The organism is Streptomyces coryli (assembly GCF_011044975.1).
Lineage (GTDB): Bacteria > Actinomycetota > Actinomycetes > Streptomycetales > Streptomycetaceae > Streptomyces > Streptomyces coryli.
On record NZ_JAAKZV010000002.1, the window covers coordinates 1 to 56911 of the forward strand.

A 56911-nucleotide genomic window follows, 5' to 3' on the forward strand; every position below is an offset into this window, starting at 1 on the left:
CTCCTGGACCCCGACACCCGCATCGGCCTCGCGCCCCTCTCCCAGGTCGCCGGTGATCGGTTCGAGGCGATGGCGCTCACCGCCCAGGACGCCCAGCGCGGCATCGTCCTCTCACCGGTACGGGTCCGGCTGACCCCGATCGTCGAGCAGATCCGGACGGCCCTCCGCGACGGGGCATTGCCACTGCGCGCCCTGGAACAAGCGGTGCTGCCGAGCACGGCGGATCAGCGGCAGCAAGCCGCCCTGCGCCAATTCCTCGCCCACCTCGATGCCATCGGCATCCTCCAGGTGACCACACGACCGGAAGCGTCCACCCGCGCCTGGCACCCGGCCGCCGCCGCGCCGACAGCCGCGCCGGACACCACCGGCGGCGGATACCTCGACGTCTACCGACAGGTCCTCGGCGCCCCGCCCACCGCCGATCTCCGGTTGCTGGGAGCCGCATTGACGCAGTCGATGCGCCTCCAGGCGATGATCCGGGCCGACGCCCAGCCCACCCCGAGGGCCGGCGCCGGACTCTCCGCACAGGACCGGCCGCTCCTCGACATCGTGCGCGAGCACCTCGCCTCCCGCACACCCGCCTCCGGCGCCGCCACCCCCTCCACGCACCCGGAACCGGTGGGCTGGCCCCGCGCCACCACGCCCGGCTCCGGCTACGCCCGCCTGCTGGACCACCTCGCCGAACGAACCGACGCCGGCCGGACCATCGACCTCACCCCCGAACTGCTGGACCGCTTCGCCGCCCCGCCGGCGCACCTCCCCTGGCCGCTCGACTGCACCGTGCGCCCGCTGCCCGACGGCTCCGGGGCCCTCGACATCGTCGCCCCCGCCGCGGTGCTGGACGCCCGGTTCGGCTCCGCGCTGCGCCGGCTGCACGGCGGCGCGCTGCCGTCGGCGGACGCGTACCGCTCCTGGCTGCGGCGGCTGGACGCGGACAGCGGCATACGTTCGGTGGAGCTGCTGTTCCCCGCCCTGTCCCGGTACGCGGCCAATGCCGTGCGGCGCCCGCTCTACCCGTCCGCCTGGACGGGCGACCCGGACCTGGGTGCGTACTGCGACGACGGTCCCGCGACCGGCGGCTTTCTGCCGCTGGGCGAGCTCACGGCCCGCGCCGGTGAGGACGGCCGCACCGTGATCAGCCACCGCGGCGAGCCGATCCGGCCCCTCTACCACTCGGCGCGCACCGCCCCGCCGCCCTGGGACGTCGTGGCCGGGCTGCTGCTCAGCGCGTCGCCGCAGAACCACGGGTGGGTGCGGCGGCTGCGGCACCCGCTGTGCGCGCTGCCGGAACACGACTACGTACCGCGCATCACCGTCGCCGGAGTCCTGGTGCTGTCGGCCGCCCAGTGGCGGGTGCCCGTACACCGGCTGCCGTCCCCGGACGCGGGCGGGCTCGACCAGGCGCGGCAACTCCTGCGCCTGCGCGACGAGCTGGGGCTGCCGCGCTTCGTCTTCGTCTCCGCCGCGCCGGGTGCGCGGGCGCCGTTGCCCTGTGACCTGGAGAGCCTGCAGGCGCTCGGGGTGCTGCGGCGGATGGCCGGCGGTGCGGCGAAGGACCACGCCGTGGTCATCGAGGAGATGGTGCCCGCGCCCGGCGAACTCGGCGTTCGCGACCGGGCCGACCCCGCCGGATCGCCGGTGGCCGCCGAACTCATGCTCCGTATCCCGCCGGGCGGTTGACGTCCCCGCCGGCCCGGCCCCGAGACCGGCGCCCCGATCCGTATCGGCGGCGTCGTGACCCCACCGAAGACGCATGACGCATAAGGAGGTGAACACGATGACGAACGACATCATGTGGCCCGGCCAGGTTCAGCCGATCCTGCCGGAGAAGCCCGCGATCGGTCTGGACGACGTCGAGGGTCTCATCGAGCAGCTCGAGGGCCAGTTCGAGGAGTCCGAGATGCTGACCATGGGCGCGGACGCCGGCACACAGGGATGCACCAACGCAGGCGGATGCACCGGTACCTGCCCCTGTGAAAACCCGATCCTCCCGAACCCTAGCTGAGGCGCGGCAGCACTGAGGTGCTGCTGATCCGCAGCACGGCGGGCCGCCGGGGTGCTTGCACCTGACCCACGGCACCCGGCGGCCCGTCGCCGAACTTCCCCTTCCCGCACCATCCCGGCCCGTAGGCCCGTAGAGAGGCTGCCCGGCATGTCACCCGTCTCCGCCCAGCAGGCCGCGGCCCCCGCCGCGGTGTACGACACCGCCCACCACGTCCTGACCGCCTTCGCGCGCGCCATCGGCGCGGACGAGCGCGGCGCGGAGTACAGCATCGACTTCGGCCCCGCCGTCCTCGCCGCCCTGGTCGGCCAGGACCACCCACACGCAGACTCCGGTCTTGGTCCACCGGCGGAACCGGGGCCGGAGGCCAGCGCGTTCGTCGCCTGGCTGCGCACCCTGCGGGAGGGCTGCACCCACCCGGGCCTCTTCGGCTGGGGCCTGGCCGGCTATCTGCAGGGCCTGAACACCGCCCGCCCGGTCTGGCCCGCGGTGGCGGGACTCGCCGACGCGGCGCGGGCGGAGCTGAGCGACTGCGCGCACCGCTGGCGCCCGGACCGGATGGGCTGGCTCGACTACGACGTGGTGACCGGGCCCGCGGGTTCGCTCCTGGTGCTGGCTGCCGATCCCCGCAGCGCTCCCCGGGATCTGACCGCCACCACCGGCCATCTCACCCGGCTCTGCGACACGCCGGAACTGACCGCGCTCCGCGTGGGCAGGTACCGCGGCGAGGACCTGCGCGGCTTCAACTACGGCCGTATCAACACCGGCATCGCCCACGGCGCCGCCGGCGTCGCGCTCGCCCTGGCAGCGGCCGCCCGCGCGACCGGCCTCACCGCCGACCTGGGCACGGCGCTCACACGGCTCGCGACCTGGCTGCGCGGTGAGAGCCGGATCGCGCCGGGCGGCCTGATCACCTGGCCGCACGCCGGCGGCGTGGCGGAGCTGCCGCGCGGTCCGCAGGCCTGGTGTTACGGCACCCCCGGGGTGGCCTGGGCGCTGTGGGAGACGGCGGGTGTGCTCGGCGACGCGGAGCTGGCCGACTTCGCGCTGGACGCGGCCGCTTCCGTCCTGCGCTGGTACGACTCCGGCGACACCGCCGCGCCGCTCGGCCTGACCCTGTGCCACGGGGCACCGGGGCTGGCGCTGCTCTGCGATGCCTTCGACCGGTACGCGGCACTGCCGGGTGCGGGTCCGCTGCGTGACCGTCTCGTATCCGAACTGCTCGGCCGGCAGGACGAGGTGATCGCCCTCGCCGACGAGGACACGACGCTGCTCAGCGGCGCGTCCGGCGCCTGCGCGGCGCTGCTGACGCTGTACGGCGGCGACCGGGGCTGGCTGTCGGCCTTCGGGCTGCGATGAGGCGGGGGTTGCGGGGGCTGGCTCGGGCGCGATCCTCCGGTAAATCCGCGGCCGGGGGGCCGGTTTCCGACGCCGCTCCGGTCACCGCCCTGCTGCGGCTGCTGCCGACCGCGTCGGCGCGGCTGACCGGTGGGCTCGCCGCCCTGGTGCTCCTCGACGCCGCGCTGGCGCCGGCGCTGACCGTCGCCATCGGCGCGCTCGCGGGGCGGTTGCCCGCGGCCGCGGGCGCGGGGCTCGACTCGGCGGCGGGCCGGGGGGTGCTGACCGCGTTCGGCGTGCTCGCCCTGATCTACCTCGCGAACGTACTGATGGACCCGGTCATCGCCGGGACCTCGACCCGGCTCGCCCGCCGGCTCGCCGCCACCGTCTCCCGTATGACCATGCGCGGCACGCTGCGGCCTGCCGGGCAGGCGCCGCTGGACGGCCCCCGGGTCGCCGACCTGCTGATGCTCGCGCAGGGGCGCGGCACCGGCCAGCTCCCGGTCGGCCTGGCGGTCACCGCGCTGCCCCGCCTCATCGCCGTGCGTCTGGCCGGGGTTTCGGCCGCCGGGCTGCTGCTGCTCTTCGCGTGGTGGGCGCCGATCCCGCTGGTCGTCGCGTGGGTGGTGATGGGGCGGCGGCAGGACCGGGCGACGCGGCGAGCGGCCGACAGTCATGCGGGCACGACGACGGAGCTGCGCCGCGCCGAGTACCTGCGCTCGCTCGCCCTGGAGGGCGCCGCTGCCAAGGAGATCCGCGTCTTCGGCCTGGGCGAGTGGCTCGTCGAGCACTTCACCCGAGCCTGGCTGACCGGCACCCGCGAACTGGCGGGCCGCCGCCGCGCCGACGTGGGCGACCTCGCCTGCCTGGCGGGCCTGATCGCGGCGCACGCGCTGGTCCTGGTCCCACTGACCGTGGCGGCAGCCCGCGGCGACCTCTCCGTCGCCCGTACGACCATCTGCCTCCAGGCCGTCCTCGGCACGGCCTCGCTGGGCTGGCTCGGCGACCTCCAGTGGACCATCACCCGCGCCGCCGCAGCCGCCCCGGCGGCACGGCGGCTCGCCGAACTGGGGCGGGGGGCGGGCGGCTCCGGGCTGTCTCCGTTGCCGGTCGGATCCGGCCTCTCGGCGGGTCCTGTCAAGGCCCCCGCGCTTGGCGGAGCCCCCGCCCACGCCATCCGCTTCGAAGCGGTCCGCTTCCGCTACCCCGACCGGCACGCCCCCACCCTCGACCGCCTCGACCTCACCGTCCCGGCGGGCAGTTCACTCGCCCTCGTAGGTGACAACGGTGCCGGCAAGACCACCGTCATCAAGCTCCTCGCCCGCCTCTACGACCCCGCCGCAGGCCGCATCACCACCGACGGCACCGACCTGCGCGCCCTGCCCCCCGACAGCTGGCGCCGCCATATCGCCGTCGTCTTTCAGGACTTCCTCCGCTACGAGCTCTCCGCCCGCGACAACATCCGCTTCGGCGCCGTCGACGCCGCCCCCGACCGCCACGCCCTGGCCTCCGCCGCCCGCAGGGCCGGCGCCGACGCCGTCCTCGACGGCCTCCCGGACGGCTGGGACACCCCGCTCTCCCGCCGCTTCACCGGCGGCACCGACATCTCCGGCGGCCAGTGGCAGCGCATCGCCCTCGCCCGTGCGCTCTACGCGGTCGAACACGGCGCCCGCATCCTCGTACTCGACGAGCCCACCGCACATCTCGACATCCGCGCCGAAGCCGAGCTCTACGAGCAATTCCTCGACCTCACCCGCGGCCTGACCACCATCCTCGTCTCGCACCGCTTCGCCACCGTCCGCCTGGCCGACCGCATCTGCTTCCTCGACGGCGGCCGGGTCGCCGAAGAAGGCACCCACGACGAACTCCTCGCCGCCGGCGGCCGCTACGCCCGCTCCTTCAGCCTGCAGGCCGCCACGCTCACCGGAGAAGCTCATGCCTGACCCCAAGGGCCCCAAGTCCGGTGGCGCGCCCACCCTCCGCGACCAGGCCCGCGCCACCGCCCTCCTGATCACCACCGCCATCCGCGCCGACCCCCGCCGCGCCGTTCTCGTCCTGCTCCTCGCCCCGGCCGTAGGCGCCTGCACGGTCGGAGCCGCCCTCGCCATCCGCATGGCCACCGACGCCGCCGTACGACAGGACGCCGGCGCCGCCCTCCGCGCCGCGGCTCTCCTCCTCGCCGCAGTCGCCATCACGCACGCCGCCGGCACCTACGTCTCCCGCCTCCGCATCACCCTGCAGCAGCAGGTCGGCCTGCTCCTCGACCAGCGGCTGATGACCCTCACCACCGGCATCCCGAACCTCTCCCACCACGAACACCCCGCCCACCTCGACCGCATGGAACTCCTGCGCAACCAGCGCGGCCTGCTGGGCAGCGCGTTCGGCGCCCTGGTGGAGAACCTCCGCGCGGTGTGCGGCCTCGGCGCCGCCATCGCCGTACTGGCGAGCATCCACCCAGCCGCCACCGCCCTGCCGCTGTTCGCCCTGCCCGCCATCGCCGCGAGCCGCTCCGGCAGCCGCCGCATGGGCGAGGTGGACGAGCGTACGGCCGAGGCCGACCGGCTGCGCCGCAGCCTGTTCGCGCTGGCCTGCTCGCCCCAGGCGGCCGCGGAGATACGCGTCTACCGGACCGCCGCCGAGCTGCGCCGCCGCCACGACCACCTCCAGGACGAGGTCGACCGCGCCCGCGACCGGGCCCAACTGCGCGTAACGGCCCGACTGGCCGCCGGCTGGCTGGTCTTCGGCGCCGGCTTCCTCGCCGCCGTCCTGCTCGCCGTCCGCTCCGTGGCCCGCGGCACCGGCACGCCGGGCGACGTGGTGCTGACGCTCATGACCGGCGCGCAGCTGCTCGGCACCGTATCCGGCGTCATCGGCCTGGCCGGCTGGCTGCAGCAGGCGATGCGCGCGGCGGGGTACTTCCTGTGGCTGTCCGACCACGCCACGGCGCAGGAGCAGCAGCAACCACCTGACCGCGCCGTACCACTGCCCACGCCCCGCCCCGGCCACGACCTCACCCTGCACCGGCTGTCCTTCACCTACCCGGGGACCGACCGCCCCGTCCTGAAGGACCTCTCCCTCCGCATCCCGCCGGGCACCACCCTGGCCCTCGTCGGCGAGAACGGCGCGGGCAAAACCACCCTCGCGAAGCTGCTCTGCCGCATGTACGAGCCCACGTCCGGCACGCTGCGCTACGCAGGCAGGGACCTACGGTCCTGGCCCGCCGCCACCTGGCGCCAGGCCCTCACCGCCTGCTTCCAGGACTTCCAGCGCTTCGAATTCACCCTGCGCACCGCGGTCGGCATCGGCGACCTGCCCCGCGCCGACGACGCCGACGCCGTCTCCGAGGGCCTGGCCCGCGGCGGCGGCGCGGACCTCCCCGCCGACCTCCCGCACGGCCTGGACACCCAGCTCGGCCCGGCCTTCCCAGGCGGTACGGACCTCTCCGCAGGACAGTGGCAGAAGGTCGCCCTCAGCCGGGCGCTGATGCGCCACGACCCCGCCCTCCTCGTCCTCGACGAGCCCGCCGCGGGCCTCGACCCGGCCTCGGAACACGCCCTGTTCACCCGCTACACGCAAGCCGCCCGCACCTCCCGCACACCCCCCATCACCGTACTGATCTCCCACCGCTTCACCACGGTCCGCATGGCCGACCTCATCGCGGTCCTGGACGCCGGCACCATCACCGAACTCGGCACCCACGAACAACTGCTGTCAGCCGGCGGCCGCTACGCGAACCTCTACGCCCTCGGCACCCGCGGCTACGCGACAACCGACACCCCTCAGCCCCGGTAATTGCGATACGTCCCGAACTCCCAGGGCCGTTCCCCGCGCCCCGGCGGGACGATGGGCGCATGCCGAGCGCCAAGAAGAAGGTGAAGGCGGACGGGCAGCCGGATGATCGGCTGCCTCGCCGCGTCTACGAGGCCGAGCTGCTGCGCCTGCAGGTGGAGCTGGTCAAGGTCCAGGAGTGGGTGCGGGCCGAGGGGTCCCGGCTGGTGGTGGTCTTCGAGGGGCGCGACGCGGCCGGCAAAGGCAGCACGATCAAGCGTGTCAGCGAGCATCTGAATCCGCGGCTGGCCCGGATCGCCGCGCTGCCCGCCCCCACCGAGCGGGAGCGCACCCAGTGGTACTTCCAGCGCTATGCCGAACACCTCCCCGCCGCCGGTGAGATCGTCCTGTTCGACCGCAGCTGGTACAACCGGGCAGGCGTCGAGCACGTCATGGGCTTCTGCACCAAGGACGAGTACAGCCGCTTCCTGCACCAGTGCCCGATCTTCGAGCGGCTGCTGGTGGAGGACGGCATCCTGCTGCGCAAGTACTGGTTCTCGGTCAGCGACGCGGTGCAGCAGCAGCGCTTCCAGACGCGTCTGGAGGATCCGACACGGCGGTGGAAGCTGTCGCCGATGGACCTCGAGTCGATCACCCGGTGGGAGGCCTACTCACGGGCCAAGGACGAGATGTTCGTGCATACCGACACCCCCGAGGCCCCGTGGTACGTCGTCGAGAGCGACGACAAGCGCAGCGCCCGCCTCAACATGATCGCCCACCTGCTGTCCACCCTCCCGTACTACGAAGTCAGCCCGCCCGTCCTCGACATGCCGCAGCGGCCTCCCGCCTCCGGCTACGAACGCCCGCCGAGGCACCTGCAGAACTACGTCCCCGACCACGCGCGCTCACTGCGCGCGTGACGCCGCGCGCCTCAGGCGCTGCGCGACGGCGCCGGCTCGACGGCGGTCCGCGCCAGGAGCTCGCGTACGTTCCGTAGCACCAGGTGCGCCCCGGCGTGGACCAGCTTCTGCTCGAGCGCCGGTGACGGATACGCGGCGACTGCCACGACGAGACCCAGGCCGGCCCTTCTTGCCGCGGTCACCCCGGCCGGAGAGCCGAGGATCGCGGTCGTACGGGACCGGGCCACGCCCAGCCGCTCCACCGCCGCCAGCAGCAGGGGAGGGTCGGGTGGACCGTGAAATAGGCGGGTCCCGAAGAACCGGATGTCGATCACCTCGTCGGCGAGGGCCCGCCCGCCGGCCCGGGAGAGCATGTCTGCGGTCCCGCGGGCGGGGGAGACGGCGGCCACACCGATCCCGTAGCTGCGCAGCTCCCGCACCAGGCGGAAGGCACCGGGCGCGGCCAGGACGCGGTAGCGGTCGACGTAGTCCGCGAACACGCGGTCCTCGAAGGCTTGCAGGGACCGGGCCGACGACCAGCCCGGAGGTTCCACGGCCTGCCCGGGCGGAAGGTGGATGCCGCGGGCGTCGAGGAAGCCGGCCACGCCGTCGGTGCTGGTGCGCCCGGCGAAGTGCCGCCAGTAGTCCGCCACCGGGTCGAAGGGGCGGAGTAGCGCGGGGGCCGGAGGGATGAACTCCTTGAAGAAGGTGTCGAATGTCCGCTTCCAGGCGGCGGCGTGCACATGGGCGGCGAAGGTGAGGACGCTGTCGGCGTCCAGGACCGCGCCGCGCATCCCGTGCAGCCTCGGGATCAGGGCGCGACTGTCGACAAGTGCGTGCACTCTCCCCACGATGTCCTCCTCGGTCCGATGGGTGGGCGTCGGTGGTTCCAGTACAGGGACCCGTGCCAGGAGAGGGCCACGGCGGCGATCACAGCGGCGTCCAGCAGCACGCCGATCATGGCCGTGCCTCCGGTGCGGAACTCACGGTGGAGGCGGGCTCCGTGCCGCCCAGGTCCAGCCGGAAGGGCGGGTATACGTCGGTCATCAGCGCTACGTACGCCGCCACCCGCAGCACCCACCGGTTCAGCCCCAGGATCAGCTCGAACATGCCGCCTGGGTAGCGGTCGCGGAACAGCAGCGAGATCCCGGCGAAGAACGCCAGCAGGCCGATCAGTCCGCCGCCCCACCATCCGGTGTACTGGAAGCCGCCGAGGAAGAGCCCGACGACGAGGTAGTGCGGAATGGCCAGCAGCCACCACTTCACCAGCACCAGGCCGCGGGAAAGCTGCTCCGGATACGCGATGTCGAGCCGGGCCGGATAGTCCGGCTCCGCACCCAGGCTGAAGGGCGGGTACCGGTCGGTGCCCAGGGCGCCGTACGTGTAGTACGCCACCCGCCAGCTCCAGCGCAGCACGCCGAGGCTGAAGTCGAAGAGCGCCCGCGGATACCGGCCGGTGAACAGAATCGCGAAGAACGCGCCGACGCTGACTCCGAAGAAGGCGATCCACAGGAAGAACAGCACGACGTAGTGCGGAATGACGAGTATCCACTTCACCAGCCACAGCCAGCGCGAGAGCGGCTTTTCCAGCGCCGCCTCCACCCGGACCGGCCGCGGCGCACCCGCCGCAGAGATCGTAGTCATGAGGTCAGCTCCTTTTCGTCATCACGTCTGCGGAACGAGCTCCACGGCGATCCCGGCGGCCCAGGAATCGATCGCGTCCCAGTCGCGGAAGTCCCCGTACCGGCCGCCCATCAGGCGAAACCCCACGCGGCCCGCGACAGGCAGGTGTTCGCGACGCAGGACGCCGGACAGCAGCCGGTGCCCGCGTACCGACGGCAGTGCCGTGAGCCCGGCGAGGATGACCGGCTCCTCCTGAGCGGCCATCCGCCGCCACGGACCGCGCAGGGCGGCCGGCATGCCGGCGCTGAACAGCCACACCGGGCGGGCGGCCAGCAGAGCGCGATTCCGGCGCAGGAATTCCTGTGCCGGGTCGAGCCAGGCCTGGCCGTGCACCGCGCTGCCGAGCACGAAGGCGGTGTACTCCTCGGCGTTCCCGACGGCCTCCAGCGGCCGTACGTCGCAGCGCAGTCCGGCCGTGAACAGGTCCGTGCCGATCCGCTCCGCGATCCCGCGGGTCGAGCCGTGCGCTGTCGCGTAACCCACCAGCACGTCCATGGAGGTCACCTCCGGGTCGGAACCCTTATATGTCCAGCGAACGCCCGGTCCCGGCCGGGCAACAGGGTCTGCTCGTCCACGTCCGAGGACCGGTCGGCCCCCGAGAAGCGGTAGCGAGTACGGCGCCCATGTGCCCAGCCCGCCTCAGGGCCGGTCGGGGCAGCCCGAGCCGGCCGGCTCCGGCACGATGAGCACCGGGCAGTGGGCGCGCGTCAGCAGTGCCTGCACGGCCGGGGTCAGCCGGCCGCGGGGCAGGCTCCGCCGGCGCCGGGCCGTAATGACGGCTACATGGCAGCCCACGGTGGCGTCGACCAGCGTGCGCGACGACACGGCCTGCGCCGCGTGCAGCCGCTCGTCCGCACGGGACCCCGTGCGCGACCGAGCGCCGGTGCCGGCGGCGGCTGCGGGCTCGGCAGGCGGCGTGGCCGGCTGGGGGGAGGGCGGATCGGGGAAAGCCGGCAGATACGCGGGGGAGTTGACGACCCGTAGTGCGCGACGGCCGCGGGTCATCTCCTGGAAGGCATACGTCGCAGCGCCCGCGTCGCCGTCGCTCTCCACCACCAGCAGCACCTCGCCGCCCGAAGCCCCCGCGGACCCCGGCGCCACCGGCGCCCGGCCTCCGCGTACGACGAGCAGCGGACCTTGTACGCGCCTGGCCAACCGCCTCCCGACCGAGCCGACAAGCAGCCCGGGGACGCCGCCGCGACCGCGGTTGCCGACGACGGTGAGCGCCGCGTCCCGCCCGCGCCGCAGCAGCGCCAGGACGGGGTCGACCTGCATGACCGACGCGATGATCTCCAGGGTGGGGCTGCGGCCGTGCACCCGGGCCACGGCGGAGGCCAGGACCGGCACCGCCTCCTCCGCGTCGTGGACCGCACAAACGATCTCCAGCGCGGCTCCGATGGCCAGCGCCTCCGCCGCGGCGCGGTCCAGCGCCCGCACTGCCCCGACCGAACCGTCGATACCGACGACGACCCGCAGACGCTCCACCGACCCCATCGACCCCACCATCCCGCTCCGTTGACCGCTGCTTTGCATCGAGGCTGCGTCCGCGACACCGGGGCGGGCGAGGGGCCGCCCGGCTCCGCGCGCAGCCGACCGGCCTGGCGTACGGGACGGACCGGCCCACCCCGGCGGCCGTTACCTTTGAGTTCCAGCGCGTTAGAGGGCGCTCGTTCGCGGGCGGAGGGGATGGCCGATGACGCATCGTGGGGTGGAGGGCGCCGGGCAAGTGCCGCGGCTGCAACTGGACGAGCTGCTGGATGAGTTGCAGGCGCGGATCGACGATATGCGGGGCACCAGGGACCGGCTGCACAGCCTGCTCGACGCCGTGATGAGCGTTGGCCGCGACCTCGACCTCAGCCAAGTGCTCCAGCGGATCGTGGAAGCGGCGGTGCTGCTGGTCGACGCCGAGTACGGGGCCCTGGGGGTGCTCGGCGAGGACCGGCAGCAGCTCTCCCAGTTCCTGCCGATCGGGATGGACGAGGAACAGATCACCGGGATCGGCGATCTCCCCTGCGGGCGCGGCATTCTGGGCGTGCTGATCAGGCACCCCGAGCCGCTGCGCCTGCGCGAGATCTCCGAGCACCCGGACTCTTACGGCTTTCCCGCCCACCACCCGCCGATGCACTCCTTCCTCGGCGCCCCGGTCCGGGTGCGCGACGAGGTCTTCGGGAACATCTACCTGACGGAAAAGCGGGGCGCGAAGGAGTTCGACGGCGAGGACCAGGCGGTGCTGGCCACCCTCGCCACCGCCGCCGGCGTGGCGATCGAGAATGCCCGCCTGTACGAGGAGTCGCGCTGGCGGCAGCGCTGGATGGCGGCGTCGGCGGAGGTGACCAACGCCCTGCTGTCCGGCGCGGACGAGACGGCCGTGCTCGAGCTGATCGTCGAACGGGCCCGGAATCAGCTCGGCGCGGACCTGGGCGCGGTCTCGCTCCCCAATGACGACGTGGCGGACCTCACCGTGGCGCTGTCGACCGGCACCGGAGCGGAGGCCTACCGGGGAAGCCTGCTGCCGGTCGACGGTTCGCTGGCCGGACGCGCGTACGACAGCGGCGCACCGGTGCTGAGCGACGACGTGCAGAGTGAACCGTCCCGCGCGGGCCGGGCGCTGTGGGAGACCGGTATGGCCGCGGCGGTCGCGGTGCCGATGGGCACCGAGGACGGGAAGCGCGGGGTGCTGCTGCTCGCCCGCGCTCCGGGCGAGCCGCCGTTCACGTCCGAGGAGACGGCGCGGCTGCAGGGCTTCGCCGGGCAGGCGGCGCTGGCGATGGAGCTGTCGGAGCGGCGCAAGGACGCGGAGCAGCTGGCGCTGTACGCGGACCGCGACCGGATCGCCCGCGATCTGCACGACCTGGCCATCCAGCGGCTGTTCGCGTCCGGGATGACGCTGCAGAGCGCGGTGCGGCTGCAGAAGACCGCGGAGGGCGAGGAGAAGCTGCTGCGGGTGGTGCGCGACCTCGACGAGACCATCAAGATCATTCGCTCGACCATCTTCGGGCTGCGGGTGCATGAGCCGGGCCTCGCCGCGGGCGGGTTGCGGATGCGGATCCTGGAGGCGTGCGAGGCGGCGGCCGGCTCGCTGGGATTCTCCCCGGCGCTGCGTACGGAGGGGCTGCTGGACGTGAATGTCCCCCGGCACGTCGCCGGCCATGTGGTGGCGGTGCTGGGGGAGGCGCTGACGAACACCGCCCGGCATGCCCGCGCCACCTCCGCGGATGTGCGCGTGGTGGTCTCGGCCGACGAACTGACGCTGACCGTGACGGACAACGGCGTCGGCATCGCGCCGGGCGGCCGGCGCAGCGGGCTGGCCAACCTGGCCGAGCGTGCTCAAGAGTTGGGCGGGGAACTGGAAGTGGACACGTCGCCCGGCACCGGCACGCGGCTGGTGTGGCGGGTGCCGGTGGTCCAGGAGACCGGCACCCCGTCGTGACCGTGCTCAGTGGTATCGCTCCGTGCGTGCCCGCTCGTCGCCGGAGTGGTGCGGATCCGCCTGGGCGGCCAGCATCGCGGCCTGGATGCGGCGTTCGACGCCGAGTTTGGACAGCATGCGGGAGATGTGGTTCTTGACCGTCTTCTCCGACAGATAGAGCCGCTTGCCGATCTGCCGGTTGGTCATTCCTTCCCCGACGAAGACGAGGATCTCGCGTTCGCGCGGGCTGAGCGCGTCCAGCGCTTCGTTCGCCGGCTCCTGCTCGGTGGTGTCGCCGCCCCGCAGATTCTGCATCAGGCGGGCCGTGGTCGCCGGGTCGAGCATGGAGCTGCCGGCGGCCACGGTGCGTACCGCCGAGACCAGGTCGGTGCCCTGCACCTCCTTCAGTACGTATCCGGAGGCACCCGCCATGATCGCGTCGAGCAGGGCATCGTCATCGTCGAACGAGGTGAGCATCAGGCAGGCCAGGTCCGGCATCTGTGAGCGCAGCTCCCGGCAGACCGAGATGCCGTTGCCGTCCGGCAGCCGCACGTCGAGCACGGCGACGTCCGGGCGCAGCGCGGGCCCGCGGACCACCGCCTGGGCGGCGGTGCCGGCCTCGCCGACGACCGTGAGATCCGGCTCGCCGTCGAGCAGGTCCTGCAGGCCGCGGCGGACCACTTCGTGGTCGTCGAGGAGGAAGACCCGTATCGGGTTCTGGGGTGAGAACTGCCTTATTTCGGCCATATGCGAGGTTCCTCCCTGATGGGTCCTGCCCCGGTGCCGTCCGCGTACCCGGCACGTCGATGGTGCACCTACCCACCCGTCATCAGTGAGGGCCGAACGGATCTGCGGCACCGCTTTCTTGGGCCGATTCGCCCTGCCGTCAGGGCCTTTGCGGCTCTCGAAGGCCCTGGGAGCGCGTGACACGGTGCTGGGATGACCGATCCGTGACAGGCAGGGGGTACGGCGATGAGCCCGAAGGTGACGCGGTTGCTGTGGCGCTGGCGGCCGAATCCGCTCAAGCGCCGTTCCGACCGCGTGGAGGCGTGGACCGTGCTGCTCACCGGTGTGCTGCTGATCGCCGGCGGCACCGCCGTGGGCGCGGCCACGGCCTCCTTGGCGCACGGCCGGTTGATCGAGCAGCAGCAGACCCGCCGGCCGACCCAGGCGGTGCTGCTGGAGGCAGCGAAGGCGGAGCCGGCCCCCGCCGCGGTCGCGGGAGTCGACGCGAGCGGCGGCCGGGGCGACCTGGTCCGGGTCGCGGTGCGCTGGACGGATGCCGGCGGCGTTACGCACCGTGGCACAGCGCCCGTGACCGCCGGCGGGGCGGTGGGCGAGCAGGCCCGGATCTGGACCGTGGACGACGGCCGGCGCGTCGTGCCCGCCCCGCCCACGTCCGGGCAGGCCATCGCCCAGGCGATCAGCTTCGGCGTGGTCGCGGCGCTGCTCTTCGGCGTCCTGATGCTGCTGATCCGGTTGAGCGTGCAGCACCGCATCAATGAGCGACGGACACTCCTGTGGGAACGGGAGTGGGAGCGCGTCGGACCGCAGTGGAGCCGCAGGCGCACCTGAGGATCAGCAGATCCGGGGGAGTTGCTCCCCGAGCGGCATGTCGACCATGCGGCGGGCGCCGACCAGGGTGCGCATGACCACGCGGCCGGCCGGGGCGGCCTGGACCTCTCCGATGCGCACCGCGGCCGCCCCCTCGGGAAGCGAGCGAAGCTCCGTCAGCGCGGACTCCGCCGCGGTCGCGGAGACGCAGGCGAGGAAGCAGCCCTCGTTGGCGACGTGCAGCGGGTCGAGGCCGAGGATCTCGCAGGCGCCGGCGACCGGGGCGGGCACCGGCACGGCCGCCTCGTCGATCTCGACGGCGACCCGGGAATCGCGGGCGATCTCGTTGAGGGCTGCCGCCACGCCGCCGCGGGTGGGGTCGCGGAGGGTGTGGACGTGCGCGCCGATCGGGGCCAGGGCGCGTACGAGATGGTGCAGCGGCCGGGAGTCGGACGCGATGTCGCCCTCGAAGCCGAGCCCTTCGCGGGTGGAGAGCACGGCGGTTCCGTGCAGGCCGATGGGTCCTGACAGCAGCACGACATCGCCGGGATGCGCCGCGGCGGCCGAGGGGTGCAGGCCGCCGGTGCGATGGCCGATGCCGGTGGTGGTGATGAAGAGCTTGTCGGCGGCGCCGCGGCCGACGACCTTCGTGTCGCCGGTGATGACCGGCACCCCCGCCTCGCGGGCCGCCTTGCCGAAGGAGTCGAGGACGGCGCGGAGTTCGGCGGTCGGCAGGCCCTCCTCGATGATCAGCGTCGCGGCGAGCGCGACCGGCTGCGCGCCGCGCATGGCGAGGTCGTTGACGGTGCCGTGGACGGCGAGGCTGCCGATGTCCCCGCCGGGGAAGAACAGCGGGCTGACGACGAAGGAGTCGGTGCTCATCAGCAGGTCGGGGTGGCCGGGCAGCAGCGCGGCGTCCTCCAGCGGTCCTTCCGGGCCGCCGAGCGCGGGCAGCACGAGGGCGTCGAGGAGCTCGGCGGTCAGCCGGCCGCCGGCGCCGTGGCCGAGCAGGATGCGGTCGGTCTCTTCGTACGGGACGGGGCAGGCGGTCATGTCGGGCTCCTGGTCCGGCCGGCGGCGTGGAAGGCGGCGCAGGTGCCCTCGGTGGACACCATGGGGGCGCCGAGCGGGTGGCGCGGCGTGCAGCGGATGCCGTACGCGGTGCAGTCGGTGGGCAGCTTGGCCCCGGTGAGGATGGCGCCGGCGATGCAGTCGGGGTCCTCGGCCGTGTGCAGCCCGGCCGTATCGAAGCGGCGGGCCGCGTCGAAGTGCGCGTAGCGGGGGCTGAGTTCGAGGCCGCTGGCGGGCAGCTCGCCGATGCCGCGCCAGGCGCGGCCGGTGATGCGGAAGACGGTGCCGATGACCTGCTGGGCCGTGGTGTTGCCGGAGCGGTGGACGGCGCGCACGTACTGGTTCTCCACCGCGGCGCGGCCGGACTCGAGCTGCTGGACCGCCATCAGGATGCCTTCGAGGAGGTCGAGCGGCTCGAAGCCGGTGACGACGATCGGCACCCGGTAGCGGGCGGCGATCGGCTCGTATTCGGTCCAGCCCATCACCGTGCAGACGTGACCGGCCGCGAGGAAGGCCTGCACCTCGCAGTCCGGGTCGTCCAGCAGCGCGGTCATGGCGGGTGGCACGAGGACATGGCTGACGAGCAGCGAGAAGTTCTCAAGGCCGAGGCGGTCGGCCTGCAGCACGGCCATGGCGTTGGCCGGGGCGGTGGTCTCGAAGCCGACGGCGAGGAAGACCACCTGCCGGTCCGGGTGTTCGGCGGCCAGCCGCACCGCGTCCATCGGGGTGTAGACGGCGCGCACGTCGGCACCGCGGGCGCGCAGTGACAGCAGGTCCGTACGCGAGCCGGGGACGCGCAGCATGTCGCCGAAGCTGGCGAACGTCACCTCGGGCCTGCCCGCGATGGCCATCGCCTGGTCCAGGGTCTCCAGCGGCGTGACGCACACCGGGCAGCCGGGGCCGTGGATCATGCGTATCCCGGCGGGCAGCAGCTCGTCGATGCCCTGACGGACCAGGGTGTGGGTCTGGCCGCCGCACACCTCCATCAGCCGCCAGGGCCGGGTGGCGGTGGCGTGCAGCTGGTCGAGCAGGCGGCGGGCCAGGGCCGGGTCGCGGTATTCGTCGAGATACTTCACCGATCCGCGGCCTCCGGCGCGGCGGGGCGGGTGACGTCCCAGCGGATGTCCACGATCCCCTCGACGGACCGGGCGAGCCGGGACGCGACCGGTACGAGGGAGGTGTTGCGGACGTCGCCGGTGAAGGTGACGATGCCCTCCGCCACCCGGGCCTCGACCGGCGGCGGGTCGCCGGGGAAGAGGACCTCGACGACGTCGCGGCGTATCTCTTCGGCGAGGTCGTCGTCCGGACGCAGGAAGACCTTCAGCAGGTCGCTGCGGCTGATGATGCCGGCCAGCATGCCCTGGGCATCGATCACCGGCAGCCGCTTGACCCGCTTCAGCGCCATGGTGCGGGCGGCCTCGGCGAGGATGGCGTCGGCGTGGATGCAGATCGCGGGGGACGTCATCACCTCACCGGCGGTCACGCCGCCGGCCTTCACCAGGTCGTTCAGGCGCCGCAGTTGCTCGAACCGGGTCGGGTCGCCGTCGCGGAACTCCTCCTTGGGCAGCAGGTCGGCCTCGGAGACGACGCCGATGACCCGGCCCTCGCCGGCCACCACCGGTACGGCGCTGACCTTCCACTCCTCCAGGGTCCTGACGATCTCCTTGAACTGCGCGTCCTGCCCGACGGCGATGACGGTGTGGGTCATCACGTCGCTCACAGTGTGGAGGGCGGGCTCGGTCATGGCGGACTCCTCAGGTGCGCTCGACCGTGAGGTCGAGGAAATGGGTGGAACAGGAGATGCACGGGTCGTGGTTGCGGATGGCGCGCTCGCACAGCGCGGTCAGGGCCGCGTCGCCCGGGTCGCCGGCGTCCAGTTCCCGCTGCACCAGGCGGCGCAGGTCGAGTTCGATGGCCGCCTGGTTCTGCGCGGTCGGGGGGACGAGGCGGGCGTCGGCGACGGTGCCGTCCGCGGTGAGCCGGTAGCGGTGGTAGAGCACGCCGCGGGGCGCCTCGGTGGCGCCGTGGCCGGTGCCCGCGCGTGGTGGTACGTCCAGGTGGGCCGCGGCGGGCGGCTCGTACGCCTCGATGATGCGCAGCGCCTCGTCCACGGCGTACAGCGTCTCCACGGCGCGCACCACGACCGAACGGAAGGGATTGCGGCAGGCCACCCCCTCCCACGGATCGCCAAGACCGGCCTCGAGTGCGGCGCGGCGGGCAAGCGGGGACAGCCAGCGGCCGCTGAGCGTGTAACGGGCGAGCGGCCCCGTCAGATACGGCGAGCCGTCGATCGAGGCGTGCAGGGCGGTGGAGTGCGGGACTTGGTGCTCCACGACCTCGGCCGTGAAGGCGTGCACCGGGAACTGGCGCAGCCGCTCACCGGCGAGAAGGGTGGGGGTGCCGCCGTCGATGGCGTACCGGCCGGGCTCGGCCAGCGCCAGCAGCGGCACCTCGACCTCCGCCTCCGGAAAGTCGAAGCCGGCCACCCAGCGGACGGTCTCCCACGCGTCGTCACGGGCGTGCCGCAGCTGTTCGGCGAGCGGCCGCAGCTCGGCCCGCGTGGGCACCCGGTAGAAGCCGCCGAGGCGGACGTTGACCGGGTGGATGGCGCGGCCGCCGAGCAGTTCCATCAGGGCATTGCCGGCCTGCTTGAGCCGCAGCCCGCGCTCGACCACATTCCGGTGCGAGCGGGCGAGTTCGATGGCGCTCGCGGCGCCCAGGAAGTCCGGGGCGTGCAGCAGATAGATGTGCAGGGCGTGGCTCTCGATCCACTCGCCGCAGTACAGCAGCCTGCGCAGCGCCGCCAGTTGCCCGCCGACCGTGACACCGCAGGCGTCCTCCAGCGCCGCGCAGGCGCTCATCTGGTACGCGACCGGGCAGATGCCGCACACCCGGGCGGTGATGTCCGGCGGCTCGGTGTGGGCCCGGCCGCGCAGGAACGCCTCGAAGAAGCGCGGCGGTTCATAGATCTGCAGCCGGGCCTCCTCGACCTTCTGCTCGTGGACGCGCAGGTGCAGCGCCCCCTCTCCCTCGACCCGGGCGAGGGAGCCGACGTGCAGGACGCGGGATCCGCGGTGGGTCACGAGCCGGCCTCCTTCGCGAACGCGGTGGCGTTGAAGGTGCGCAGGAACCGCTCCGTATCGCGGTCGTCCATGCCGTCGCGGCGCAGCAGCGGGATGAGCGCGGGCAGATTGACCGTCCCCGCCGGCCCGAAGCAGCCGTAGCAGCCGCGCCCGTACGCCGGGCAGATCGCGCCGCAGCCGGCGTGCGTGACCGGGCCGAGGCAGGGGGTGCCGTGGGCGACGGTGACGCACACGGTGCCGCGCTGCTTGCAGGCGAAGCACACGCTGTGGTCCGGGATCTGCGGCTTGCGCCCGGCCAGGAAGGCGGTGATCACTTCGAGCAGCTGGCCGCGGTCGATCGGGCAGCCGCGCAGCTCGAAGTCCACATCCACGTGCGCCGATACCGGCGTCGAGGTGGCGAGGGTGTCGATGTAGTCGGGGCGCGCATAGACCACGGAGCGGAATTCGGCGACGTCGGCGAAGTTGCGCAGCGCCTGGATGCCGCCCGCGGTCGCACACGCCCCGATGGTGACCAGGTGCTTCGACTCGGCGCGGATGCGCCGGATGCGCTCGGCGTCCGCGGCGGTGGTGACCGAGCCTTCGACCAGCGTGAGGTCGTACGGGCCCGGCCCGACCGCGCTCGACGCCTCCAGGAAGTGCGCGATGTCCACCTTGCCCGCCAGCGTGAGGAGTTCGTCCTCGCAGTCGAGCAGGGTGAGCTGGCAGCCGTCGCAGGAGGCCAGCTTGAAGACGGCGAGCTTCGGTGTCATGTCACAGCTCCCTTACGGCGAGCAGCGGTGCCACCCGGTCGTAACCGGCGACCGGCCCGTCCCGGCACAGCAGCAGCGGCCCGAGCTGGCAGTGGCCGCAATGACCGGTGGCGCAGCGCATGTTGCGCTCCAGCGACACCCGGATGCGGTCGGCCGGCACGCCCCGGTGCCGCAGGTCGCGCGCGGTGGCGCGGATCATCGCCTCGGGCCCGCAGACGAAAGCCGTGGTCTCCCCGGGCGCGAAGTCGGCCCGGTTCAGCAGCTGCGTGACCATCCCCACCGAGCCGAGCCAGCCGTGTCCCGGCCGGTCGACGGTGACGGCAACGTGCGCGGGCGCGGCGTCCGCGAGACAGCGCAGCTCATCGGCGTACAAGAGGTCGTCGGGTGTGCGGGCGCCGGCCAGGAGGTTCAGGCGCCGGTAGCGGCCGGCGCCGGCGAGCGCCGCGCGGATCAGCGGGCGCAGCGGCGCGAGGCCGATGCCGCCCGCGACCACGAGCACGTCGCCGCCGGCCGCCCGCTCCAGCTCCCACCCGGTGCCGAACGGCCCGCGCAGGCCCAGCTCCTGCCCCTCCGCGGCCGCGCACACGGCAGCGGACACCGCGCCCACCGCGCGCACCGTATGCGCCAGCCGGTGCCGGTGATCCAGGATGCCGCTCACCGACACCGGGATCTCCCCGACGCCGAAGGCGTAGATCATCGCGAACTGGCCGGGCCGGAACGGCGGCAGCGCCCGGGCCACCGGCTCCACGACCAGCGTCGTGGTGTCGGTGGTCTCCTGGCTGCGCCGCACCACCTGATACGGCACCGGCACCTCGGTCATGATCCTGGCCCGCTGCCGTACGGTCCGTAGAGGTCGAGCAGCCGGGTGCGGGCGGAGACCAGCCGGTGGCCGATGATCTCGGCGACCCGGCGGGCCACCGCCCGCCCGAGCACCGGGTCGGCCTCGCACAGGGCCCGTATCACGGTGGCGTCGAACTCCAGCGCCCGCACCGGGCTCTGCGCTTCGGCGCCCAGGTGCCACTGGTAGGGCGGGAACAGCCAGGACCAGCCGACCAGATCGCCGGAGCCGAGGGTCTCGATGGTGGCCGAGCGGCGGCCGGGGACGTGCAGGTCGAGGACGATGGAGCCGGTGCGGATGATCCAGAAGCGGTCGGCGCGCTGCCCTTCGCTGAAGATGCGGTCGCCGGCGCCGAAGCTCACTTCCTTCGCGGTGGTCAGCAGCCGGTCACGGCTCTGCGGATCGAGCGTGCCGAGCAGGCTGGTGGTTGTCTTGATCATGATGTGGCCTCCTCGGCGAGTGCCGCGACTTCCTCGGTGATGTCGATGCCTACGGGGCACCAGACCAGGCACCGGCCGCAGCCCACACAGCCGGAGCTGCCGAACTGCTCGTGCCAGGTGCCGAGTTTGTGGGTGAGCCACTGCCGGTAGCGGCTGCGCGTCGAGGAGCGCACCGGGCCGCCGTGCAGCAGCGAGAAATCCAGGTCGAAGCAGGTGTCCCAGCTCTGCCACCGCTCGGCGTGGTCGCCGGTGAGGTCGGTGATCTCCTCGGTGGTGGTGCAGAAGCACGTGGGGCAGACCAGCGTGCAGTTGCCGCAGGACAGACAGCGGGCGGCGACGTCGTCCCAGCGCTCGGCGTCGAGGCTGTCGCCCATGAGGGCGCGCAGATCCATGGGCGGCATCGCGCGGCCCATGTGCTCGGCCGCCGCCGCGACGGTGGTACGGGCCGTGGTGACCGTCGCTTCGTCGGCTCGGTCGGTGCTCAGCTCGGCGAGTACCTCGGCACCCTCCGGGCTCCCGGCCCGGATCAGGAAGCGATGGCCGTCGTCGTCCAGCACCTCCGTGAGCGCGAGGTCGTAACCCGCCTCGACGCCAGGACCCGACCCCATCGACACGCAGAAGCAGGTGCCGCCCGGCTCGGTGCACTCGAGCGCGATCAGGAAGGCGCCGGAGCGCCGCGTCCGGTAGCCGTCATCGGCGAAATGGCCGCCGGCCAGCACGCGGTCCTGGATGGCGATCGCGCGCAGGTCGCACGGCCGGACGCCGAGGAACGCGTACGCGGGCTGCTCGGGCCGGTCAGGGACGATGGTCAACTGCCCGTCCGGGTCCCGGTCGGCGCTCCACTGCCTCTCGCGCGCGGGGTGCAGGAAGGTCTTCCACGACTGCGGACCGGCGCTGTGCGCGAAGCCGGCCTCGTCGTCCCTGCGGCGCAGCCGGTACCGGCCGGCCTCCAGCTCGGTGCCCCAGCCCCAGGGGAGCTGGTCGGCGGAGTCCAGCTCGGCGAGCACGATGGCGCCGTCGCGCACGGTGGGGCCGACGACGGTTCGGCCGCGGCCGGCCAGCACCCGCACGAGGGCGGCCAGACCGGCGCGGTCGAGGACCGCCGGTGTGGTGTCGTAGTCGGCCATCGTTCCCCCTCCCTCGCTACCCGGCCGCCGGTTCGCGGGCGAGCTCCGCGGCGATGCGCCGCGCCCAGGCGCGGATCTGATCGCGGTCGCGGAAGTCCCCGCCCTTGCCGGACTTGACGAGCTGCCGCGCGACCCAGCCGCGGGCGGTCTCGTCCAACTTGCCGCCGAAGACGACGTGTTCCCGGGCGCCGAGCCGTTCGGCGAGACGTGTCGCCGTCGGCGGGGCGGGAGCGTCGCCCTCGGACGCCGTGGCGTCGAGCGGGCCGCTGCTGAACAGCCACACCGGCATCTCGGACAGCGCTGTCCGGTGCCGGCGGGCGAAGCGGACGGCGTCGCGCTGCCAGCGTCCGGCATATACACCGGCGCCGAGCACCACGGCGTCGTAGGGGCGCAGGTCGCGCACCTCGGCGGCCGGGCGGACCGCAGCCGTGGCGTCGCATGCGTCGAGTTCCTGCCCGAGCCAGTCGGCGATCTCGGCGGTGGAGCCGAACTTGGTGCCGTAGGCGACGAGCACACGTGGGCTGTTCATCTCGGTTCTCCCTTCTGCGGGTGCTTCACGGCCTGTGCAGCATCCAGTCGCCGCCGACGCTTCGGTACGGCGGCTCGACGGGCGGGATGTGCGAGTCGTCAAGTCGATAGGTCATCTTGTTGACCACGCCGATGACGCCGTCGATCCGCTTTGCCAGCTGCTCGGCGATCTCCACCTCGCTCTGCCGCTCCAGCTCGCCCTCGAAGGTGACGACGCCTTGGGCGACCGTGACGCGGACGAGCTGCGGGATGACCCACAGGGCGCGGACGAGGACCTCGTCGACGATCTCCTGGCGGATCTCCTCGTCCGGGCGGACGAAGACCTGCAGTAGGTCGCGGCGGGTGACGATGCCGATCAGCCGGCTCTCCTCGTCGACCACCGGCAGCCGTTCGACGCCGTGCTCGGTCATGGTGCGGGCTGCCTGGGTGACGGTGTCGCCGGGGCGCACGGTGATCGCGGGCTTGGACATCAGCTGCTCGGCGGTCTGCGCGCGCGCCTTGCCGTAAGCCCGGCGGGCACGACTGGTGATCCGCGGCAGCCGGCGGCGCGGCGGCGCGTACGGGTCCGGCTGCTCGGCCTGGCGCAGCATCAGGTCGGTCTCGGAGATCACGCCGAGGACCTGCTCGTCGTCGTCCACCACCGGCAGTCCGCTGATGCCGTGGCTCTGCAGCAGCCGGGCCACCTCTTTGAAGGGGGTGGAGAGTTGGACAGTGACGACATCCGAGGTCATCACATTGCCGATCTTGCGGTGCTTCATGGCGGTGCTCCTTGTCAGCGTGGGTATCAGCGCAGTCGGCGCAGGTACGGGTCGTGCCGGCGACGCGGCAGCACGCGGATGCGTACGTCCAGGGCGGCGATGCCGTCCGGCCGCGCCAGCAGCGGGTTGAAGTCGGCCTCGACGAGCTGCGGGAGGTCGCAGGCCAGTGCGGACAGGCGTAGCAGCAGCTGCTCGAGACCTTCGAGATCGACCGGCCCCGAGCCCCGGTAGCCGAACAGCAGCGGGGCACAGAGCGGCGTGGTGATCAGGTCGTGCACGTCGCGGTCGGTGAGCGGGGCCAGCCTGGCGGCGTGGTCGGCAAGCAGTTCGGTGGCGGTGCCGCCGAGGCCGAAGACGACCAGTGGCCCGAACACCTCGTCAGCGACCATGCCGGCGAACAGCTCGGTGCCGCGCCCTGCCATGGGCTGCACCAGTGCGCCCGTCATCGTGCCGGCGAAGCGCCGGGCGAGATCGCGATACGCGGTGCGTACCTGTTCGGGGCCCTGCAGGTCGAGGACGACCGCGCCCTGTTCGCTCTTGTGCACCAGGCCGGGCCAGTACGCCTTGAGCGCCACCCGCCCGCCCGGTCCGGTCAGCCGTGACGCCGCTTCGGCGGCGGCCTGTTCGGTGTCGGCCCAGAACGACGGCAGCTGGGGAATGCCGTAGCAGTCGAGGAGCTCGGCGCAGGTGCGGGGGTCCAGCCAGCCGCCGTCCGGCTGCCGTTCCAGGAAGGCGTCGACGACGGCGTGGGCCCTGGCGGGGTCGGTGCCGGCGACGTCCGGGACGGTGCCGGGCGGCTGGGCGAGCCAGCGCGCCCGGCCCGCCGCGTGCGCCAGCGCGCGGGCGGCGGACTGCGGGTCGGCATACGCGGGCACGGTGCCGCCCGCGGAGGGCAGCAGGCGGACGGATTCGGCCTGGTCGGGGAGGACCGCGACGACCGTTCGGGAGCGATGATCCGGCGCTCGCAGGGAGAGTGCGCGTACCGGATCATCGCCGGTCGCCGCGGCCAGTGCGGTGGGGACGAGGACGACCAGCACCGCGTCCACCGCGCCGTGTTCGGCGAGCCGGTCGACACCGGCGCGCAGGGCGGCTTCGCCGACGGCTGCGGTGGTGTCGACGGGGTTGGCGGCGGTGGCGCCGGCGGGGAGCAGGGCGAGTACCTCGTCGGCCAGGATGGCCGGGAGTTCGGGCACGGTCAGACCGGCCTCGACGCAGGCGTCGGCGGCCAGCACCCCGGCCCCGCCCGCGTTGGAGACGACCGCGATCCGGCCGCCCTGGGGGAGGGGCCGGCTGTGCAACAGGGCAGCGGTGTCCAGCAGTTCGCCGACGGTGCGGGTGGCGATGACGCCGGCCTGGGTGAACAGGGCCTGCCGTGTCATGGTGCGGGTCGCGGCGGCCGCGGTGTGGGAGGCGGCGGCGCGCCGCCCGGCCGCGGAGCGCCCGGCGTCGACCGTGAGCACCGGCATCTTCCGGGCCACCCTGCGGGCGGTACGGGAGAAGGCCCGCGGGTTGCCGAAGGACTCCAGGTGCAGCAGCGCCAGGTCGGTGTGCCCGTCCGATTCCCACCACTGCAGCAGGTCGTTGCCGCTGACGTCGTACTTGTCGCCGAGCGATACGAACGACGACACCCCGATGCCGAGGCGCGTCATCCCGCCCAGCAGCGCGATCCCCACGCCGCCCGACTGCACGGCCACCCCGGCGGTGCCGGGCAGCGCCCGGTGCGCGGCGAAGGTGGCGTCCATGTGGACGGCCGTCTCGGCGTTGGCGATGCCGAGGCAGTTGGGGCCCACCAGGCGCATGCCGTGGCGGCGGCAGACGGTGAGCAGCTCCCGGCCGAGCTTGCCGTCGAGTCCGGCGGAGAGCACGACCAGGGCGCGTACCCCGGCCTGCCCGCACTGTTCGGCCGTTTCCGGTACGGCGGCGGCCGGCACGGCCAGCACCGCCAGGTCGGGTGCCTGCGGCAGCCGGTCCACCGACGGGTAGCAGGGGGTGTGCTCGATGGCGTGCACCTTCGGGTTGACCGCCGTCAGCCGTCCGGTGAAGCCGCCGCGGCGCAGATTGCGGAGCACCGCGCGGCCCACCGAGCCGGGGCTGCGGCCGGCGCCGACGACGGCGATGGAGCGCGGGCGCAGCAGCGGCCGCAGGCTCGCGGTGTCGGCGCTGCGGCCGCGCTCGTCGACCGCGGCGAGGTACTGCTCGTCCGGCTCCAGCCGTACCGTGCAGTGGACTTCACCGTGCTCGAAGTGACGGGCGGTGTGCAGGCCCAGGTCGGCGAAGACCTTCAGCACCTCGTGGTTGTCGCTCAGTGCGTCCGCGGTGAAAGCCGTGATGCCGTCGCCGCGGGCGGCGTGCACCAGGTGCTCCAGCAGCAGGGTGCCGACGCCGCGGTGATGGAAGTCGTCGGCGACGGCGAGCGCGATCTCGGCCGCGGTCGGATCGGTGCCGGAGCGCTCGTACTCCGCGACGCCCACGATCGAGCCGTCGTAGTACGCGATCAGCGCGCGGAATCCCGGGCGCGGCGGCCGGCAGATGCGGTCGGCGTCCATCCGGCCGGAGCGGTGGCTGGGCGCGAAGAAGCGCAGCCGCAGATTGGCGTCGGACATCTCCTCGTACAGCCACAGCACCTGGTCGTGGTCCTCGGGTCCGGCCGGGCGGATCTCGACCGTCCTGCCGTCCGCCAGCAGCGCGTGTACGGGCTTGATCCGGCGCGCGGTCTCCGTCATGGCGATGTCCCCTCGGATACGTGTCTGTGTGCGTCTTTAGCGTCCGGCGCCGGGGGAAGCGCACGCAGGGGCTGGCCGGTGCCGGGGCGGGGGCCGGTCGGCCTGAACGCCGCGGGTCGGTCGGGCCCGGCCGTCAGCCGGGCAGCGGCTCGCCCAGCTCGCCCTCGACGGCGCCGGTCATGGCGCGCAGGACGGCCAGGGTGCGCTGCGCCTCGGCCTCGTCGACGACGGCGATCGCGAAGCCGACGTGCACGATGACGTACGCGCCGGGGCCGGCCTCCGGGGTGTAGGCGAGGCAGACCTCGCGGCGGATGCCGCCGAAGTCGACGGTGGCCATGAGCAGGCCGTTCTCCTCGCGGGTGGCGAGGACTTGGCCGGGGATGCCGAGGCACATGAGGGTCACCCTTCAGCGAGGAGGGCGGCGGCGACGGCCGCCTGCCCGTAGGCGATGCCGCCGTCGCCGACCGGCACCGCGCTGCCGGTCAGGACGGTGAGGCCCTGTTCGCGCAGGAGGCCGGTGAGCTCGGTGAGCAGGCGGAGGTTGGCGAAGCAGCCGCCGGACAGGCAGACGGTGCGCGGGGCACCGGTGGCGACGGCCCGCTCGACCAGGGCGGCGGTGGCGGTGGCCAGAGTGGTGTGGAAGGCGGCGGCGAGCCGGCCGACGGGTTCGGCGGCGGCCCGTTGTTCGAGCAGGGCGGTGAGCGTCGGCAGCGGGTCGTACACCCACAGGCCCCCGGTCCGCACCAGCCGCCACGGCAGCGGCTGGGCGGGCGTGCTGCCGGCGGCGGCTTCCAGCGCGACGGCGGCCTGGCCCTCGTACGACACCTCCGCTCCGAGGCCGAGGAGGGCGGCGGCGGCGTCGAAGAGGCGGCCCGCGCTGGAGGCGTGCGGGCAGTTGAGGCCGCGCTCGATCATGGTGCGGATCAACGGCTGCTCCGGGCCGGCGTCGAACAGGTGCGCCGGGGGCGGGTCGTGGCCGAGCGGCTCGGCGCCGTAGAGATAGCCGAGCGCCATCCGCGCCGGATGGCGGACCGCGGCCGCGCCGCCGGGCAGCGGAGCGGTGGCGAGGCGGCCGACGCGGCGGTAGCCGGCCAGGTCCGCGACGAGGATCTCGCCGCCCCACAGGGTGCCGTCGTCCCCGTAGCCGAGGCCGTCGAAGGCGACGCCGGTGACCGGTCCCGCGATGCCGTGCTCGACGGCGCAGGCGGCGATGTGGGCGTGGTGGTGCTGGACGGGGATGCGGCGGTCGGCCGGGAACGCGCGGGCCCACTGGGTGGAGAGGTAGCCGGGGTGCAGGTCGTGGGCGACGACGCGCGGTTCGATGCCGGTCAGGCGGGTCAGGTGGGCGTAGTAGGTCTGCAGTGCCGCGTACGTGCCCGCGTCCTCGAGGTCCCCGCCGTGGGCGGACAGCACTGCCTGACGTCCGTGTGCGAGCGCGAAGGTGTGCTTCAACTGCGCACCGGCGGCGAGCAGTGGCTGCGCTGCCGGTACGGGCAGGGGGAGCGGCGCGGGTGCGTAGCCGCGGGCGCGGCGGACGGTGAGCAGGGTGGTGCCTGAGGTCTGTACGACGGAGTCGTCGTAGCGCGCCCGGATGGGCCGGTTGTGGGTGAGGAAGGCGTCGGCGGGCAGCGTCCGGTACGCCTCGGCGTCGTCGATGGCGATCGGCTCGTCGGTGACGTTGCCGCTGGTCACCACGAGCGGGCGGTCGAGCTCGGCGAGCAGCAGGTGATGCAGGCCTGTTGTCGGCAGGAACAGCCCGATGCGGCCGGTGCCCGGATGCACGCCGGGCGCGACGGCGGCGCCGGCCACGGCGTCGAGCAGCACCACGGGCCGGGCGGGCGAGGCGAGCGCGTTCCACTCCGTACGGTCGAGCCGGGCCAGCCGCCGGGCGACGGACAGGTCCTTCACCATCACGGCGAACGGCTTGTCCGGGCGTCGCTTGCGCCGCCGTAACTCGGCTACGGCGGTGGCGTTATGGGCGTCGCACACGAGCTGATAGCCGCCGAGACCCTTGATCGCCACGATCCGGCCCTCGGCGATGGCGTCGATCGCCCCCCGCAGGGCGCGTTCGCCGGTGGCTGCCGGTTCGGCACCGCGCCGGTACGCCAATTGCGGCCCGCACGCCGGGCAGGCCAGCGGCTCGGCGTGGAAGCGCCGGTCGCCGGGGTCGCCGTACTCCACCGCGCACGGCGGGCACAGCGGGAAGCCGCGCATCGTGGTGCGCTCGCGGTCGTACGGCAGCTCCTCGATGACGGTGGCCCGCGGGCCGCAGTCGGTGCAGTTGACGAACGGATAGCGGAAGCGCCGGTCCGCCGGGTCGAACAACTCCCGCAGGCACGCGGCGCAGATCGCGGCGTCGGCCGGGATCTCCCGCGGCAGCGGGCTGCGGGCCGGCGGCGCGCTGTCGCGTACGACGAACCCGGCTCCGGCGGATGGTGTGTCGCCATTGAGCGGCCCCACCCGCACGTCCCGTACCGCGGCCAGCGGCGGTGCCTGCCCGCGCAGCCGCTCCACCAGTGCGTCCAGCGCGGCGGGCCGCCCGGCCGCGGCGACCTCCACGTGTCCGTCGACGTTGCGCACCCAGCCGTCGAGCCCGAGCCCGCTGGCCGTACGGTGCACGAAGGGCCGGAAGCCGACCCCCTGCACCGTGCCGAAGACCTCGATGCGCCGGGCCCGCCGGGATCCGGATTCGCGGCCGTTCATGGCTGGGCCTGCCGGGCGAGTTCGGCGGCGACCCGCTCCACGACCGGCGCCACCGCCGCTGCCACCGGCGCCGACAGGCCCGTGCCGAGCGCCCCGTCGGAGCCCTCGACGGCGAAGACGACCAGGCGAGCGGGTAAGCGGCCCAGCGCGCGGGCCAGTTCCACCGCCTCGCCCAGACCGAGACCGTGCGAGCCGGCGGCGCTCGGCACCGGTAACCCGGCCGTGTCCAGCTCCAGCCGGTGGATGCGACCTGGATGGGCGGGATGCGCGTGCGCGGCGTCCACGAGCACCGCCAGCTCCGCGTCCTGCCACAGGGTCAGCAGCCGCCCGGGCTCGCCGTCACTCAGCAGCAGCGCCGTCCCCGGAGGCAGCCGCCGTTGCACCGCGCCTTCCTGCAGCCGGCGGATGACGGCCCAGCCCACCCCGTCGTCCCGCCGGAAGTCGTTGCCGACCCCGATCACCACCAGCCGGGCGTCGGACGCCATCACCGCGGGCTCACGCCGCTGCCACGGGCACCGTGAGCGGCACCTCGCTGAGCCGGCCGTGCACGTCGAAGGCCCGGGTGAGCCGGGTCGCGTGCAGCGTGCGCAGGATGCGCGGATCCGTGACCAGCAGGCTGGTCTTTACGCCCCGCTCCAGCGCCCGCCGGCGGGTCCGGCAGAGCATCCCGAGGCCGGTGCAGTCGATGAAGGTCACCTGCCGCAGGTCCAGGACCAGGCGGGACGGTGCCTCGACGCGGATGGTGTCGAGGGCGGCGGTGAACGCGGGCACGGTGCGGATGTCGATCTCGCCGCGCAGTTCGGCGACGATGCAGGCGCAGGTGGTGAACGCCCGTACGCGGGGCGGTGCGATGGCCACGGACATGGTCGCTCCTGAGTCCTCTTGAGCCTGGTCCCCAGCAAACGGCGGCCCGGTGCCAGGGCAGTAGGGCCGAACGGCTCCCGGCGGAGGCCGAAGCGCCCCGCCGCCCGCGGGTGGGCGGGCCGTTCGCGTACCCCCATGCGGCCCTATGGGCACCCGGCCCCTTCGGCGGAGGCTGACCGCATGACCACACGCATAGGCATCAACGGCTTCGGCCGCATCGGCCGCAACTATCTGCGCGGCGCGCTCGCCCGTGACAACAAGCCGGTGGAGGTGGTCGCCGTCAACGACATCACCGCCACCGAGACCCTGGCGCACCTGCTGCAGTACGACTCCACCTACGGCCGGCTGGACCGGGACATCACTCACGACCCGGAGTCGATCACGGTCGACGGCCGCCGCATCGCCGTCACCTCCGAGCGCGACCCCGCCGCGCTGGACTGGTCCGCACACGGCGTGGACGTCGTCATCGAGTCCACCGGCCGCTTCCGCGCCCGCGACGACGCCGCGCTGCACCTGAAGTCCGGCGCCCGCAAGGTGCTCATCTCCGCGCCCGGCAAGAGCGCCGACGCCACCGTCGTGATGGGCGTCAACGAAGGCGACTACGACCCGCAGCAGCACCACGTCGTCTCCTGCGCCTCCTGCACCACCAACTGCGTGGTGCCGCTGGTGCACGTGCTGCACGAGCGGTTCGGCGTCGTCAAAGGCCTGATGACCACCATCCACGGCTACACCAACGACCAGGCCCTGCTCGACAGTCCGCACAAGGACCTGCGCCGGGCCCGCTCCGCCGCGGTGAGTATCATCCCCACCTCCACCGGCGCGGCCCGCGCCACCGGCCTCGTCATCCCCGCGCTCGACGGCGCCCTCGAAGGCCTGGCCGTACGGGTCCCGGTCGAGGACGGATCACTGACCGACCTCACCGTGATCCTCCGCACCCCGGCCACCGCCGAGGAGATCAACGCCGCCTACACCGAAGCCGCCGATGGCCCGCTCCGCGGCATTCTGCGCGCCTCCACCGCACCGCTCGTCTCCCGCGACATCGTCGGCGACCCGGCCTCCTGTGTGGTCGACCTGCCGCTGACCCAGGCGCAGGGCGAGCTGGTGAAGGTCTTCGGCTGGTACGACAACGAGTGGGGCTACAGCAACCGGCTCCTCGACCTCACCGAATACGTCGCCGCCCGCTTCTGAGCATCATGCGCCCCGGGCCGAAGGGGCCCTGAGCGGGGGCCGATCGCCCCTTTGCCCGCCCTCCGCGCGGCGGGACCGTGCCGGTACGAGGCCGGCTCGGTCTCGGTCGCACGGAAGGCGGTGGGGACCATGGAATTGCCCCTGGTCGTAGGGGTGGACGGATCGCAGCTGAGTCTGCGCGCGGTGGACTGGGCGGCCGACGAGGCCGTCCGGCAGCAGGTGCCGCTGCGCCTGGTGCACGGGGCGCGGTGGGAGCACTACGAGTCCGCCGCGGCCGGAGCCAAGGAGCAGGCGGTGCCGGCCGGAGAGCGGGAAACCGCCGAGCGCATCATCGCCACGGCGGTGGAGCGCGCCGAGCTGCGCGCCCCCGACCTGAAGGTGTCGTTCGACGTACTGCCGGAGGATCCGGTCACCGCCCTGGTACACGCGGGGCGCAACGCGTTCGCGCTGGTGCTCGGTTCGCGCGGGCGCGGCGGGCTGGCCGGGATGCTGCTCGGCTCGGTGAGCCTGTCGGTCGCCGCCCGCGCCGACTGCCCGGTGATCGTCATCCGCGGCCCGGCACAGGGCCCGGACCAGCAACACCGCCGGATCGCCGTCGGCGTCGATGACGCCGACACCGGCTACGCCGCGCTGCGCTTCGCCCTCCGCGAGGCCGCCGCCCGGGACTGCCCGCTGGCGGCCGTACGGGCATGGCGTTGCCCCGTGACCGAGTACCTCGATCATCCACGGCTGCACCCGGACGCCTCCGACGTACACGAGGAACGGGCCAGGACCCTGCTCGACGCGGCGCTGCGGGCGACCACCACGGACCCGCAGGTCGAGGTCGACCGGCTGTGGGTGGAGGGAACCGCGCGGCGGGCGCTGCTGCATGCCGCGACGACCGCCGACCTCCTGGTGGTCGGGGCCCGACGGCGCCCCGGCCACGCCGGCCTCGGGCGCACCAACCACGCCTTGCTGCACCACGCTCCGTGCCCGGTGGCCGTCGTGCCGCAGCGACCGTAGCCGGGCCCGGCGGGCCGAACAGACCTCGCCAGAGGCGACGTTCGGCCCCCGGCCGGGGCCTTTCAGATCATCCTCGGCCGGACCGCAGGACGGGAGATTGAAGGCGCAAGAAGCGACACCGGGCACCACCTCAAGACAAGGAAGCGCAACCATGGCAGTGCACCAGCAGCCCCGCCGGCACATCTCGTTCCACCTGCCGCAGCGGCACGCGGCGCGCACGACGAGCGAGTCCGGTGCCACCGCGGCCACCGCGACCTCGACGACGGCGTACGTCCTCGCCGGCCTCCGGCTCATCACCGGATTCGCCTTCCTGTGGGCCTTCCTGGACAAGACCTTCGGCTTCGGCTACGCCACCCCGGCGAACAACGCCTGGATCGAAGGCGGTTCGCCGACCAAGGGCTTCCTCAGCGGTGTCGCGGCCGGCCCGATGGAGAGCACCTTCCACAGCTGGGCCGGCGACGGCTGGGCCGACTGGCTGTTCATGTTCGGCCTGCTCGGCATCGGCGTCGCCCTCGTCCTCGGCGTGGCGCTGCGGTTCGCCGCGGTCGCCGGGACGCTGATGATGGCCCTCATGTGGATGGCGGAATGGCCACCGGCCAAGCACCTCTCCGACGGCTCACCGAGCATGTCGACGAACCCGGTCATCGAGTACCACGTGATCTACGCCGTAGTGATCATCGCCCTCGCCGTCACGTACGCGGGCAACACCTGGGGCCTCGGCAAGGCCTGGGCGAAGCTGCCCTTCGTACGCGACCACCGCTGGCTGCTCTAGCGGCCGCACATCCAGGACCGGGGCACCGCCGAGCGGCGGTGCCCCGGTCCGCACTGCCACGGCAAGGAGGGCAGCGATGCCCGAGAACGGCTGGGAGTGGGCGTACGAGAGCTACGAACCGGCGCAGGAACGGCTGCGCGAGGCGCTGTGCACGCTGGGCAACGGCTACTTCGCCACCCGGGGCGCCGCGCCCGAGGCCGCCGCCGACGCGGTGCACTGCCCTGGCACCTATGCCGCCGGGGTCTACGACCGGCTGGCCTCGACCGTCGCGGGCCGCAAGGTCGAGAACGAGGACATGGTCAACCTGCCCAACTGGCTGCCGCTGCGGTTCCGTACCCGCGGCGCCGGTGAACGCGCGCCGGGACCGTGGCTGACCACCGCGGACGCCAACGTGGACGGCTACGAGCAGCGACTGGACCTGCGCGGCGGAGTCCTCGCCCGGAGCGCGGAGTTCACGGACTCGGCCGGACGGCGGCTGCGACTGGCCGAGCAGCGCCTGGTGCACATGGGAGACCCGCATCTGGCCGCACTCCGGACCACGCTCACCCCGCTCGGCTGGTCCGGGACGGTGGAGATCGAATCGGGGCTCGACGGCACGGTGAGCAACTCCGGGGTGGAGCGCTACCGCGCCCTCGCGGGCCGCCACCTCACCCACGTCCACACCGGCACCGACGATCCGGACACGGTATGGCTGCGCTGTCGTACCACCGCCTCCGACATCCGCATCGCCATGGCGGCCCGCACCCGGATCACCGCCGGCGCCGTCGTCGGCAGCCGGAGTGCGGCATCGGACGCCCGGGTGAGCCGCCTCGTCACTGTCGTCGCCGAGGCGGGGCAGGCCGTCACCACCGAGAAGGTGGTGGCGCTGCACACGTCACGGGACCAGGCCATCAGCGACCCGCTGCGGGCCGCCCGTGAACGGGTCGGCCGGGCGCCGGGCTTCGCGGTGCTCCGCGCCTCCCATCAGGAGGCCTGGGCGCGGCTGTGGCAGCAGTGCGAGCTGGAGGTGCCGGGCGAGGCCGGGCGCATCCTGCGGCTGCACACCTTCCACGTGCTGCAGACGCTGTCGCCGCACACCGCCCGCCTGGACGCCGGGGTGCCGGCCCGCGGACTGCACGGCGAGGCGTACCGCGGCCACGTCTTCTGGGACGAGCTGTTCGTGCTGCCGTATCTCAATCTGCATCTGCCGGAGGTCTCCCGGGCGCTGCTCGACTACCGCCATCGCCGGCTGCCCGCCGCCCGCCTCGCGGCCGCCGCGGACGGGCACCGGGGAGCGAGGTATCCATGGCAGAGCGGCAGCGACGGCCGCGAGGAGACGCAGACGCTGCACCTGAACCCCCGCTCCGGGCGCTGGCTGCCCGACCACAGCCGGCTGCAGCGCCACGTCGGCCTCGCGGTGGCGTACAACGTGTGGCAGTACGGTCAGGCCACCGGCGACCTGGCCTATCTGCACGGGCCCGGCGCGGAGATGCTGCTGGAGATCGCCCGCTATTTCGCGGACCTGGCCACCTGGGACGCGGCCGCCGGACGCTACCGCATCCGCGGCGTCGTCGGCCCGGACGAATACCACGACGCCTACCCGGGCGCTGATCAGCCGGGCCTCGACGACAACGCGTACACGAACGTCATGTCCTCCTGGGTGCTGCACCGGGCCCTGGAGCTCACCGCCGCGCTGCCGGAGCTGCGCGAGCGGATGGGCCTGGACGATGCCGAGCTCGGCCGCTGGGACGAGGTGGCCTGCAAGCTCTACGTGCCATTCCACCGCGGTGTCATCAGCCAGTTCGACCGGTACGGCGATCTCGGTGAACTCGACTGGGACGGCTACCGCCGCCGCTACGGCGACATCCGCAGGCTGGACCGGATCCTGGAGGCCGAGGGCGACACGGTCAACCGCTATCAGGCCTCCAAACAGGCCGACGTCCTGATGCTCGGCTACCTCTTCTCGCCCGCCGAACTGGCCGGGATCTTCCGCCTGCTGGGCTACCGCGTCGACGATGCGATGTGGCGGCGCACGGTGGATTACTACCTGGCCCGCACCAGCCACGGCTCCACGCTCTCCAGCCTCGTGCACGGCTGGGTGCTGGCCCGGGCCCGCAGAGCCGAGGCCTGGAAGTACTGCCTGGAGGCGCTCACCAGCGACATCGCGGACGTCCAGGGCGGCACCACCGCCGAGGGCATCCACCTCGGCGCCATGGCCGGCACCCTCGACCTCGTCCAGCGCGGCCTGACCGGCCTGGAGACGCGCGACGACGCCCTGTGGCTGGACCCCGTACCCCTGCCGCAGCTGTCCCAGTACGGCCTGCGCGTCCGCTATCGCGGCCACCGGGGCATCGATCTGCGGCTGCGCGCCGGACAACTGCACGTGACGGTCCCGGACTCCAGCGCCCCCGCGCTGCCGGTCGTCCTGGCCGACCGCACCGTGACGGTGGAGCCGGGGGAGTCGTGCGTACTGCACCTGCCGGGCGCCTGAGGGCCGTCCGGCCCCGCACGCCGGGCCACCGGGGCCGGTGGCACGCCCCGGGCGGCCCCTGCCTTCGCCGTGGTCGCCGGGCGACGCTGCAGGTGGAAGGTACACGGTCTGCCAGAGGAGGGGTCATCATGCTGCGACCCGTCGTCGCCGGAATCGACGGTTCCCGCGAAAGCCTCGCGGCCGCCGACTGGGCGGCACGCGAAGCCCAACGCCGGGGAACGCCGCTGTCCGTCATCCACTCGTGGGAGTGGCCGCCGCGCGGCGTGCCGAACTTCGACGACAGCGACACCCAGCGCTTCCGCGCCGAGCGCATCCTGCGCAACGCGGAGCAGGAACTGCGCAAGCGTTATCCCGAGCTGGCGATCGAGGCCAGGATGACGCCCGACCCCCCGGTGCCAGGTCTCCTGGACATCGCCGAGGACGCCGAGCTGCTCGTCCTGGGATCCCGTGGCCTCAGCGGCTTCGCCGGTTTCCTGGTCGGCTCGGTCGGGCTGGCCACCGTCTCCCGCGCCACCTGCCCGGTCGTGCTCGTACGGGCGGAGGAACGGCGCGCGGACGAGCATCTGCCGGACGCCGAAGGGCGGCCGTCCACCGCGACGCCGCACAGCAAGGTGGTCCTGGGCATCGATGTCACCCATCCGTGCGAAGAGATCCTGGAGTTCGCCTTCGACGCCGCCGCCCGGCGCTCCGCGCCGCTGCAGGCCGTGCACGTGTGGCGGGCACCGCTGCCGTACGCCGCCGTCGATGCCGGCCCTGAGACCCTCGCCGAGGCCGAGCGTGCCCTGACGGTGGCGCTGCACCCGTGGCAGGAGAAGTTCCCGGGCGTCCAGGTCTTCGAGGACGCCGTGACCGGCGGCACCGGCAGCCGGCTGCTGGAGGTGGCCTCCGGCGCCTCGCTGCTCGTCGTCGGCCGGCGGCTGCACCGCCCCGCCTTCGCCCCGCGCCTCGGCGTGGTCACGCATGCCGTCCTGCACCACGCGCTGTGCCCCGTCGCCGTCGTCCCGCACGCCTGAGGAAGAGGAACCCCACATGGCCAAGAACGTCTACGACTTCACCGAGGGCGGCCGCGAGATGGCCGGTCTCCTCGGCGGCAAGGGCGCAGGGCTCGCGGAGATGACGAAGATGGGCCTGCCCGTCCCGCCCGGCTTCACCGTCACCACCGAGGCCTGCCGCCACTACCTCCGCACCGGCACCGAACCCGGGGGCCTGCGCCGGGAGATCGAGAAGCACCTCGCCGCCCTGGAGCACACGGCCGGCCGCCGCCTCGGCGATGTCCACGAGCCGCTGCTGCTGTCGGTCCGCTCCGGCGGCCGCAATTCCATGCCCGGCATGATGGAGACGGTCCTCGACATCGGCCTCACCGACGCCACCGTCCGCGGCCTCGCCGAGACGGCCCGCCAGGAGCGCTTCGCCTACGACTCGTACCGCCGGCTGCTGCAGATGTACGGCACCACGGTGCTGGGCCTCGACCGCGGGCTCTTCGACGGCGCGCTGCACCGGATGAAGGCCGACCGTGGCCTCACCGACGACGCCGGCCTCGACGCGGCCGACCTCACCGGCCTGGTCGAGGTCTACAAGGCGCTGATCCGCTCGGCCACCGGAGCGGACTTCCCGCAGGACCCGCGCGAGCAGCTCTACGAGGCCATCCGCGCCGTCTTCCGCTCCTGGAACTCCGAGCGCGCCCGCCTCTACCGCCGCCGCGAGCACATCCCCGACGACCTCGGCACCGCCGTGAACATCCAGATGATGGTCTTCGGCAACTACGGCCCCGACTCCGGTACGGGCGTCGCCTTCACCCGTGACCCGGCCACCGGACAGCGCGGCGTGTACGGCGACTACCTGAGCGGCGCGCAGGGCGAGGACGTCGTGTCCGGCGTCCGCAACGCCGTGCCGCTCACCGAGCTGCGGCATCTCGATCCCGCCTCCTACCGTGCCCTGGGCGACTTCACGGGGCTGCTGGAGACCCACTACCGGGACCTGTGCGACATCGAGTTCACCATCGAGCGCGGCCGGCTGTGGCTGCTGCAGACCCGCGTCGGCAAGCGCACCGCGGAGGCCGCCTTCCGGATCGCCGCGCAACTCGTCGACGAAGGCCTGATCGACGAGGACGAGGCGCTCGCCCGCGTCACCGGCGAGCAGCTCGGCCGGCTGCTGTTCCCGCGCTTCGCCGCCACCGGCGACCGCCCGCCGCTGGCCCGCGGCATCCCCGCCTCGCCGGGCGCCGCCACCGGCGCCGCCGTGTTCGACTCCGCGGAGGCGGTACGGCGCGCCGCGGCGGGGGAGAAGGTCGTGCTCGTACGCCGCGAGACCACGCCGGACGACCTGCCCGGGATGGTCGCCGCGCAGGCGGTGCTCACCAGCCGCGGCGGGAAGACCAGTCATGCGGCCGTCGTGGCCCGCGGGATGGGCAAGGTGTGCGTGTGCGGGGCCGAACAGCTCAAGGTCGAGCCGGCGTTGCGCCGGTTCACCACCTCGGAGGGGACGGTCATCACCGAGGGCTCGGTCATCTCCGTCGACGGCACCAACGGCACCGTCCACGTGGGCGCCCTGCCGCTGGAGGACTCACCCGTCGCCGCCTACTTCGAGCACGGCACCGGCGACGGCGACCTCGTCAAGGCCGTCGACCGCATCCTGCGCCGCGCCGACGAGGTCCGCCGGATGGAGGTCCGCGCCAACGCCGACACCCCGCAGGACGCCGCCAGGGCCCGCCGCTTCGGTGCCCAGGGCATCGGCCTGTGCCGCACGGAGCACATGTTCCTCGGTGAACGCCGCCGCCTGGTCGAGGCGATGATCCTGGCCCGTACGGACCCCGAGCGGCGCGCCGCCCTGGACGCCCTGCTGCCGCTGCAACGCGCCGACTTCACGGGCATCCTCGAGGCGATGGACGGCCTGCCCGTCACCATCCGGCTGCTCGATCCGCCGCTGCACGAATTCCTGCCCGACCGCACCGAGTTGACCGCCGCCCTCGCGGCGGCGGAAGCCCGCGGCGAGACCCCGGACCCGCACGCGACCGCGCTGCTGGCCGCCGTGAACCGCATGCACGAGGCCAACCCGATGCTCGGCCTGCGCGGCGTCCGGCTGGCGCTGGTCGCGCCCGGGCTGATCGCCATGCAGGTACGGGCCATCGCCGAAGCCGTCGCGGAACGCCACGCGGCGGGCGGCGACCCGCGACCCGAGATCATGGTGCCGCTGGTCGCGTCCGAACTCGAACTGCACCTGGTCAAGACCGAGATCAAGCGGGTGCTCGCCGAGGTCGCCGCGGAGACCGGTGCCGTCACCGGCTGCCCGATCGGCACGATGATCGAGCTGCCCCGGGCGGCCCTGACCGCCGGCCGGATCGCCGAGGAGGCGGAGTTCTTCTCGTACGGCACGAACGACCTCACCCAGACGGTGTGGGGCTTCTCCCGGGACGACGTCGAGGCGGCCTTCTTCCCCGCGTACCTGGAGAAGGGGATCTTCGACACCTCCCCGTTCGAGACGCTCGACACCCAGGGCGTGGGCCGCATGATCGAGATCGCCACCGCAGAGGGCCGCGCGGTCCGCCCGGACCTGGAGACCGGCGTCTGCGGCGAACACGGCGGCGACCCGGCCTCGGTCCGCTTCTTCCACCACGCTGGCCTCGACTACGTGTCCTGCTCACCGTTCCGCGTCCCGGTCGCCCGGCTGGAAGCCGCCCGGGCCTCGGTGATGGTCATCCAGGCCGCGCCGGCAGGCCGGTTCTCCGGTGGCGTTCCCGGCCAGGGCTGAAGACAACGCACCCGCATATGGCCGTCCGGCGAGCGGTGCACTTCGAGTCGGTCGCGGGTCTCCGCCGTACTGCTGTCGCTGTGCACATCGGGGTCCGGCCGCCAGACCGGCGGCCGGGCCGCCTCGTCATCCTCGTAGTCCGTAATGGACAGGCAGATGCCCCGGGCGCCGATGACCACCGATACCCGGTGCTGGTCGGCCTCGCTGTGCCGGGCCAGATACCGGCCCGCCACGCGGACCGCGTCCGCGGCACGGTTCGCGATGGTCCGCGGAAGGCCCTGGGTGGTCAGGACCCCGCGCGTCGCCTCGGCGGCATCGAGATGACCTCGCTCGGTCCGGTCAACGCGGAGCGTGCAGTCCACCATCGGCGCCCCGTTCGCCGCAGGCGGGTAATTCGTCAGGGAAACCTGCTGCTGCACCATGGAAACCGCCTCCCGGGGACGACAGGACCAATCAACTGCCGGCCGGGGGCTGGGGCCACACCGAACGAATCTACTCCGTGGGTCTGGCACACGACACTCGTGGTTTGAGACGTTCACGTGTCGATCTGGAGAACCTCGTGCACGGGGCGGCGCGGGGTGGCCGGTCCCGGGGGCCCGTAGCCCAGGCGGAGCAGGATCTGGACGTGTCCCATGGCCGAGGTGGGGTCGCGGACCAGCTCGCGCAGGTCGGGCCATTCCAGGGCATGCGAGGTGATCGCGGTCGCCAGGTCCGCCAGCGTGGCCAGCAGCAGGACCCGTTCCATCGCCTGGCCCGCGCGCAGCCAGTCGGCACGGCCGTCGTGAGCGGTGCCGAGCAGCGCAATATGGGGGACGCCCTCGAAGGCCGCCGAACCGCGGTCGGCGCCCGGCCGGCGGCCGGCGAAGTCCCGTACCGGCGCGGCCCCGTCGCGTTTGCGCGGACCGAAGGCGTACTCGGGGATGCCGTCCGGTGAGGACGCGTCGCCGAGGCGGGTCCAGCGGGCGACGTCCTCGAAGCGGCTGGGGTCGAGGGAGTCGCGGCCTTCGGCGTCGGCCACGAGGTCGAGCAGGTGCGCAGCGTGCCAGGGGTCCGGGAAGGCCAGCTCGGCTCCCTCGGCACGGGCGGCACCGGACAGCCTGTCCCGCAGCTCGGCGGGGATGTCCTGGTCGGCGAACGGGCGGCGGCTGGTGTGCCGTTGCGGGATGGCCGGGTAGAGCGCGGCAAGGCCGGGGGAGGGGCGGTCCGTTGCGGCCAGGCGCACGGTGGCGAGCAACTGCGGGTCGTCCGGGTCGGGCAGCAGCGCGGTCTGCGGGTGCCGGCCCGCGTGCGCGGCGGCGACGCGGAGGTTGAACAGGGCGGCGCCACACCCCAGATGCAGGGCCCGGTCGTCCGGATCGGCCCGCGGCATGGACCGGTCGGGATCGGGGCGCAGCTCGAGGGTGCAGGTGGCCGCCGCGTAACGGAAGCGCCAGGGCTGCGCGTTGTGCATGGACGGGGCGGCCGTCGCGGCTTCGACGAGCGCCGTGACGGCCGAGGCGGTGGGGGAGTGCTCGGACATGGTCGGCCCCTCCTGCGCGTATCCGGTTACGCCGACGGAATCAGCACCACCGGGCAGTGCGCGTGATGCAGCACCGCGTGGCTGACCGGGCCGAGATGCAGGCCGGCGCGGTGCGGGTTGCGGTGGGCGGTGAGCACGATCACGTCCGCCTTCTTGCTGGCCTCGACCAGGGCGGCGGACGGCGAGCCGCAGATGTCGTCCGTCACCACCCGCACGTCCGGGTAGGCGTCGCGATGCGAGGAGACCGCGTAGCGCGGCACCGCCTGGGAGGCGCGGCGTACGGCCTCGTCCTCCGCGTCCCGCTGGAGCGGGCCGCCGGGCGGTACGAGATGGGGGGTCGGCTTCAGCGGCGGGAACTGCCAGGCGTGCAGGACGTGCAGGGCGGCGTTGCGGTGCTGAGCCTCCTCGAAGCCGAAGCGCACCGCCGCCTCGTCCGTGTTCGACTGCACGCCGACCAGGACCGTCCCGCGGGGACGGTCGCGGAGGCCGTCGTCGCCGCGTACGACCATGAGCGGGCTCTCGCTGCGCGCGGCGACGCGCTGGCTGACCGAGCCGAGCAGCAGTCCGGCGAAGCCGCCGTGCCCACGGGTGCCGACGACGGTGAGACCGGCGGTGCGGCTGCACTGCACCAGAGACTTGGCGGCGTCCTCGATGGTCACCGACGCGACGACCGTGAGTCCCGGGGACAGTTTGCGGGCCTGTTCCGCGGCCTGGTCGACCATGTCGCGGGTGGCGCGATAGCGGGTCCGGTAGCCCTCGGCGGACAGGCCCTCGCCGGCGGGGGCGGGCGGAGTCCACGGGTCGCCGCACAGGATCTCCAGTCCGGTGCGGCGGCGTACGGCTTCGTCCACCGCATACTCCAGGGCGCGATCGGCTGGTTTGGAGCCGTCGTAGCCGAGGACGACGCGGCCGTGCAGGGGCGGGGGTTGAGGCGTCGCTGCCATGGTGGGCTCCTTCGGTCCGGCGTCGCTCTTCACCTCCACCCTGCGACCGCCGGCTGCCCTGGACATGGGGCTGTCCGGGGCCGCGACGGGCGCCGACCGGACAGGCACCGGGGGCCGTCCGGCCCTGTCCCGCGCAAACCTGCTGCGGTCTGATGGAGGCAGAGCCAGGGGCCACACCACCAGGCGCGGAGAAGCGGGTCGCCCGTACCGCGCACCGCGCAATCCGGGTCCGCGAGAAGCGGGCAGGCCCCTGGCTCGAATACGTGCCGGCCGGCCGCAGCCGAAGGCCCATGACGCTCGCCGAGCCGGGTACCCGCCGCACGACCGACGCAGCTGGCGAAGAGGTGACCGATGCCGCCGGACAGCGCACGCGGCGCGAGGCGGGAGCCCCGCCTCCCCCTGGACGAGCTGGTCGACGAGCTTCAGGTGCGGCTCGACGAAGTGCGCGGCGCCCATGGCCGGCTGCACCATCTGCTCGAGGCCGTGATGTCGGTCGGCCGCGACCTGGAACTGCCGCAGGTGCTGCGGCGGATCGTCGAAGCCGCCGTGGAGCTCGTCGACGCCGAGTACGGTGCGCTGGGTGTGATCGGCGAGTCCCATGAGGAGAAGCAGCTTCTCTCGCACTTTCTGCCGGTCGGGATAGGCCGGGAGCAGATCGCGGCCATCGGGGACCATCCGTGCGGGCGCGGCATCCTCGGCGTGCTGATCCGCCACCCCGAGCCGCTGCGCCTGCGCGAGCTGTCCGAACACCCCGGGTCGTACGGCTTCCCGCCCCACCACCCGCCGATGCGCTCCTTCCTCGGCGCCCCCATCCGGGTGCGCGACGAGGTGTTCGGCAACCTCTACCTCACCGAGAAGCGAGGCGCGAAGGAGTTCGACCGCGAGGACGAGTCGGTCCTCAGCACCCTCGCCACCGCCGCCGGTGTGGCGATCGAGAACGCCCGGCTGTACGAGGAGTCGCGGTGGCGGCAGCGCTGGATGGCCGCCTCGGCCGAGGTGACGAGCATGCTGCTGTCCGGCGCCGAGCAGCAGGAAGTGCTGGCGCTGATCGTGGACCGGGCCAAGGGCCAGCTCGGCGCGGACCTGGGCGCGATCTCGGTACCGGAGAACGACCGGCAGCTGCGGGTGGCGCTGGCCGCGGGAGCGGGCGCCGAGGTCTATCAGAGCCACGCCATCCCGCTCACCGGGACCCTCACCGGGCTGGCCTTCACCCGCGGCGAACTGGAGCGCAGCGACGACGTGCAGAGCGACGCGCGCACCCTCGGCAGCGTGCTGCGCGAGGTGGGGATGGGGGCCATGGTGGCGGTGCCGATCGGCACCGAAGCGGGGCGGCGCGGCGTGCTCATGCTCGCCCGGCTGCCGGACAAACCGGCATTCACCCACGAGGAGACGGCTCCCCTGCAGGGCTTCGCGGCTCAGGCAGGGCTGGCGCTGGAGCTGGCCGACCGGCGCCGGGACGCGGAGCAGATCGCCGTGTACGAGGACCGCGACCGCATCGCCCGCGATCTGCACGACCTGGCGATTCAGCGGCTCTTCGCCACGGGCATGACGCTGCAGAGCGCGCTCCGGCTGCAGTCCTCGGCGGCGGGAGAGGAGAAGCTGCTGCGCGCGGTGCGCGACCTCGACGACACCATCAAGATCGTCCGTACCACGATCTTCGGGCTGCGGGCCCATGACGCCGGCACCGCCTCGGACGGACTCCGCGTACGCGTGATGCGGCAGATCGAAGGCGCCACGGAATCCCTGGGCTTCAGTCCCGCGCTGCGCACCGAGGGCCTGCTGGACGTGAACGTGCCGCGGCACGTCGCCGACCACGCCGTCGCCGTGCTGGGCGAAGCCCTGACGAATGCCGCCCGGCACGCGCAGGCCGATGCGGTCGACGTCCACGTCGTGTGCGGCGCCGAGGACCTGTCCCTGACCGTCAGTGACAACGGCGTCGGCATGCCGGCCGACGGCCGCCGCAGCGGCCTGGCGAACCTGGAGCACCGCGCCCGCGAACTGGGCGGCGCACTGGACGTCGACGCCCCACCGGGCGGCGGCACCCGCTTGACCTGGCGCGTACCGCTGCGCCCGGACTCCGCAGGGCCCAACGGCCCCGGATAGCGCCCTGTCCGGCCCTGCGGCCGCCCGCCTCCGCCGTGCGACGTTGAGGGCACAGCGTCAGAGGGGAGCGGCGATGAGCAGGGGCGTGGCCGAGTCAGCGGCCAATCCGGAGTCCTCCGCGGCGGTCGCCGCCTACCGCCGCATGCTGCCGGTCGCGCTGCGCCGAGTGCTGGCGTCGCGATACGCACCGCAGACCAGGGCGAAGGCCAAGCGGCAACTGGCGGCGCTGGCGGAGACCCGGCGGCGAGCGCGCGTGCAGGGGGCGCTGCTGTCCGAGCGGCTGCGGGCCCTGTCCCAGGCGCCGGACCGTACCGTGGTGCTCGCCGCCGGGCGGGCGCGGATCGCGCTGGTGGACCCGCAGCTGACGCCCGTACGCGCCCGCAGAGCCGGCCTCCAATCGGTCACCGGGGCGCTGGCGGAGGCCGGCGTCGACCATTTCTGCCTGCGCGGCCGCGAGCGCGGCCGCAGCGTCGTCGCCGTGGCGGACGACGACCGGGGAAAGGCCTGCGCGGCGCTCCGCGAGCTGTGTGCCTCAGAGCCGGGCTACGTCACCGCGCCCGGCCGGCCGGCGGGCCGGCATCTGGCTCCCGCCGATGACCCGCGCATCTGGCGCCGGATCGCGGAGAGCAGCGGCCGGGGCCTGCGCCTGACCTGGTTTCGCACCGAGCCGACCGGCCGGCTGATACTGGCGGAACGGTACGGCTGCGAGGTGCAGTTCTGGCCGGGAGCGGACGGGCAGCTGCTCGCCCCGCGCCCCAACGGCGTCACCGCCGCCGTCGACGCCGCCGCCCCGCCGGTCACCGTCGAGGATGCGACCAGCTGGGGATACGGGCCGGTGCGGGTGCGTACGCGGGCCGAGTTCGCGCATCCGCTGCCGCAGGACATCGCCTTCCCCATCGATGCCGTCTACACGTGGGTCGACGGCGACGACCCGGCCTGGCTGCGACGCCGCGCGGCCTACGCCGGGCAGACCGGACCGGCCTACCACGACGAGGCCGCCAACCCCGCCCGCTACGCCGACCACGACGAACTGCGCTACTCACTGCGCTCGCTGGCCGCCCACGCGCCGTGGATCCGCAGGGTCTACCTGGTCACTGACGACCAGGTCCCGCCCTGGCTCGACACCACCCACCCCGGGCTGTGCGTGATCTCCCACCGGGACATCTTCGACGACTCGCGCGCGCTGCCCACCTTCAACTCCCACGCCATCGAGAGCCGGCTGCACCACATCGACGGACTCGCCGAGCACTTCCTGTACTTCAACGACGACGTCTTCCTCGGCCGCGAGACGGTGCCGCAGGACTTCTTCCTCGCCGGCGGGCTGACCAAGTTCTTCCCGTCGCCTGCGCTGGTGCCGTTCGGGCCTCCCGACCCGGACGACACACCCGTATCGGCGGCCGCGAAGAACAACCGGCTGCTGATCGAGCGCTGCTTCGGCACCACGCCGGTGCACAAGTTCAAGCACACCCCGCACCCGCTGCGGCGGAGCGTCCTCACCGAGATCGAGGCACGGTTCCGCGCGGAGCACCGGGCCACCGGCGGGCACCGCTTCCGCAGTCAGGACGACATCGCCGTCGCCTCCTCGCTGCACCACTACTACGCCTTCCACACCGGCCGCGCCACGCCCGCCCGCATCCGCTACGCCTACCTCGACCTGTCCGAGCCGAATGTCGAACGCCGCCTGTGGCAGCTCCTGGCCACCCGCGACCGCACCGCCTTCTGCGTCAACGACACCGTGTCGCAGGCGGCCGACAGCCAGGGCCAGACCGTGCTGCTGCGGCCGTTCCTGCAGGCGTACTTCCCGGTGCCGAGTCCGTACGAACGGTGAACACGGAAGGGCCGGAGGCGCCGTAACGCCTCCGGCCCGGCCGCTCACTCGGTGGAGACCTTGATCGTGCGGGTCTCGGTCTTCTTCTCCGGGACCGGGACCGTGATGGTCAGGACCCCGGCCTTGTAGTCCGCGGTGGCCTCGTCACCCGCGGCGCCGGCGGGCAGCCGGAGGGAGCGGGCGAACGTGCCGTAGCGGAACTCGGTGTGGTGCTTGCCCTCGGTCGTCTCGGCGCGCTCGGCGCGGATGATCAGAAGGTCGCCTTCCACGCTGATCTCGAGGTCCTTCGCCGGGTCGATGCCCGGCAGCTCGGCGCTGATGACGTAGGCGCCGTCGGTGAGTTCGTCCTCGATACGGATGCCATGGATGCCCGGCGCCGGGCGCATCCCCGGTATCGCCGGGAAACCCGACTCCAGCCAGTCGATCAGTTCGGGCAGCGGCATGGGCCAGCCGTGTCGCCGCGCGGGCATTGCGTTCATCGCACCTCCTGCGGTGGATCCCACATTGCGTGCTGCGGCCGCACTTCCAGCATCCATCGACTGCCGCCCGGGGAGCAGGGCCGGACGGGCCCGGGGACCGGGCCCATGGGATCCCGAGAGCGCGGCGAGGGTCCGGACGGCCGGGAGGGTTTTGGCTGGACGCCGGGTGGCACCCGGGGCAGGAGGTTCCCCGCCGGCGCCGCCCGGGCTGATGGGGCGGCGCCGGCACCCGCGTACGGGGAGGACGGCCATGAAGACGCAGGGCGAGTGGTCCTGGGAGGGCGTTGCCGAGCCGATGGGTGCACCCCGATGATGCTGCTCGCCGTCCTCGCCCCGCTCGCCATGCTCGGCGTGCTCCTCGCCCTGGCCGCCTGGGAGGACTGGCTGCTGCCGACCCGGAACCCGTCCGCGGACGAAGCGACGGGCTGGCACCCGGAGACGCGCTGACCGAGCGGGCCGGCGGGGCGCCGTTGGCCGGCACGGCGAGTCCGTACCGCTGACAGCGGCGCTTGACCTGCGCCCGGCGTCCCTCGCCCCTACGGTCGGGCCATGAGGTCTCAGACCCGGCGGCCGCCCGGCCGCCCGCGCCGCACCCTCCCGGTCGCGGCCTTCGCGGCCGCCGTATCGCTCCTGGTCACCTCGTGCGGCGGTGCCGGCCAGGCCGCCCCGCGGGCAGGCGGCGACGCCACCGAGGCGCCGCGCGAGAGCCTGGCCCGCTTCTATACCCAGGAGCTGATCTGGCGGTCCTGCGCCCCCGGCGACTGGGGCGGTTCGACGCCGGCGCCGTCCGCCGAGGCGGGTGGGTTCGAATGCGCCAAGCTCACCGTGCCGCTGGACTACGCCGATCCGTCCGGCCCGACGATCGAGGTCGCTCTGAACCGGCTGCCCGCCACGGACGAGTCGCGCCGCATCGGCGCGCTGTTCACCAACCCCGGCGGCCCGGGCGGCTCGGGCATCGACTTCGCCTTTGACGCGAAGGGCTTCTTCACCGAGCGGGTGCGCGAGCGGTACGACATCGTCGGCATGGATCCGCGCGGTATCGGCGAGTCCAGCCCGGTCGAGTGCCTGCTGGGCGACCCGTTCTTCAAGGCCGACGACGCGGGTCATACGGAGCGCCGGGCCGAGCTCTTCGCCGCCGGCTGTGCGAAGAAGTCCGGCAAGGTGCTGCCGCACGTCGGCACCGACAACACCGCCCGCGACCTGGACGTGGCCCGGGCGGCGCTGCACCAGGACAAGCTCCATTACTACGGCATCTCGTACGGCACGCTGCTCGGCCAGTTCTACGCCCAGCAGTTTCCGAAGAAGACCGGCCGCATGGTGCTCGACTCCGTCGTCGACCCGACGCACTGGCCGGGGGACGCCACCTCCGACGCCAACGGGTACGAGAACGGACTCACGGTGATGGTGCAGACCTGCGTCGACGGCGGGCGCTGCCCCATGGGCGACACCCGCGCCGCGGTGATGGCCAAGCTCGACGACCTGCTGGCCAAGCTGGACAAGAAAGAACTGCCGGCGGGTGACGGACCGGACGTGAGCAAGTTCGAGGTGCTCTCGCTGCTGCAGGGGGCCACGTACAACGAGGGCGCCTGGCCGCAGGTGTACAAGGCGCTGGCGGCGGCGTTCAAGGGCGACGGCAAGGGTTTCCGCGCCGCGGTCTACGGGCCGGAGGACGACGCGGAAGACGGAGCGGAAGGCGCCGCCGGCGGCAAGTCGGAGGAGTTCGCGCTGTCCGGCAGTTACGAGGCCGTCGCCTGCCTGCACCTGGCGGCCGAGGACCGCACCACGGCTGCGGCCCGCGAGGCCGGGCAGGAGGCCCGTAAGGTCGCGCCGCACTTCAGCGAAGGCGTCGAGGCCCAGCGGATGGCCTGCGCCGACTGGCCCGCCCCCTCGCTGCCCGCGGCCGACCGCGCCGTGCGCGCCAGGGGCACTCCGCCGATCCTGCTGGTCAACAACACGTACGACGGTGCCACCTCGGTGGCCTGGGCCCGCGGCGTGCACGGCCAGCTGGAGGACTCGATGCTCGCCACCAACACCTCCGGCGGCCACGGCTTCTACCCGATGGGCGACTGCACCCACAAGGTCGTCGACGACTTCCTCCTCAATCGCACCCGCCCCGAGCCGGGCAAGGTCTGCCACGACCGCAACAAGGCCCTCATCCCGTCCCCGACGCCCACCCCCAAGGCGCGCTGACGACGGTCCGGTTGGCCGCCCAAGGGCGTAGGCGAACAGCGCCGGAGGCTCGCGTACGTGCACGACGGGCTAGCAGCGGGGTGCGGGCTTGGCGTAGCCGGTGTTGTTGCCGTTGGTGACGTAGTAGTCGGAGACGTAGTGGCCGTTGCTCAGCTTGTTCCAGACCTTGGTGGTGCCCACCGTGCTCCCCGCGCGCTGGCAGACGACCCAGGCCAGGGCGCCGTTGGGGGACTTTCCGGCGACGGCGTAGGAGGTGCCGGGGCCGGTGCGCTCGGTGAGGCCGTCCGCCGCGCTGATCTGCCATGGATAGGTGCAGCGCGGCAGCGGGGCGCTGTAGCCGGTCTTCGAGGGCGTGCTGACGTAATAGTCCGTCACGTACGTGCCGTCGGAGAGCTTGTCCCACACCGAGGTAGTGCCGGTCTTCGACCCGGCCGCCTGGCACACCACGCTCAGCGTCGCGCCCGGAGCGTGGCTTCGTACGGTGCCGTACGAGGTCGAGGGACCGGAGCGGGCGTTGAGTGCGGTCGTGCTCGTCACCTTGTACGCGTGCGCGACCGTGGCCACCGGCGCGTCGAGGAGATCATTGTCGATGTTGAGGGTGACGCCGCCGTACGTCTCGTTGTGGCCGCCCTGGTACTGCTTGGCACGCTGGTGGACGCCCCACTTGGAGTCGGAGATGTTCGTCCAGCCCTTCAGCGAGGCCACGCCGTCGTAGCGGGCGATCCACAGCGCGTCGGGGCGCGCGTAGGCGGTGGAGGTGTAGACGTCGGAGAGGTTCTTGGCGCCGTTCATGAGGTTCATGTAGACGCCGGAGAGATAGCCGGTGGCGTGCAGCCGCTTCGTCCAGCCGGACAGATACGACAGCACCGCCGTGCGGCAGGCGGTGTCGGTCGCGTCGTAGAACTCGATGTCGTTGTAGAGCGCACTGCCGGGCAGCATGCCGCGGGCCTTGGCCCCCGCGACGGCCTCGTCCGCGGCAGCGCTGCCCTGGCCGGTCGCGGTGGCCGGCGTGAGGGAGATCTTGTCGTCGGTGGGCTTTGCGCCGCACGGCGGCTGCAGGCCCTTGTGTATCGGAAGCAGCCGCCACCGCAGCTTGCTGACCTCGCTCACCCAGGAAGCGGTGAGCTCCGGCTGGGCACAGGTACGGTTCACGCCGCTGATGTAGACCCCCACGGCCCGGTACGGGGACGCGTCCCACGCACGGATCGCGGACAGCGGCGGAGCGGTGCAGGTGTCGAAGGCCTTGCCGGTATAGAGCGTGGCCGTGGCGCCCGCCGGATAGCTGATGGACGTGGTGGGCTCCGCCGCGGCGGGTGGAGCGAGGGCGATGGGCGCGGCGAGGCCGCACACGGCCGCGATGACCGCGGCTACGGTTCTGCCGCGGCGGTGGTGCACATGACGCAGGAATGACATGGGGTCCCCCTCGGATCGCGTACGCGCCGGCTCTCGCCACCGTCGTACCGCCAAGGCGCAGGTGCCCAGCGGCCGTTGGACCTGTGGTGAGGGGCTGATCGGCCCTTGGCCTGGGACACGTCCGGCTTGCGGATGATGAAACGGCTTCGGCGGGGCGGCGCATGCCCTCAGGAACCGATCGCCGCCGCCGGCCGGCCCCGGCGGCGTCCCCCGTCAGGTGGGGCCGGATTGGTCGCCGGTCTCATCGGTGCCGCGCTCGAGCCGCATGCCGGTGACGACCTCCGGCCGGATGCGTACCGCCAGGTCCAACTCGCGGTCGGTCCAGGGGTGTACCAGCCCGCGGAGGCGGGCGAGCTCGGCCGCGCCGGTGATGAGCCGGGCATAGCCGGTGACCACCACGCTCCAGCCCAGATGGGTATCGGGATCGAGGTCATCGGCCTCGTATGCGATCACGACACCGTCCGCGCCGGCCGCCTCGCTCTGGAGGGTCAGCGCGGAGCCCCGGTTCATGCGGATGAAGATCTCACCGGCAACGAGTGCGTGGTTGACGGGCCGGATGGCGGGCAGCGCGTCCTGGGTGAAGACGATCCTGCCCAGGGTGACGCTGCCCAGCAGACGCAGCGCTTCCTCGCGGCTCAGCTGTACTGTCCGGACCCGGCCGGGACGTGTCCTGTCCACACCGTTGAATCCGGTCGTGTGGTGTGGCATCTCAACCCTCTCGGCTACCTGAATCGGCTACCGCCAGTAGATGCCTGCCGGCGGCGTGCGTATCTGGGCTGAAGGACCCTTTCCGGAACCATCCGGTCCCCGGCCGGCAGCGGCACCGGGCAGCGGCCGGGATCACGGCGCGGGCACCAGCAGCACAGGGCAGTGCGCGTGCTGGAGTGCCGCGTGGGTGACCGGGCCCAGATGGGCGCCCAGGCGGCGCGGATTGCGGCGGGCGGTGAGCACCAGGAGATCGGCCGTCCGGCTCGCTTCGACGAGGGCCGCGGAAGCGCTCCCGCACTCGTGTCCGGCCGTCACCGGCACATCCCGGAATTCCTCCCGGAGCGGCGCTACGGCGTACCTGGCCAGGCTCTCCCCGGTCCGCCGCGCGGAGACGTCGGCGTCCCGTATGCGCTCGGCTTCCATCCGGGTGAGTGCAGTGGCCATCGGCGGATACCGCCAGGCGTGCAGCGCGTGCAGCCGTGCCTTCCGCCGCCGCGCGTCCTCGAAGGCGTGGCGCAGCGCGGGCTCTTCACTGCCGGCCTGGACGCCGACAAGGACGGTGCCCTGCGAGCGCTCACGCGGCTCCCCGTCACCGCGTACGACCAGGACCGGCCCGTCGGCGCGGGCAGCCAGGCGCAGGCTTACGGAGCCGAGCAGCAGACCGGCGAAGCCGCCGTGCCCACGGGTGCCGACGACCGTCAGCGACGCGCTGCGGCCGCAGCGCAGGAGGGCCTGAACCGCGTCCTCGGCGGTGACGGACGGCACCACGATCAGGCCGGGAGCGAGCTTGCCTGCCTTCTCCGCGGCGTGCTCGACCAGGTCGCGGGTCGCGCGGTAGCGGGACCGGTGATCCTCGGCCGTCAGGCCCTCGCCGGGAGGGGCGGGCGACGGCCACGGATCGCCGCAGAGTATCTCCAGGCCGGCGCCGCGGCGGACGGCTTCGTCCACCGCGTACTCGAGCGCGAGCTCGGCGGAACCTGATCCGTCGTAGCCGAGGACGACTCGGCCGTGCAGCGGGGGCACATCAGGTGAATTGACCATGGCAGGACTCCGGTTCAGGTGTAGATGATCTGGCTGCCGACGGCGCGGGCGTAGAACTCGCCGACGGTGATGATGTCCGCGACGCAGTCGATGAGGTCGTCCTTGCCGAGGCCGAAGAGGTCGGTGGAGGCCTTGCAGGCGTAGATTCCCGCCCCGGTGTCGGCGATCATTTCCACGAACTCGGGGATGGAGGGGAAGTCGAACTGCTCCATCTTCCACTCCATGTACCGGGTCATCGCCGCGGACATCCCGGGCAGGCCGCCGAGGGCCGTGGGCAGATGCAGGCCGGGATTGCCGACGGTGGCGAGCCGGATCTGCTCCTGGCGGCGGCGGGTGATCGCATCGAGGCCGAAGAAGGTGAAGAAGAGATCGGCCTCGATGCCTTCCGCACGGGCTCCGTTGGCCAGGATCAGCGGCGGATAGATGCCGTCCAGGGACCCCTTGGAGACGATGACCGAGACTTTTTCGAGGGTGGCGGGCGCGGTGGACATGGCGGCAGCTCCTCCTCAGATACAGCTGTGCGGCTTGGGGATTCCGGCGATCTTCGCGGCGACCTTGGCCGGGCCCTTGGGGAAGAGCCGGTAGAGCTCCTTCACCGGCACTCCGGAGATCTTCGCGAGCGCGCGTACGGCCGGGCCGCTGCCTTTGGCGTGGTACTCCGCGCGCATGACCTTGATGACCTGCCAGTGGTCGGCGGTGAGTTCGGTGATGCCTTCGGCGGCCGCCAGGTACGGCGCCATCTCCTCGGTCCACCGCTCCGGCTCGGTGAAGTAGCCGTCCTCGTCGAGGACGACGCTGTGGCCTGCGTAGATGTGAATGGGCATGGTGTTACGGCCTCCTCGGTTGGGTGGGTTCAGCCTTGCCCCGGCGCGGCATACGTGCGGTGATGCCGGGCAGCTCGCGACCGGGAAGCACGCGGTGCCAGTACAGCCACGCAAAGGCGCGCTTGCCGAGGTGGCTCAGTCGGGACTCCTTCAGCAGCGGCAGCCCCAGCGGACCCGGATAGTGGCCGGGCAGCGGTTCGGTGTCGTAGTTGAAGTCGATGAGCAGACCCTTGCCGAAACCGGTTTCGACGAAGCAGTTGGCGTGGCCGTCGAAGGAGCCGTCCAGCGGCTGCCCGGCGAGGAAGCGGCGGATGTTGCGGACCACGGCCTCGCCCTCGAAGTGGGCGACCGAGCCGGCCTTGGAGGTGGGGACGTCGGTGGCGTCGCCGATCGCGAAGATCTCGGGGGCGGCCTTCGCCTGCAGCGTGTGCCGGTCGACCTGGACGAAGCCGAGCTCGTCACCGAGGCCGGGGGAGCGGTCCACGTACGCCGCGCCGCCGTGCGCCGGGACGACCACGGCGAGGTCGAAGCGTTCCTCGCGGCCGTCGTAGGAGATGAGCCTGCCGCCGGCGCCGTCCACCTCGCCGGTGGCGAAGTCGGTGACCAGCTCGATGTGCTTGTCCGCCAGCAGCCCCGCGAGTGCCTTCGCGGCCACCGGCCGGGTGAAGGCGGCGTCCAGAGGCGTGACGTAGGTGATCCGGACGCGGTCGCGGAGGTGCCGGCCGCGGAAGTACGCGTCGGCGAGGAAGCAGAACTCCAGCGGGGCGACCGGGCACTTGACCGGAAGGTCGACGGGATTCACGACGATCCGGCCGCCCTCGAAGCGCTCCAGGGCCTGCCGGAGGCCGGCCGCGCCTTCGGGCGTGTAGAAGGTGAACACCCGCTCCTGCGGGCCCGCTTCGGTCAGGCCCTCGGTGGCAGCGGGCAGCAGCCGGGCGCCCGACGCGATCACCAGCACGTCGTAGTGCAGGATCGTGCCGTCGGCGAAGTACACGGTGCGGGTGTCGGTGTCGACCCGGGTGGCTTCCTGCCGCCGGTAGTCGATACCGGCCCGCAGCTGTCCGGCCCGCGGCCGGACCAGATCCTCGATCTGCGCCATCCCGAACGGAACGAACAGCAGACCTGGCTGGTAGAGGTGGTCGTCATCCCGGTCGACGACGACGATCTGCGCCTCGTGCCAGCCGTACGCGCGCCGCAGCCGGTTGGCCATCAGAGTGCCACCGGTGCCGCCGCCGAGTATCACGATGCGATTCCGCTTCATGCCCCCACCCTGCGTCCGGCGGAGACCCGGGCACCGGGGCCGCCCGGGCCGGACCACGCCACCGAACGGCGGCCTTGCACGGAGCCGAACGGCCCTCGTCACGAGCGCGGCGCCGGGCCCTGTGATCACCGGGCCGCGAGCACGACCCAGACGGGGCCGGGGGCGAAGTTCAGCGCGGCACCGTCGCCGGTGGTGAAGGACGTGCCGGCCGCCTCCGACGGCCGCGACCACCGGGCGTCGAAGGCCCGGCCGTCGCGCAGCACCACGGCATCCCCCGAGCCGACCGTTTCGCTGTACGGCGATACGTTGCCGCCCCGGTCGTGGAAGCGCGACGGATGAACGGTGACGCGCTGGATGACAACCGTCGCGGCGTCGAGCCGGCCGGCATCGGTGGTACGGGCCCGGTCACCGTCCATGGAGACGAGCCACCGGTGCTGCGACGCCGACCACGTGAAGGTGTAGCGCGCGGCCGGGAAGCGGACCGTGCGGGCGTCGACGCGTTTCCCGCCGTCCGGCGCGGGGCCGAAGCGGAAGCCGATGGCGCGGGCGTGGGTGGCGGACGGGGCGGAGGCAAGACCGGGTGCCGGGCGCAGATACAGGTTGTGCGGCGCGCCGCGGCCAGTGCCCCGGTGGTACGCGGACGGGGCACTGCCGGTCGTCACGGGGTACAGGGGCGCGGCGCTCAGGAGCGGCTGCAGCCTGGACTGCGCACCGGAGTAGGCGAGCGCGGGGCGGCCGAACTGCCGCAGCAGCTCCAGATCGGACTCCCGGGCGCTGCGCACCGGGCCGGCCACGGGCGGCAGATGGGAGGAGAAGACCGCGAGCAGGCGGGTGAGCCCGGCTTCGACCTGTTCGACGTAGACGATGTCGGCGGAGCCGATGCCTGTCTGCGGCCGGGCGGCGCCCACGTTGTCGATCTTCACAGCGAGCACCGGCCCGGCGCGGCCCGGCAGGCCGGTGAACGGCGAGATTCCCGACGGCTGCGGAGAGCGCGCAGGCGAGGGAGGAGCTTGCACAACGCGGCCGCTGCCGCCGGGCTCCGCACCCCACAGCACGGCGATGACGACGGCAATGACCACGGCCAGGACGGAGGCAAGGACCGTGGTACGTCGTTTCCCGGACATCATTCCCACCTCGCGACCTTGGACTTCGCCGGAGCCGGCAATGCCACCGTGGAACGTTCAAAGGCTGGGCGGGCAGGGCGGAGCGGCCCTCGGCAGAGGGTCTTCCGGCCCGCCCCAGCTGCCCCTTCGGCAGCAGCTCCCCAGGGCTGGGTGATGTTCGCTGGAGGTGAAGCCGACAGCCGGCTCTCCGAAGGAGGCGAGGACGGTGCTGACATCCCTCACACCGGAGTTCTTCGAACGCTTCGCGCTGCTGTTCACCGCGACGCTCGTGCTGGTCTTCATGGCTACCACGGCCGCCGACGCGCTCGTCGTGCGGCTGCAGCGCAACCGGGCCGCCCGACGGCAGGTCACCCCTCCGCAGGGCCCCGCGCCGCAACCGCGCATACCCGCGGGCCGGTTCTGAGACGCCGAAGTGGAAGAGGCGGGTCCGATGCGCAGCCGCTTCCCGTCCGACCGGCAGCTGAACGCCCGCATGGGGCTGACGCTGTTCCTGCTCGGACTCGTGTACGTCGTGTTCATCGCGGCGCTCGTCGCGCTGCTGCGCTCGTGGGTGCTCGCGGTGGTGCTCGCGGGCGGGTTCCTGGCCGTGCAGTACTGGTTCGCCGACCGGATTGCGCTGTTCGCACTGCGCGGCCGGCCGGTGACCCGCGAGGAGCAGCCCCAGCTGTACGGCGTGATCGACCGGCTCTGCGCCCAGGCCGACATGCCGGTGCCGCGGGTGGCGATCGCCGACATGGATCTGCCGAACGCCTTCGCCACCGGCCGTAATCCGACGCACACCGTGGTCTGCGTGACCACCGGATTGCAGCGGCGCCTGGAGCCGGAGGAACTGGAGGGCGTGCTCGCGCATGAGCTGTCCCATGTCGCGCACCGCGACGTCGCCGTGATCACCATTGCGTCGTTCCTCGGCGTCCTCGCCGGCCTGGTCGCCCGTTTCGCGTTCTACTCCCAGCTCTTCCGCGACCGGCGGGACCAGAACACCGCGGTCGCCCTTGCCGCCGTCATGGCCGTGTCGGCGCTCGTATACGCGCTGAGCTTCCTGCTCATCCGGGCGCTGTCGCGCTACCGCGAGCTCGCCGCCGATCGCGCGGGGGCGCTCCTCACCGGCCGGCCCTCCGCCCTCGCCTCCGCGCTGACGAAGATCAGCGGCGACATGGCCCGCATCCCCACCGGCGACCTGCGCACCGCCCGCGCCTTCAATGCCTTCTTCTTCACCCCGGCGCTGCGCGCCGACGGCGGTCTGTCGCGCCTGCTGTCCACTCACCCGCCCCTGGATCGCCGCCTGGCCCAACTGGAGCGCATCTCCGCGGAGCTGGCCGGCCGCAGGGCCGGGAGCTGATCCCCGTGCGACTGCTGGACATCCTGCTCGGCCGCAGTCGGCCCGCCGCGCCCGACCTGGACCGGCTCTTCGCCCTGCCCGCCGCCGCCATCGCCATGGAGGCGACCGCCGGGTTCCGACCCACCGGCCTCGGCTCGGTGTGCTTCGCCCCCGTCGAGGGCGCCGCCTTCGAGGAGGCGGAGCTGGAGATCCGCGCGCTGCTGGCCGGGGACGCCGCGCGGCTGGGGGGTCAGGTGGAGGTCTCCAGGGACGCGTACGGCTACGCCTGGCTGCTTTCCCGGCGCAGCCCGGCCGATCTGCCCGGCCTCGTCGGCGACCTGCACACGGTCAACTCCGTCCTGGAGGCCGCCGGCTTCGGCCCGCAACTGCTCTGCTCACTGGTCGGCTTCAGCGACCACCGGGACCGCCGGCTCGCCCTGATCTATCTCTACAAGCGCGGCGCCTTCTACCCCTTCGCGCCGCTGCCGGGCGAGCGCCGCGACAACACCCTTGAGCTCCAGGTGAAAGCGGCCGTGGCGGAAGACCTGCCGATCGAGCAGGAGCTGACCCGCTGGTTTCCGGTCTGGGGAGCCCCGGGACTCTGATGCGCCGCCCCCGGCGATGCAGGTCAGCCGGGCACGACCGCCACGGGGCACTGTGCGCGGCGCAGCACGACCCTGAGTGTCGGCCCGAGCACGGGCGGTTCGGTCCCCGAACCACGGCCGAGTACGAGCAGTTCCGCCTCCGTCGATGCCTGCAGCAGTGCTGACCATGCCGTGCCCGGAACGGGCTCGGCCCTGACGGTCAGGGCGTCTTGGGCCCGGGCGCCGAATACCCCTTTGATGACTTCGTGGGCGCGCGCGATGCCCTCGGCCCACCCGTCTCCCGGCGAGCCCGGTGCCGGGTACGCCGGAACCAGGGCCGGTTCCCACGCATGAACGGCGCCCAGTTCGGCGTGCCGCAGCTCGGCCGCGCGGATCGCGAAGTCCACTGCCGCCGTGCTCGGTTCCGTACCGGCGATGCCCACGGCGACGCGCGGCACCCCGAAGCGGTGCCCGGGCGGCTCGTCCCGTACGACCACGACCGGTCCGCGAGCACCGGCGACGGCCTGCCGCGCCGTGGAGCCGAGCAGCAGACCGGGGTCATGGCTGTTCCCTCGGGCACCGACCGCGAGGATGCTGCCCTGCGTCGCCGCGTCGATAAGGGTGCTTGCTACGGGCCCGGGGAGCACATCGGAGGTGATATCGACGAGGCTGCGGCGCGCGTGGGCAACCTGCGCCGCCCCTTCGAGCAGCTGCCGGCCCGCTGCCCGCGCCACGCTGCCGCGACCGGGGGGCACGTGCACGAGGTGCAGCCGCCACGTCCTGCGGTATGCCTCGTCGACGCCCCATTCGACCGCCCGTATGCCGGCCGCTGATCCGTCGACCCCCACGACTACCGGCA

The 56911-nt window shown here is 73.1% G+C and carries 52 protein-coding genes (1 of these 52 cut by a window edge); 21 read left to right on the plus strand and 31 right to left on the minus strand.

The window, feature by feature from the left end:
- The 6 genes from G5C51_RS00780 to ppk2 all read left to right on the plus strand — a co-directional run.
- On the plus strand, positions 1-1680 hold a 1680-nt coding region (locus tag G5C51_RS00780; RefSeq protein ID WP_206313285.1), incomplete at its 5' end, for a lantibiotic dehydratase.
- A gap of 97 nt (positions 1681-1777) precedes the next feature.
- Entirely contained in the window at positions 1778-2005 is a 228-nt protein-coding gene (locus G5C51_RS00785; RefSeq protein WP_165229782.1) for a hypothetical protein, read from the plus strand.
- Between the two features lie 147 nt (positions 2006-2152).
- Positions 2153-3361, plus strand: coding sequence for a lanthionine synthetase LanC family protein (locus tag G5C51_RS00790; protein ID WP_165229785.1), 1209 nt, complete (start codon positions 2153-2155; stop codon positions 3359-3361).
- A gap of 8 nt (positions 3362-3369) precedes the next feature.
- Positions 3370-5283, plus strand: a complete 1914-nt coding sequence (locus G5C51_RS00795) for an ABC transporter ATP-binding protein (protein ID WP_165229788.1) — start codon at positions 3370-3372, stop codon at positions 5281-5283.
- Positions 5276-7132 carry an ABC transporter ATP-binding protein gene (locus G5C51_RS00800; protein ID WP_165229791.1) on the plus strand — a complete coding sequence of 619 codons (1857 nt, stop codon included), beginning with the start codon at positions 5276-5278 and terminating at the stop codon, positions 7130-7132. Before G5C51_RS00795 ends, G5C51_RS00800 begins: the two co-directional genes overlap by 8 nt.
- A gap of 59 nt (positions 7133-7191) precedes the next feature.
- A complete protein-coding gene (gene ppk2, locus G5C51_RS00805; RefSeq protein WP_165229794.1) occupies positions 7192-8028 on the plus strand; it encodes a polyphosphate kinase 2 in 837 nt (278 codons plus the stop codon).
- Positions 8029-8039: 11 nt separating this feature from the next.
- Here the strand turns inward: ppk2 and G5C51_RS00810 are convergent, their stop codons facing one another.
- The 4 genes from G5C51_RS00810 to G5C51_RS00825 form a co-directional block, all read right to left on the minus strand.
- A complete protein-coding gene (locus tag G5C51_RS00810) occupies positions 8040-8858 on the minus strand; it encodes an HAD family hydrolase (RefSeq protein WP_165229797.1) in 819 nt (272 codons plus the stop codon).
- A gap of 106 nt (positions 8859-8964) precedes the next feature.
- A complete protein-coding gene (locus G5C51_RS00815; RefSeq protein ID WP_165229800.1) occupies positions 8965-9651 on the minus strand; it encodes a DUF4389 domain-containing protein in 687 nt (228 codons plus the stop codon).
- A gap of 21 nt (positions 9652-9672) precedes the next feature.
- The gene (locus G5C51_RS00820; RefSeq protein WP_165229803.1) at positions 9673-10185 is read right to left on the minus strand and encodes a flavodoxin domain-containing protein; all 513 of its coding nucleotides are present in this window, start codon (positions 10183-10185) and stop codon (positions 9673-9675) included.
- A gap of 144 nt (positions 10186-10329) precedes the next feature.
- Positions 10330-11184, minus strand: coding sequence for a universal stress protein (locus G5C51_RS00825; protein ID WP_165229806.1), 855 nt, complete (start codon positions 11182-11184; stop codon positions 10330-10332).
- A 199-nt stretch (positions 11185-11383) separates the two neighbouring features.
- On the opposite strand from G5C51_RS00825, the gene G5C51_RS00830 reads away from it, so the two are divergent.
- Positions 11384-13120, plus strand: a complete 1737-nt coding sequence (locus G5C51_RS00830; protein ID WP_165229809.1) for a GAF domain-containing sensor histidine kinase — start codon at positions 11384-11386, stop codon at positions 13118-13120.
- Positions 13121-13126: 6 nt separating this feature from the next.
- On the opposite strand, the gene G5C51_RS00835 is transcribed toward G5C51_RS00830, so the two are convergent.
- On the minus strand, positions 13127-13846 hold the full coding sequence (locus tag G5C51_RS00835; protein WP_165229812.1) for a response regulator: 720 nt from the start codon (positions 13844-13846) through the stop codon (positions 13127-13129).
- A 225-nt stretch (positions 13847-14071) separates the two neighbouring features.
- Between G5C51_RS00835 and G5C51_RS00840 the strand changes: the two genes are divergently transcribed.
- Positions 14072-14674: an Rv1733c family protein gene (locus G5C51_RS00840; protein ID WP_165229815.1), complete on the plus strand. Its 603-nt coding sequence runs from the start codon at positions 14072-14074 to the stop codon at positions 14672-14674.
- Between the two features lie 3 nt (positions 14675-14677).
- Here G5C51_RS00840 and hypE read toward each other — a convergent pair whose 3' ends face one another.
- The 15 genes from hypE to G5C51_RS00915 all read right to left on the minus strand — a co-directional run bounded on the left by hypE (position 14678) and on the right by G5C51_RS00915 (position 29537).
- On the minus strand, positions 14678-15706 hold the full coding sequence (gene hypE, locus G5C51_RS00845) for a hydrogenase expression/formation protein HypE (protein WP_165229818.1): 1029 nt from the start codon (positions 15704-15706) through the stop codon (positions 14678-14680).
- Positions 15703-16800, minus strand: a complete 1098-nt coding sequence (hypD, locus tag G5C51_RS00850; RefSeq protein WP_165229821.1) for a hydrogenase formation protein HypD — start codon at positions 16798-16800, stop codon at positions 15703-15705. The genes hypE and hypD overlap by 4 nt, the downstream gene beginning before the upstream one ends.
- Positions 16797-17468, minus strand: a complete 672-nt coding sequence (locus G5C51_RS00855; protein ID WP_240929291.1) for a CBS domain-containing protein — start codon at positions 17466-17468, stop codon at positions 16797-16799. The genes hypD and G5C51_RS00855 overlap by 4 nt, the downstream gene beginning before the upstream one ends.
- A 10-nt stretch (positions 17469-17478) precedes the next feature.
- Positions 17479-18807 carry a nickel-dependent hydrogenase large subunit gene (locus tag G5C51_RS00860; RefSeq protein WP_165229824.1) on the minus strand — a complete coding sequence of 443 codons (1329 nt, stop codon included), beginning with the start codon at positions 18805-18807 and terminating at the stop codon, positions 17479-17481.
- Positions 18804-19556, minus strand: coding sequence for an NADH-quinone oxidoreductase subunit B family protein (locus G5C51_RS00865; protein WP_165229827.1), 753 nt, complete (start codon positions 19554-19556; stop codon positions 18804-18806). The genes G5C51_RS00860 and G5C51_RS00865 overlap by 4 nt, the downstream gene beginning before the upstream one ends.
- A 1-nt stretch (position 19557) precedes the next feature.
- Positions 19558-20376 (minus strand): FAD/NAD(P)-binding protein, encoded by an 819-nt coding sequence (locus tag G5C51_RS00870; RefSeq protein ID WP_165229830.1) that lies wholly within the window; start codon positions 20374-20376, stop codon positions 19558-19560.
- Complete coding sequence (locus G5C51_RS00875; protein ID WP_165229833.1) at positions 20373-20834, minus strand: Crp/Fnr family transcriptional regulator; 462 nt, start codon at positions 20832-20834, stop codon at positions 20373-20375. Before G5C51_RS00875 ends, G5C51_RS00870 begins: the two co-directional genes overlap by 4 nt.
- The gene (locus tag G5C51_RS00880) at positions 20831-21961 is read right to left on the minus strand and encodes a 4Fe-4S dicluster domain-containing protein (protein ID WP_165229836.1); all 1131 of its coding nucleotides are present in this window, start codon (positions 21959-21961) and stop codon (positions 20831-20833) included. The genes G5C51_RS00875 and G5C51_RS00880 overlap by 4 nt, the downstream gene beginning before the upstream one ends.
- 16 nt (positions 21962-21977) lie before the next feature.
- The gene (locus tag G5C51_RS00885) at positions 21978-22490 is read right to left on the minus strand and encodes a flavodoxin domain-containing protein (protein ID WP_165229839.1); all 513 of its coding nucleotides are present in this window, start codon (positions 22488-22490) and stop codon (positions 21978-21980) included.
- A 25-nt stretch (positions 22491-22515) separates the two neighbouring features.
- Positions 22516-23247: a CBS domain-containing protein gene (locus G5C51_RS00890; RefSeq protein ID WP_165229842.1), complete on the minus strand. Its 732-nt coding sequence runs from the start codon at positions 23245-23247 to the stop codon at positions 22516-22518.
- Between the two features lie 26 nt (positions 23248-23273).
- Positions 23274-25970: a bifunctional acetate--CoA ligase family protein/GNAT family N-acetyltransferase gene (locus G5C51_RS00895; protein ID WP_165229845.1), complete on the minus strand. Its 2697-nt coding sequence runs from the start codon at positions 25968-25970 to the stop codon at positions 23274-23276.
- Between the two features lie 133 nt (positions 25971-26103).
- Entirely contained in the window at positions 26104-26364 is a 261-nt protein-coding gene (locus G5C51_RS00900; RefSeq protein WP_165229848.1) for a HypC/HybG/HupF family hydrogenase formation chaperone, read from the minus strand.
- 5 nt (positions 26365-26369) lie between these two features.
- Positions 26370-28673, minus strand: a complete 2304-nt coding sequence (hypF, locus tag G5C51_RS00905) for a carbamoyltransferase HypF (RefSeq protein ID WP_165229852.1) — start codon at positions 28671-28673, stop codon at positions 26370-26372.
- Positions 28670-29158 carry a hydrogenase maturation protease gene (locus tag G5C51_RS00910; protein WP_165229855.1) on the minus strand — a complete coding sequence of 163 codons (489 nt, stop codon included), beginning with the start codon at positions 29156-29158 and terminating at the stop codon, positions 28670-28672. The genes hypF and G5C51_RS00910 overlap by 4 nt, the downstream gene beginning before the upstream one ends.
- Positions 29159-29168: 10 nt before the next feature.
- The gene (locus tag G5C51_RS00915) at positions 29169-29537 is read right to left on the minus strand and encodes an STAS domain-containing protein (RefSeq protein WP_165229858.1); all 369 of its coding nucleotides are present in this window, start codon (positions 29535-29537) and stop codon (positions 29169-29171) included.
- 180 nt (positions 29538-29717) lie between these two features.
- On the opposite strand from G5C51_RS00915, the gene gap reads away from it, so the two are divergent.
- From gap to ppdK, 6 genes are all read left to right on the plus strand, one after another.
- Entirely contained in the window at positions 29718-30725 is a 1008-nt protein-coding gene (gap, locus tag G5C51_RS00920; RefSeq protein WP_165229861.1) for a type I glyceraldehyde-3-phosphate dehydrogenase, read from the plus strand.
- 129 nt (positions 30726-30854) lie between these two features.
- On the plus strand, positions 30855-31727 hold the full coding sequence (locus tag G5C51_RS00925; RefSeq protein ID WP_165229864.1) for a universal stress protein: 873 nt from the start codon (positions 30855-30857) through the stop codon (positions 31725-31727).
- A 151-nt stretch (positions 31728-31878) separates the two neighbouring features.
- Positions 31879-32499 (plus strand): hypothetical protein, encoded by a 621-nt coding sequence (locus G5C51_RS00930; RefSeq protein ID WP_165229867.1) that lies wholly within the window; start codon positions 31879-31881, stop codon positions 32497-32499.
- Positions 32500-32575: 76 nt separating this feature from the next.
- Positions 32576-34969, plus strand: coding sequence for a glycoside hydrolase family 65 protein (locus G5C51_RS00935; protein WP_165229871.1), 2394 nt, complete (start codon positions 32576-32578; stop codon positions 34967-34969).
- Positions 34970-35097: 128 nt separating this feature from the next.
- Complete coding sequence (locus G5C51_RS00940) at positions 35098-35982, plus strand: universal stress protein (RefSeq protein WP_165229874.1); 885 nt, start codon at positions 35098-35100, stop codon at positions 35980-35982.
- Positions 35983-35998: 16 nt separating this feature from the next.
- The gene (ppdK, locus tag G5C51_RS00945) at positions 35999-38716 is read left to right on the plus strand and encodes a pyruvate, phosphate dikinase (RefSeq protein ID WP_165229877.1); all 2718 of its coding nucleotides are present in this window, start codon (positions 35999-36001) and stop codon (positions 38714-38716) included.
- Positions 38717-39251: 535 nt separating this feature from the next.
- Here the strand turns inward: ppdK and G5C51_RS00950 are convergent.
- Both G5C51_RS00950 and G5C51_RS00955 read right to left on the minus strand, forming a co-directional pair.
- Positions 39252-40235: an Acg family FMN-binding oxidoreductase gene (locus G5C51_RS00950; RefSeq protein WP_165229881.1), complete on the minus strand. Its 984-nt coding sequence runs from the start codon at positions 40233-40235 to the stop codon at positions 39252-39254.
- A gap of 26 nt (positions 40236-40261) precedes the next feature.
- Entirely contained in the window at positions 40262-41179 is a 918-nt protein-coding gene (locus G5C51_RS00955) for a universal stress protein (RefSeq protein WP_165229884.1), read from the minus strand.
- 351 nt (positions 41180-41530) lie between these two features.
- Between G5C51_RS00955 and G5C51_RS00960 the strand changes: the two genes are divergently transcribed.
- Together G5C51_RS00960 and G5C51_RS00965 are read left to right on the plus strand one after the other, a co-directional pair.
- The gene (locus G5C51_RS00960) at positions 41531-43282 is read left to right on the plus strand and encodes a sensor histidine kinase (protein ID WP_165229887.1); all 1752 of its coding nucleotides are present in this window, start codon (positions 41531-41533) and stop codon (positions 43280-43282) included.
- Positions 43283-43367: 85 nt separating this feature from the next.
- Positions 43368-45110 carry a stealth conserved region 3 domain-containing protein gene (locus G5C51_RS00965; protein WP_338117966.1) on the plus strand — a complete coding sequence of 581 codons (1743 nt, stop codon included), beginning with the start codon at positions 43368-43370 and terminating at the stop codon, positions 45108-45110.
- 44 nt (positions 45111-45154) lie between these two features.
- Here G5C51_RS00965 and G5C51_RS00970 read toward each other — a convergent pair whose 3' ends face one another.
- Positions 45155-45589 carry an Hsp20/alpha crystallin family protein gene (locus G5C51_RS00970; RefSeq protein WP_165229893.1) on the minus strand — a complete coding sequence of 145 codons (435 nt, stop codon included), beginning with the start codon at positions 45587-45589 and terminating at the stop codon, positions 45155-45157.
- A gap of 309 nt (positions 45590-45898) precedes the next feature.
- Between G5C51_RS00970 and G5C51_RS00975 the strand changes: the two genes are divergently transcribed.
- Together G5C51_RS00975 and G5C51_RS00980 are read left to right on the plus strand one after the other, a co-directional pair.
- Complete coding sequence (locus tag G5C51_RS00975) at positions 45899-46036, plus strand: hypothetical protein (RefSeq protein ID WP_165229896.1); 138 nt, start codon at positions 45899-45901, stop codon at positions 46034-46036.
- 102 nt (positions 46037-46138) lie between these two features.
- On the plus strand, positions 46139-47779 hold the full coding sequence (locus G5C51_RS00980; RefSeq protein WP_165229899.1) for an alpha/beta hydrolase: 1641 nt from the start codon (positions 46139-46141) through the stop codon (positions 47777-47779).
- 69 nt (positions 47780-47848) lie between these two features.
- Here G5C51_RS00980 and G5C51_RS00985 read toward each other — a convergent pair whose 3' ends face one another.
- From G5C51_RS00985 to G5C51_RS01015, 7 genes are all read right to left on the minus strand, one after another.
- Positions 47849-49192: a glycoside hydrolase domain-containing protein gene (locus G5C51_RS00985; RefSeq protein WP_165229902.1), complete on the minus strand. Its 1344-nt coding sequence runs from the start codon at positions 49190-49192 to the stop codon at positions 47849-47851.
- Positions 49193-49405: 213 nt separating this feature from the next.
- On the minus strand, positions 49406-49870 hold the full coding sequence (locus tag G5C51_RS00990; protein WP_338117967.1) for a pyridoxamine 5'-phosphate oxidase family protein: 465 nt from the start codon (positions 49868-49870) through the stop codon (positions 49406-49408).
- Positions 49871-50032: 162 nt separating this feature from the next.
- Positions 50033-50941 (minus strand): universal stress protein, encoded by a 909-nt coding sequence (locus G5C51_RS00995; RefSeq protein WP_165229908.1) that lies wholly within the window; start codon positions 50939-50941, stop codon positions 50033-50035.
- Positions 50942-50955: 14 nt separating this feature from the next.
- A complete protein-coding gene (locus G5C51_RS01000) occupies positions 50956-51432 on the minus strand; it encodes a DsrE/DsrF/DrsH-like family protein (RefSeq protein ID WP_165229911.1) in 477 nt (158 codons plus the stop codon).
- Between the two features lie 15 nt (positions 51433-51447).
- Positions 51448-51765 carry a TusE/DsrC/DsvC family sulfur relay protein gene (locus tag G5C51_RS01005; RefSeq protein ID WP_165229914.1) on the minus strand — a complete coding sequence of 106 codons (318 nt, stop codon included), beginning with the start codon at positions 51763-51765 and terminating at the stop codon, positions 51448-51450.
- A 4-nt stretch (positions 51766-51769) separates the two neighbouring features.
- Positions 51770-53026 (minus strand): type III sulfide quinone reductase, selenoprotein subtype, encoded by a 1257-nt coding sequence (sqr, locus tag G5C51_RS01010; RefSeq protein ID WP_165229917.1) that lies wholly within the window; start codon positions 53024-53026, stop codon positions 51770-51772.
- Between the two features lie 125 nt (positions 53027-53151).
- Entirely contained in the window at positions 53152-54153 is a 1002-nt protein-coding gene (locus G5C51_RS01015) for a DUF3048 domain-containing protein (protein ID WP_420824777.1), read from the minus strand.
- Between the two features lie 202 nt (positions 54154-54355).
- Here G5C51_RS01015 and G5C51_RS01020 point away from each other — a divergent pair, with 202 nt between their 5' ends.
- The 3 genes from G5C51_RS01020 to pspAB are packed head-to-tail and all read left to right on the plus strand — an operon-like array spanning position 54356 to position 56073.
- Positions 54356-54553 carry a hypothetical protein gene (locus G5C51_RS01020; protein ID WP_165229923.1) on the plus strand — a complete coding sequence of 66 codons (198 nt, stop codon included), beginning with the start codon at positions 54356-54358 and terminating at the stop codon, positions 54551-54553.
- A 27-nt stretch (positions 54554-54580) separates the two neighbouring features.
- Positions 54581-55489 (plus strand): zinc metalloprotease HtpX, encoded by a 909-nt coding sequence (htpX, locus tag G5C51_RS01025; RefSeq protein WP_165229926.1) that lies wholly within the window; start codon positions 54581-54583, stop codon positions 55487-55489.
- A gap of 5 nt (positions 55490-55494) precedes the next feature.
- Complete coding sequence (gene pspAB, locus G5C51_RS01030) at positions 55495-56073, plus strand: PspA-associated protein PspAB (RefSeq protein WP_165229929.1); 579 nt, start codon at positions 55495-55497, stop codon at positions 56071-56073.
- A gap of 23 nt (positions 56074-56096) precedes the next feature.
- On the opposite strand, the gene G5C51_RS01035 is transcribed toward pspAB, so the two are convergent.
- Positions 56097-56911, minus strand: the 3' portion of a protein-coding gene (locus tag G5C51_RS01035) for a universal stress protein (RefSeq protein WP_165229932.1). The gene runs 19 nt beyond the window's last position; 815 of the gene's 834 nt are visible here — the last part of the coding sequence; its start codon lies off the right edge, out of view; its stop codon occupies positions 56097-56099.

Bases quoted from the DNA above. Each gene is read 5' to 3' on its own strand.
- sqr (WP_165229917.1), bottom strand. From the start codon at position 53,026: ATGAAGCGGAATCGCATCGTGATACTCGGCGGCGGCACCGGTGGCACT.
- G5C51_RS01015 (WP_420824777.1), bottom strand. From the start codon at position 54,153: ATGATGTCCGGGAAACGACGTACCACGGTCCTTGCCTCCGTCCTGGCC.
- G5C51_RS00870 (WP_165229830.1), bottom strand. From the start codon at position 20,376: ATGACCGAGGTGCCGGTGCCGTATCAGGTGGTGCGGCGCAGCCAGGAG.
- G5C51_RS00900 (WP_165229848.1), bottom strand. From the start codon at position 26,364: ATGTGCCTCGGCATCCCCGGCCAAGTCCTCGCCACCCGCGAGGAGAAC.
- hypF (WP_165229852.1), bottom strand. From the start codon at position 28,673: ATGAACGGCCGCGAATCCGGATCCCGGCGGGCCCGGCGCATCGAGGTC.
- ppdK (WP_165229877.1), top strand. From the start codon at position 35,999: ATGGCCAAGAACGTCTACGACTTCACCGAGGGCGGCCGCGAGATGGCC.
- hypE (WP_165229818.1), bottom strand. From the start codon at position 15,706: ATGACCGCCTGCCCCGTCCCGTACGAAGAGACCGACCGCATCCTGCTC.
- G5C51_RS01005 (WP_165229914.1), bottom strand. From the start codon at position 51,765: ATGCCCATTCACATCTACGCAGGCCACAGCGTCGTCCTCGACGAGGAC.
- G5C51_RS00820 (WP_165229803.1), bottom strand. From the start codon at position 10,185: ATGGACGTGCTGGTGGGTTACGCGACAGCGCACGGCTCGACCCGCGGG.
- G5C51_RS00915 (WP_165229858.1), bottom strand. From the start codon at position 29,537: ATGTCCGTGGCCATCGCACCGCCCCGCGTACGGGCGTTCACCACCTGC.
- G5C51_RS00950 (WP_165229881.1), bottom strand. From the start codon at position 40,235: ATGTCCGAGCACTCCCCCACCGCCTCGGCCGTCACGGCGCTCGTCGAA.
- G5C51_RS00885 (WP_165229839.1), bottom strand. From the start codon at position 22,490: ATGAACAGCCCACGTGTGCTCGTCGCCTACGGCACCAAGTTCGGCTCC.
- gap (WP_165229861.1), top strand. From the start codon at position 29,718: ATGACCACACGCATAGGCATCAACGGCTTCGGCCGCATCGGCCGCAAC.
- ppk2 (WP_165229794.1), top strand. From the start codon at position 7,192: ATGCCGAGCGCCAAGAAGAAGGTGAAGGCGGACGGGCAGCCGGATGAT.
- G5C51_RS00910 (WP_165229855.1), bottom strand. From the start codon at position 29,158: ATGGCGTCCGACGCCCGGCTGGTGGTGATCGGGGTCGGCAACGACTTC.
- G5C51_RS00995 (WP_165229908.1), bottom strand. From the start codon at position 50,941: ATGGTCAATTCACCTGATGTGCCCCCGCTGCACGGCCGAGTCGTCCTC.
- G5C51_RS01000 (WP_165229911.1), bottom strand. From the start codon at position 51,432: ATGTCCACCGCGCCCGCCACCCTCGAAAAAGTCTCGGTCATCGTCTCC.
- G5C51_RS00985 (WP_165229902.1), bottom strand. From the start codon at position 49,192: ATGTCATTCCTGCGTCATGTGCACCACCGCCGCGGCAGAACCGTAGCC.
- G5C51_RS00935 (WP_165229871.1), top strand. From the start codon at position 32,576: ATGCCCGAGAACGGCTGGGAGTGGGCGTACGAGAGCTACGAACCGGCG.
- G5C51_RS00800 (WP_165229791.1), top strand. From the start codon at position 5,276: ATGCCTGACCCCAAGGGCCCCAAGTCCGGTGGCGCGCCCACCCTCCGC.
- G5C51_RS00855 (WP_240929291.1), bottom strand. From the start codon at position 17,468: ATGACCGAGCCCGCCCTCCACACTGTGAGCGACGTGATGACCCACACC.
- G5C51_RS00835 (WP_165229812.1), bottom strand. From the start codon at position 13,846: ATGGCCGAAATAAGGCAGTTCTCACCCCAGAACCCGATACGGGTCTTC.
- G5C51_RS00970 (WP_165229893.1), bottom strand. From the start codon at position 45,589: ATGAACGCAATGCCCGCGCGGCGACACGGCTGGCCCATGCCGCTGCCC.
- G5C51_RS00975 (WP_165229896.1), top strand. From the start codon at position 45,899: ATGATGCTGCTCGCCGTCCTCGCCCCGCTCGCCATGCTCGGCGTGCTC.
- G5C51_RS00790 (WP_165229785.1), top strand. From the start codon at position 2,153: ATGTCACCCGTCTCCGCCCAGCAGGCCGCGGCCCCCGCCGCGGTGTAC.
- G5C51_RS00880 (WP_165229836.1), bottom strand. From the start codon at position 21,961: ATGGCCGACTACGACACCACACCGGCGGTCCTCGACCGCGCCGGTCTG.
- G5C51_RS00825 (WP_165229806.1), bottom strand. From the start codon at position 11,184: ATGGGGTCGGTGGAGCGTCTGCGGGTCGTCGTCGGTATCGACGGTTCG.
- G5C51_RS00940 (WP_165229874.1), top strand. From the start codon at position 35,098: ATGCTGCGACCCGTCGTCGCCGGAATCGACGGTTCCCGCGAAAGCCTC.
- G5C51_RS00785 (WP_165229782.1), top strand. From the start codon at position 1,778: ATGACGAACGACATCATGTGGCCCGGCCAGGTTCAGCCGATCCTGCCG.
- G5C51_RS00830 (WP_165229809.1), top strand. From the start codon at position 11,384: ATGACGCATCGTGGGGTGGAGGGCGCCGGGCAAGTGCCGCGGCTGCAA.
- G5C51_RS00865 (WP_165229827.1), bottom strand. From the start codon at position 19,556: ATGACACCGAAGCTCGCCGTCTTCAAGCTGGCCTCCTGCGACGGCTGC.
- G5C51_RS00955 (WP_165229884.1), bottom strand. From the start codon at position 41,179: ATGGCAGCGACGCCTCAACCCCCGCCCCTGCACGGCCGCGTCGTCCTC.
- G5C51_RS00895 (WP_165229845.1), bottom strand. From the start codon at position 25,970: ATGACGGAGACCGCGCGCCGGATCAAGCCCGTACACGCGCTGCTGGCG.
- G5C51_RS00890 (WP_165229842.1), bottom strand. From the start codon at position 23,247: ATGAAGCACCGCAAGATCGGCAATGTGATGACCTCGGATGTCGTCACT.
- G5C51_RS00815 (WP_165229800.1), bottom strand. From the start codon at position 9,651: ATGACTACGATCTCTGCGGCGGGTGCGCCGCGGCCGGTCCGGGTGGAG.
- G5C51_RS00930 (WP_165229867.1), top strand. From the start codon at position 31,879: ATGGCAGTGCACCAGCAGCCCCGCCGGCACATCTCGTTCCACCTGCCG.
- G5C51_RS00960 (WP_165229887.1), top strand. From the start codon at position 41,531: ATGCCGCCGGACAGCGCACGCGGCGCGAGGCGGGAGCCCCGCCTCCCC.
- G5C51_RS00925 (WP_165229864.1), top strand. From the start codon at position 30,855: ATGGAATTGCCCCTGGTCGTAGGGGTGGACGGATCGCAGCTGAGTCTG.
- htpX (WP_165229926.1), top strand. From the start codon at position 54,581: ATGCGCAGCCGCTTCCCGTCCGACCGGCAGCTGAACGCCCGCATGGGG.
- G5C51_RS00875 (WP_165229833.1), bottom strand. From the start codon at position 20,834: ATGATCAAGACAACCACCAGCCTGCTCGGCACGCTCGATCCGCAGAGC.
- G5C51_RS00840 (WP_165229815.1), top strand. From the start codon at position 14,072: ATGAGCCCGAAGGTGACGCGGTTGCTGTGGCGCTGGCGGCCGAATCCG.
- G5C51_RS00980 (WP_165229899.1), top strand. From the start codon at position 46,139: ATGAGGTCTCAGACCCGGCGGCCGCCCGGCCGCCCGCGCCGCACCCTC.